52 protein-coding genes and 1 tRNA gene (1 of these 53 running past the window's edge) are annotated in these 57,671 nt (G+C 38.4%); 27 read left to right on the forward strand and 26 right to left on the reverse strand.

Annotated features, from left to right (window positions below):
• The 5 genes from rsxC to HMPREF2750_RS02160 form a co-directional block, all read right to left on the reverse strand.
• A partial coding sequence (gene rsxC, locus HMPREF2750_RS02140) for an electron transport complex subunit RsxC (protein ID WP_070582397.1) occupies positions 1–1,774 on the reverse strand: 1,774 nt, incomplete at its 3' end.
• Positions 1,767–2,360, reverse strand: a complete 594-nt coding sequence (rsxB, locus tag HMPREF2750_RS02145) for an electron transport complex subunit RsxB (RefSeq protein ID WP_049373468.1) — start codon at positions 2,358–2,360, stop codon at positions 1,767–1,769. The genes rsxB and rsxC, both read right to left, overlap by 8 nt.
• A 70-nt stretch (positions 2,361–2,430) precedes the next feature.
• Positions 2,431–3,009, reverse strand: coding sequence for an electron transport complex subunit RsxA (gene rsxA / locus HMPREF2750_RS02150; protein ID WP_070582398.1), 579 nt, complete (start codon positions 3,007–3,009; stop codon positions 2,431–2,433).
• Between the two features lie 100 nt (positions 3,010–3,109).
• A complete protein-coding gene (gene yccS / locus HMPREF2750_RS02155) occupies positions 3,110–5,263 on the reverse strand; it encodes a YccS family putative transporter (protein ID WP_070582399.1) in 2,154 nt (717 codons plus the stop codon).
• Between the two features lie 94 nt (positions 5,264–5,357).
• The gene (locus HMPREF2750_RS02160) at positions 5,358–6,014 is read right to left on the reverse strand and encodes a curli polymerization inhibitor CsgI-related protein (RefSeq protein WP_070582400.1); all 657 of its coding nucleotides are present in this window, start codon (positions 6,012–6,014) and stop codon (positions 5,358–5,360) included.
• 121 nt (positions 6,015–6,135) lie between these two features.
• Between HMPREF2750_RS02160 and HMPREF2750_RS02165 the strand changes: the two genes are divergently transcribed.
• The 5 genes from HMPREF2750_RS02165 to cspD all read left to right on the forward strand — a co-directional run bounded on the left by HMPREF2750_RS02165 (position 6,136) and on the right by cspD (position 8,046).
• On the forward strand, positions 6,136–6,405 hold the full coding sequence (locus HMPREF2750_RS02165) for an acylphosphatase (protein WP_083304577.1): 270 nt from the start codon (positions 6,136–6,138) through the stop codon (positions 6,403–6,405).
• Between the two features lie 70 nt (positions 6,406–6,475).
• A complete protein-coding gene (locus tag HMPREF2750_RS02170; RefSeq protein WP_070582402.1) occupies positions 6,476–6,796 on the forward strand; it encodes a YqcC family protein in 321 nt (106 codons plus the stop codon).
• Positions 6,797–7,513, forward strand: coding sequence for a tRNA pseudouridine(65) synthase TruC (truC, locus tag HMPREF2750_RS02175; RefSeq protein WP_070582403.1), 717 nt, complete (start codon positions 6,797–6,799; stop codon positions 7,511–7,513). It begins immediately after the preceding gene.
• Positions 7,514–7,525: 12 nt separating this feature from the next.
• On the forward strand, positions 7,526–7,690 hold the full coding sequence (locus HMPREF2750_RS02180; protein ID WP_065243253.1) for a YoaH family protein: 165 nt from the start codon (positions 7,526–7,528) through the stop codon (positions 7,688–7,690).
• A 146-nt stretch (positions 7,691–7,836) separates the two neighbouring features.
• Positions 7,837–8,046, forward strand: coding sequence for a cold shock domain-containing protein CspD (gene cspD / locus HMPREF2750_RS02185; RefSeq protein ID WP_005696050.1), 210 nt, complete (start codon positions 7,837–7,839; stop codon positions 8,044–8,046).
• An 81-nt stretch (positions 8,047–8,127) separates the two neighbouring features.
• Here the strand turns inward: cspD and matP are convergent, their stop codons facing one another.
• On the reverse strand, positions 8,128–8,577 hold the full coding sequence (gene matP / locus HMPREF2750_RS02190) for a macrodomain Ter protein MatP (RefSeq protein ID WP_070582404.1): 450 nt from the start codon (positions 8,575–8,577) through the stop codon (positions 8,128–8,130).
• Between the two features lie 102 nt (positions 8,578–8,679).
• Here matP and HMPREF2750_RS02195 point away from each other — a divergent pair, with 102 nt between their 5' ends.
• The gene (locus tag HMPREF2750_RS02195) at positions 8,680–10,482 is read left to right on the forward strand and encodes an AAA family ATPase (protein WP_070582405.1); all 1,803 of its coding nucleotides are present in this window, start codon (positions 8,680–8,682) and stop codon (positions 10,480–10,482) included.
• Between the two features lie 167 nt (positions 10,483–10,649).
• On the forward strand, positions 10,650–11,183 hold the full coding sequence (fabA, locus tag HMPREF2750_RS02200) for a bifunctional 3-hydroxydecanoyl-ACP dehydratase/trans-2-decenoyl-ACP isomerase (protein ID WP_005698958.1): 534 nt from the start codon (positions 10,650–10,652) through the stop codon (positions 11,181–11,183).
• A 60-nt stretch (positions 11,184–11,243) separates the two neighbouring features.
• Here the strand turns inward: fabA and ybaK are convergent, their stop codons facing one another.
• Positions 11,244–11,723: a Cys-tRNA(Pro) deacylase gene (ybaK, locus tag HMPREF2750_RS02205; RefSeq protein WP_005696054.1), complete on the reverse strand. Its 480-nt coding sequence runs from the start codon at positions 11,721–11,723 to the stop codon at positions 11,244–11,246.
• Positions 11,724–11,799: 76 nt separating this feature from the next.
• Between ybaK and HMPREF2750_RS02210 the strand changes: the two genes are divergently transcribed.
• The 8 genes from HMPREF2750_RS02210 to HMPREF2750_RS02245 all read left to right on the forward strand — a co-directional run bounded on the left by HMPREF2750_RS02210 (position 11,800) and on the right by HMPREF2750_RS02245 (position 22,207).
• Entirely contained in the window at positions 11,800–12,753 is a 954-nt protein-coding gene (locus HMPREF2750_RS02210; protein ID WP_070582406.1) for an oxidoreductase, read from the forward strand.
• A 20-nt stretch (positions 12,754–12,773) separates the two neighbouring features.
• Positions 12,774–14,081, forward strand: coding sequence for an NCS2 family permease (locus tag HMPREF2750_RS02215; RefSeq protein ID WP_070582407.1), 1,308 nt, complete (start codon positions 12,774–12,776; stop codon positions 14,079–14,081).
• A gap of 61 nt (positions 14,082–14,142) precedes the next feature.
• Entirely contained in the window at positions 14,143–14,499 is a 357-nt protein-coding gene (locus HMPREF2750_RS02220) for a DsrE/DsrF/TusD sulfur relay family protein (RefSeq protein ID WP_049358073.1), read from the forward strand.
• Between the two features lie 111 nt (positions 14,500–14,610).
• The gene (recB, locus tag HMPREF2750_RS02225; protein ID WP_070582408.1) at positions 14,611–18,258 is read left to right on the forward strand and encodes an exodeoxyribonuclease V subunit beta; all 3,648 of its coding nucleotides are present in this window, start codon (positions 14,611–14,613) and stop codon (positions 18,256–18,258) included.
• Complete coding sequence (gene recD, locus HMPREF2750_RS02230) at positions 18,258–20,192, forward strand: exodeoxyribonuclease V subunit alpha (RefSeq protein ID WP_070582409.1); 1,935 nt, start codon at positions 18,258–18,260, stop codon at positions 20,190–20,192. The genes recB and recD overlap by 1 nt, the downstream gene beginning before the upstream one ends.
• A gap of 3 nt (positions 20,193–20,195) precedes the next feature.
• On the forward strand, positions 20,196–20,843 hold the full coding sequence (gene grxB, locus HMPREF2750_RS02235) for a glutaredoxin 2 (RefSeq protein WP_070582410.1): 648 nt from the start codon (positions 20,196–20,198) through the stop codon (positions 20,841–20,843).
• A gap of 128 nt (positions 20,844–20,971) precedes the next feature.
• The gene (locus HMPREF2750_RS02240; RefSeq protein WP_049358065.1) at positions 20,972–21,742 is read left to right on the forward strand and encodes a threonine/serine exporter family protein; all 771 of its coding nucleotides are present in this window, start codon (positions 20,972–20,974) and stop codon (positions 21,740–21,742) included.
• A gap of 3 nt (positions 21,743–21,745) precedes the next feature.
• Entirely contained in the window at positions 21,746–22,207 is a 462-nt protein-coding gene (locus tag HMPREF2750_RS02245; protein WP_049365508.1) for a threonine/serine exporter family protein, read from the forward strand.
• Positions 22,208–22,255: 48 nt separating this feature from the next.
• Here HMPREF2750_RS02245 and HMPREF2750_RS02250 read toward each other — a convergent pair whose 3' ends face one another.
• Entirely contained in the window at positions 22,256–22,738 is a 483-nt protein-coding gene (locus HMPREF2750_RS02250; RefSeq protein WP_049373453.1) for a Dps family protein, read from the reverse strand.
• 357 nt (positions 22,739–23,095) lie between these two features.
• Here HMPREF2750_RS02250 and HMPREF2750_RS02255 point away from each other — a divergent pair, with 357 nt between their 5' ends.
• From HMPREF2750_RS02255 to cdd, 7 genes are all read left to right on the forward strand, one after another.
• Complete coding sequence (locus tag HMPREF2750_RS02255) at positions 23,096–24,694, forward strand: ABC transporter substrate-binding protein (protein ID WP_070582411.1); 1,599 nt, start codon at positions 23,096–23,098, stop codon at positions 24,692–24,694.
• Positions 24,695–24,991: 297 nt separating this feature from the next.
• Complete coding sequence (locus HMPREF2750_RS02260; RefSeq protein ID WP_070582412.1) at positions 24,992–25,945, forward strand: ABC transporter permease; 954 nt, start codon at positions 24,992–24,994, stop codon at positions 25,943–25,945.
• Entirely contained in the window at positions 25,945–27,921 is a 1,977-nt protein-coding gene (locus HMPREF2750_RS02265; protein WP_070582413.1) for a dipeptide/oligopeptide/nickel ABC transporter permease/ATP-binding protein, read from the forward strand. The genes HMPREF2750_RS02260 and HMPREF2750_RS02265 overlap by 1 nt, the downstream gene beginning before the upstream one ends.
• A gap of 1 nt (position 27,922) precedes the next feature.
• Positions 27,923–28,735 carry an ABC transporter ATP-binding protein gene (locus HMPREF2750_RS02270; RefSeq protein ID WP_005696082.1) on the forward strand — a complete coding sequence of 271 codons (813 nt, stop codon included), beginning with the start codon at positions 27,923–27,925 and terminating at the stop codon, positions 28,733–28,735.
• A gap of 138 nt (positions 28,736–28,873) precedes the next feature.
• Complete coding sequence (locus HMPREF2750_RS02275) at positions 28,874–29,245, forward strand: SMI1/KNR4 family protein (RefSeq protein ID WP_070582414.1); 372 nt, start codon at positions 28,874–28,876, stop codon at positions 29,243–29,245.
• 1 nt (position 29,246) lies between these two features.
• Positions 29,247–29,789 carry an RNA 2'-phosphotransferase gene (locus HMPREF2750_RS02280; protein WP_070582415.1) on the forward strand — a complete coding sequence of 181 codons (543 nt, stop codon included), beginning with the start codon at positions 29,247–29,249 and terminating at the stop codon, positions 29,787–29,789.
• 90 nt (positions 29,790–29,879) lie between these two features.
• Positions 29,880–30,755, forward strand: a complete 876-nt coding sequence (gene cdd, locus HMPREF2750_RS02285) for a cytidine deaminase (protein WP_070582416.1) — start codon at positions 29,880–29,882, stop codon at positions 30,753–30,755.
• 85 nt (positions 30,756–30,840) lie between these two features.
• On the opposite strand, the gene metE is transcribed toward cdd, so the two are convergent.
• The 13 genes from metE to mukF form a co-directional block, all read right to left on the reverse strand.
• Entirely contained in the window at positions 30,841–33,114 is a 2,274-nt protein-coding gene (gene metE, locus HMPREF2750_RS02290; protein WP_070582417.1) for a 5-methyltetrahydropteroyltriglutamate--homocysteine S-methyltransferase, read from the reverse strand.
• A gap of 187 nt (positions 33,115–33,301) precedes the next feature.
• Positions 33,302–33,562 (reverse strand): SemiSWEET family transporter, encoded by a 261-nt coding sequence (locus HMPREF2750_RS02295; protein WP_049365500.1) that lies wholly within the window; start codon positions 33,560–33,562, stop codon positions 33,302–33,304.
• A 247-nt stretch (positions 33,563–33,809) separates the two neighbouring features.
• Positions 33,810–34,019 carry a TOBE domain-containing protein gene (locus HMPREF2750_RS02300; RefSeq protein ID WP_070582418.1) on the reverse strand — a complete coding sequence of 70 codons (210 nt, stop codon included), beginning with the start codon at positions 34,017–34,019 and terminating at the stop codon, positions 33,810–33,812.
• 199 nt (positions 34,020–34,218) lie between these two features.
• A complete protein-coding gene (locus tag HMPREF2750_RS02305) occupies positions 34,219–34,548 on the reverse strand; it encodes a TusE/DsrC/DsvC family sulfur relay protein (protein ID WP_070582419.1) in 330 nt (109 codons plus the stop codon).
• Position 34,549: 1 nt separating this feature from the next.
• Positions 34,550–35,479: a tRNA 2-thiocytidine(32) synthetase TtcA gene (ttcA, locus tag HMPREF2750_RS02310; protein ID WP_070582420.1), complete on the reverse strand. Its 930-nt coding sequence runs from the start codon at positions 35,477–35,479 to the stop codon at positions 34,550–34,552.
• Between the two features lie 59 nt (positions 35,480–35,538).
• Positions 35,539–35,624 (reverse strand) — tRNA-Leu (locus tag HMPREF2750_RS02315).
• A 194-nt stretch (positions 35,625–35,818) separates the two neighbouring features.
• Positions 35,819–36,319 (reverse strand): non-heme ferritin, encoded by a 501-nt coding sequence (gene ftnA, locus HMPREF2750_RS02320; protein WP_005696114.1) that lies wholly within the window; start codon positions 36,317–36,319, stop codon positions 35,819–35,821.
• A gap of 20 nt (positions 36,320–36,339) precedes the next feature.
• Positions 36,340–36,825: a non-heme ferritin gene (ftnA, locus tag HMPREF2750_RS02325; protein WP_049366579.1), complete on the reverse strand. Its 486-nt coding sequence runs from the start codon at positions 36,823–36,825 to the stop codon at positions 36,340–36,342.
• A gap of 769 nt (positions 36,826–37,594) precedes the next feature.
• On the reverse strand, positions 37,595–39,013 hold the full coding sequence (gene sbcB, locus HMPREF2750_RS02330) for an exodeoxyribonuclease I (RefSeq protein ID WP_070582421.1): 1,419 nt from the start codon (positions 39,011–39,013) through the stop codon (positions 37,595–37,597).
• Positions 39,014–39,015: 2 nt separating this feature from the next.
• Positions 39,016–39,888 (reverse strand): DMT family transporter, encoded by an 873-nt coding sequence (locus HMPREF2750_RS02335; protein WP_070582422.1) that lies wholly within the window; start codon positions 39,886–39,888, stop codon positions 39,016–39,018.
• 69 nt (positions 39,889–39,957) lie between these two features.
• A complete protein-coding gene (mukB, locus tag HMPREF2750_RS02340; protein WP_070582423.1) occupies positions 39,958–44,475 on the reverse strand; it encodes a chromosome partition protein MukB in 4,518 nt (1,505 codons plus the stop codon).
• On the reverse strand, positions 44,475–45,227 hold the full coding sequence (gene mukE / locus HMPREF2750_RS02345) for a chromosome partition protein MukE (RefSeq protein ID WP_070582424.1): 753 nt from the start codon (positions 45,225–45,227) through the stop codon (positions 44,475–44,477). The genes mukB and mukE overlap by 1 nt, the downstream gene beginning before the upstream one ends.
• A 47-nt stretch (positions 45,228–45,274) precedes the next feature.
• Positions 45,275–46,609 carry a chromosome partition protein MukF gene (gene mukF / locus HMPREF2750_RS02350; protein ID WP_049366584.1) on the reverse strand — a complete coding sequence of 445 codons (1,335 nt, stop codon included), beginning with the start codon at positions 46,607–46,609 and terminating at the stop codon, positions 45,275–45,277.
• 445 nt (positions 46,610–47,054) lie between these two features.
• Here mukF and HMPREF2750_RS02355 point away from each other — a divergent pair, with 445 nt between their 5' ends.
• From HMPREF2750_RS02355 to HMPREF2750_RS02370, 4 genes are all read left to right on the forward strand, one after another.
• On the forward strand, positions 47,055–48,797 hold the full coding sequence (locus HMPREF2750_RS02355; protein ID WP_070582425.1) for a YadA-like family protein: 1,743 nt from the start codon (positions 47,055–47,057) through the stop codon (positions 48,795–48,797).
• Between the two features lie 277 nt (positions 48,798–49,074).
• Positions 49,075–49,848, forward strand: a complete 774-nt coding sequence (locus HMPREF2750_RS02360; protein WP_014065394.1) for an FNR family transcription factor — start codon at positions 49,075–49,077, stop codon at positions 49,846–49,848.
• A 137-nt stretch (positions 49,849–49,985) separates the two neighbouring features.
• Positions 49,986–50,909, forward strand: a complete 924-nt coding sequence (gene uspE, locus HMPREF2750_RS02365) for a universal stress protein UspE (RefSeq protein ID WP_070582426.1) — start codon at positions 49,986–49,988, stop codon at positions 50,907–50,909.
• Positions 50,910–51,106: 197 nt separating this feature from the next.
• Positions 51,107–51,940: a DUF4198 domain-containing protein gene (locus tag HMPREF2750_RS02370; RefSeq protein WP_054419576.1), complete on the forward strand. Its 834-nt coding sequence runs from the start codon at positions 51,107–51,109 to the stop codon at positions 51,938–51,940.
• Between the two features lie 36 nt (positions 51,941–51,976).
• Here HMPREF2750_RS02370 and HMPREF2750_RS02375 read toward each other — a convergent pair whose 3' ends face one another.
• Positions 51,977–52,537: an LOG family protein gene (locus tag HMPREF2750_RS02375; protein WP_070582427.1), complete on the reverse strand. Its 561-nt coding sequence runs from the start codon at positions 52,535–52,537 to the stop codon at positions 51,977–51,979.
• A gap of 1 nt (position 52,538) precedes the next feature.
• Positions 52,539–55,145: a type I DNA topoisomerase gene (gene topA / locus HMPREF2750_RS02380; protein ID WP_070582428.1), complete on the reverse strand. Its 2,607-nt coding sequence runs from the start codon at positions 55,143–55,145 to the stop codon at positions 52,539–52,541.
• A 97-nt stretch (positions 55,146–55,242) separates the two neighbouring features.
• Between topA and HMPREF2750_RS02385 the strand changes: the two genes are divergently transcribed.
• A complete protein-coding gene (locus HMPREF2750_RS02385; RefSeq protein WP_070582429.1) occupies positions 55,243–56,142 on the forward strand; it encodes a LysR family transcriptional regulator in 900 nt (299 codons plus the stop codon).
• A gap of 27 nt (positions 56,143–56,169) precedes the next feature.
• Here the strand turns inward: HMPREF2750_RS02385 and rnm are convergent, their stop codons facing one another.
• The 3 genes in view from rnm to pyrD are tightly spaced (at most 12 nt apart) and all read right to left on the reverse strand, a layout consistent with a single transcriptional unit that may run on beyond the window.
• Positions 56,170–56,994, reverse strand: a complete 825-nt coding sequence (rnm, locus tag HMPREF2750_RS02390; RefSeq protein WP_070582430.1) for an RNase RNM — start codon at positions 56,992–56,994, stop codon at positions 56,170–56,172.
• An 8-nt stretch (positions 56,995–57,002) separates the two neighbouring features.
• Positions 57,003–57,623 carry a Type 1 glutamine amidotransferase-like domain-containing protein gene (locus tag HMPREF2750_RS02395; protein WP_070582431.1) on the reverse strand — a complete coding sequence of 207 codons (621 nt, stop codon included), beginning with the start codon at positions 57,621–57,623 and terminating at the stop codon, positions 57,003–57,005.
• A gap of 12 nt (positions 57,624–57,635) precedes the next feature.
• Positions 57,636–57,671, reverse strand: partial view of a quinone-dependent dihydroorotate dehydrogenase gene (gene pyrD / locus HMPREF2750_RS02400; RefSeq protein WP_070582432.1) — the end only. The gene runs 984 nt beyond the window's last position; the window shows 36 of its 1,020 coding nt (coding positions 985–1,020); the start codon falls outside the window, past its right edge; it ends in the stop codon at positions 57,636–57,638.

Here is a 57,671-nt window from a genome sequence, read left to right on the forward strand (position 1 = left end):
CACCTTGAGCAGCAGCTTTCTTGGCTTTGGCTCTTGCGAGAGCTGCAGCAACAGCTGCTTTCTTCGCCTCTTTTTCATCGGTTTGTGACGTTGTTGCATCCGTCACAGTGCCTGTATCTGCTTGTGCTTGTTGTTTAGCTAGGCGACGGGCTTTACGCTGCTCCATGAGCTCATGGTTATCCGGTAAGATTTCGCCTTTCTCAGATACGATAGTTTTTGTTTCTTTATTTGCGGCTGAACCCGCTTGTTTTGCTTTCAGGCGTTCTAATGCCGCTTTAACTGGGTCTTCACCTTTTTGTTTTGCAAGTTCTTCACGGCGAGCTTCTGCAGCACGTTGTGAACGAGCTTTACGCTCTTGTTCTTCGCGCTCCATACGAGCTTGTTTGGCTTCAAAACGGATTTTAGCTTCTTCTGCTTTTTTCGCTTTTTCTTTAATTTCCCAAATTTTAGCTTTTTCTTGTCGGAAATATTGAATAAGCGGAATATGGCTTGGGCAAACATAAGCACACACGCCACATTCAATACAATCTTTTAAGCTGTATTCTTCAGATTTTTGATGATCTTCACTGCGAGCATACCAATAAAGTTGCTGTGGCATTAAATTAACAGGGCAAGCGTCAGAACAAGCAGAGCAGCGGATGCAAGATTGCTCTGGTTCCGGCTCACCATATTCAAAATGATCGGGTGCTAATAAACAGTTAATTAATTTGGTGACTGGTGCGTTGAGATCAGAAAGTTGCAATCCCATCATTGGTCCGCCTGCAAAAACAGGGAAGCGTTCGTCATATTGATAGCCAACTTGCGCTAATAAGTGATCAACCGGTGTGCCTAAGCGAACCCAGTAGTTGCCTTTCTCTGAAATTTTATCACCCGTAAGCGTAACGACACGCTCAATTAAAGGCTCATCATTAATGACCGCTCTTTTTATCGCAAAAGCCGTGCCGACATTATGCATTAATACGCCAATATCGTAAGAACGTCCGCCACTTGGCACTTCCATGCCGGTAAGCAAATAAATCAGCTGTTTGGCTGCACCGGATGGATATTTAGTTGGAATAACGCGCAATTCAATGTCATTTGCACCATGTAGTGATTGTTGAATAGCTTGAATCGCTTCAGGTTTATTGTCTTCAACTGCAATTACCACTTTTTCAGGGCGTAAGATATAACGTAAGATGCGAATCCCTTCGATCATTTCATCGGTGTAATCGCGCATTAAGCGGTCATCACAGGTAATATAGGGTTCACATTCTGCGCCGTTAATAATTAAGAGTTTAACTTTCTTTTCAGCCGATTGGATTTTGGCGGCAGTCGGGAATACTGCACCACCTAAACCAGCAACCCCCGCTTGGTAAATACGATCAATAAGTTGTTCGACAGGTTGTGTGAAAAATTCTTCAAGTGGAAATTGCTCACGCCATTTATCCAAACCATCCGCTTGAATATGAATCATGTCCTCTGTTAAACCAGAAGGATGCGGTGCGACGTGTTCTCCGATAAATTTTACCGTACCAGAAGTCGGAGCATGAACAGGCAAGGTTCTTAAGCCATCACCTTGTGTTAGAGGTTGGCCTTTAAGGACATAATCACCTTCTTTAACTAATACATTACCCGCAGAACCAGCATGCTGTTTAATGGGGACATAAAAGTCATGAGCAAGTTCTGATTGCTGAATAGGGGATTGGTTTGATTGAGATTTCATTTCAGGTGGATGAATACCACCTTTAAAATCCCAAATTTTGCCGGAGTTAAATCTTGTTAATACATCAGCCATGTGATTCCGACTCCCCAACCACTAATTTTTTCTCAATTTCTGTGGTATTTACGACTGGAATGACTAATTTAGGATCAAACTTCCAGTCCCAATTATCAATATCTTTTTTCACTTTAATCATGGAAATACAATCTGTCGGACAAGGTGCGACGCAAAGTTCACAGCCAGTACAGAGATCGGGAATAATTGTATGCATGGCTTTGTTTGTACCGATAATGGCATCAACAGGGCAGGCTTGAATACATTTAGTACAGCCAATACACATATTTTCATTAATGAAGGCAACCATTTCTTCTGGTTCCGCCACATCATCCATTGCGGGTACATCAACACCCATGATTTCGGCAATTTTTACCACCGTTGGACGACCACCAGGCACACATTTTGTGATAACGTCACCATTGGCAATTGCTTCGGCATAAGGCTTGCAACCAGGATAGCCGCATTGCCCACATTGGCTTTGCGGTAAGATGGCATCAATTTTTTCGACGATAGGATCGGCTTCAACTTTTAATTTAATCGAAGCAACACCTAAAATCGCACCAAAAATTAAAGCGAGAACGGTTACTGAAATTAAGATAAACATTATTTTTTAGTGTTATTCCAAAATAAGCCGAGAAAAATCACTGTTACAGTAATAAACATCAAGAGATAAATCATTTTACTAACCCGGCGAAGCCCATAAAGGCAAGAGACATTAAACCGGCCGTAATTAACGCAATAGACGAGCCACGAAACGTAATGGGTACATCTGCAGCAACAAGACGTTCACGTAAGGCTGCAAATAAAACTAAAACTAGTGCAAAACCTAAAGAGGCGCCAAAACCATAAATGACGGATTCAGTTAAATTGTGTGCCAAATTGACGTTTAATAATGCCACACCGAGTACCGCGCAGTTTGTGGTAATCAGTGGTAAGAAAATCCCTAATAATCGATAAAGTGATGGGCTTGTTTTATTGATTACCATTTCAGTAAATTGAACTACGAAGGCAATCACTAAAATAAAAACTAAAGTGCGCAAGAATGTGGCGTTTAGCGGCATTAAAATATAATTATCGACTAAATAAGAACACAGTGACGCTACGGTTAATACGAATGTCGTAGCAAGCCCCATACCAATTGCCGTTTCAATCTTTTTGGACACGCCCATAAATGGACAAAGTCCTAAGAATTTGACCAAAACGAAGTTATTGATTAATGCAGTACTGATAACGAGTAGAATATAATGTGTCATTGCGTCTAAATTTATTTTACATAAGTGGCGTATTATCTCTATTTATCGCCTTGAGAACAATAAAAAATTTGGGTTAGTGCGGTCAGTTTTTCCTTTGTTTTTATTTGATCATTGGTTCTACCTGGCTATGTTGGAAATAGCGATATAGCTGAGGTAGCAACTGAGAAATCAAGTTAAGTTGCTGGTATGGCAACGCAAAGACCGAATTGTTTTTGGCTTGGGTTTCATCCCACTGAATTTTTTTAAGGCTTTGTTCAATACTATTTTGGAGCTTTTCAAAAATTTCAGGACGAAGTTTTTCGATATTTTCCAGTGCATATAAAACCTTTTTCGCAACAGGATAAAAGTCTGACAAAAACTCGGTAGTTTGTTGTAATTGCGCCATTTTATTGCGATATGCCCCTAAAGCAGAAATATAGCTCAATAGGGAATAATTCATTTTTAACAAGTCAAAACCTTCCTGCAAATAGGCCTGATATTTCTTCGGCTCATTATTCATATTGGAAAGCGTTGTGCTTAATGCTGCCGCATATTGATGAGCGTTACGGCGTGCAATACGGTATTTTAAATTATCGCTTTTACCAAATTGTAGTTGGCTAATAATGTGTAAGAAATATTGTGCATCACTTTGAATCGCTTGACGGCTCACTTTATCAAGTTGGAGATATTTCCAATCCGGCCATAGATAAGAAACCGCAAACCATGCAATGGCTGAACCTAATACGGTATCAATGAGGCGCGGGAAGAGCGCTGCCTGAGTATCAAATCCCATCACATCGAAGCTGATCAACACTTGCAGCGTAATAAAGAACGTGGAGAAGCTGTAATTATTACTGCGAAAGAAGAAAAACAGCGTACTGGTCACCACCATTAAGCCAAGTTTCATCTCTAATGTTGGATTGAGATATGGTAATAAGGAGCCAATAATCACCCCTAAAATCGTACCAATAATACGCTGGCGTAACCGCACTTTGGTTGCGGAATAGTTTGGTTGACACACAAAGACCGCGGTAAGCAAAATCCAGTAACCCAAATTAAATTGGAAAAATTCAACAATTGCGCAACACAAAAACACCACGATAGACAAACGTACAGCATGGCGGAAAAGTGGTGATTCAAAAGTGAAATTACTTCCAATAACAGAAAGAATATTTTTTAATCCCGTAATTTGTTCGGTATGAATTTGTGCAGTTTGTTCATTTTCAGTAGTTTCTTGCTCAAGCTGACGTAACTGCCAGTTAATGCTTTGCAGGTTATCAATAAGTGTTTGAAGGGCAAGCAACACATTGTTTTGATTGGTATGTTCTTTACTATAAAGCTCAAGGGATTGAATTGTCCCCATTAATGCTTTTTCTACGCGAATATTATAGTGATAAGGCGTATTTTGACGCAGACAAGCCGTAATATCATGGCATGCTTGTGCTTGTAATTCGAGCAAACGCTGAATGCGGAAAATTAAATCTGTATTTTTGAGTTGCTCTGCAATTTGTCGATAATCAAAATGTGTGGAATTCGCACGTTCATGAATGTCTTGCGCTGCAAAATAATAGCGAATCATACGTTGTGTGCGAGCATGTCGATGTTGTCCACGAATGCGATAGAAAAGTGCTGTTCTGGCTTGATTGAAAGCCTCCACCACATTGGTGTTTTTCATCGCAAAATTAAGGTGTTTTTTCTCAACTTCATCAATCTCATCAGGATCAAAAAATTCTGATTTTGCATCTAGATAATTGCCTAAGGCACAAAATGCTTTTGCCACGCTTTCTTGTACTGGGCGGTTTGGAAAAAAGAGATAAACAATGATAGTAACAATACTGTAGAGCAAAGTGCCTAATAAAATCATCACCGGATTGATAAACCAGCTCGCAGAATTATCTGGTATATAAGTGAGGGTGGTATAAATGGCGACCACCAGCGTACCAAACGCAATGGTACGATAACGTTCCCCCACGGCACCAACCATCGTAAATAAAAAGGTGATGATGGTCATCAACAATACATATTGAATCGGTTTACCAATATTGAGTTGAACGATGAAGGTTGAAATAGAAAAGGCAATTAATGTGTAAAAGATATTTTTTAATCGTCCGGTGAGGCGATTATCTAAATCCACTAAACCGCCTGCAATAATGCCCAAAATTAACGGCATGGATTGCGTGGAAATATCAAAAAACCAGACGCCAAACGCTGCAATATTCACTGCAATAAAAATAGGTATTGAAGCGATTACTTTTGCATTAAGCCATTGGTTCATGTTGATATCCTTGCTTATTGTGTGACTAAAAATTGGATGATAAAAAAGTGAGCGGGAAAGCTCACTTCCTTATCAAAGTGCGGTAAAAAAACGCTTATTTTTGTTTTTTCGCCCAGTTTAAGAAACGAGTTTGAGTTTCTTTATCAGCTTGTTGGAACCAGTATTGTAATTGTTGTTCAGCAACGTTTTCACCTTGTACAACGACTTTGCCTTTCGCTGCTTTTCCTGACGCTGCAGGCATCATACCTACTGTCGGTGCTGCTAAAGCTGAAACCGCTGCTGGTGCATTAGATGCATTATACTCAGCAAGATCGTTAACAATATTTGCTGATGGGAATAAACCTTCTTGTTTTAAGGTATCCACTTTAGCATCAATCACATTACCTGATTTTGTTTTAACGGTAATTTGTGGTTGTGCATTAAATTTTTCGCCATCTTCTTGAGAACGAATTTTTTCTGCAGATACCACAACATCATCAGCCGTACCTTTGAAGGTTACAATAATAGGATTAGATTCAAAAAGTCCTTGGCTAGAACCAGTACCCACGATCTCACCTAAACGTACCACAACTTGTTGTGTTTGGTCAGCTTCTGCATTGAATGATTTTTTTTCTTTTAGAAGGGATTTACTGGCTTTTTGGCCGTTGATTGCAAGAAACTCAAGGTTTGATGAAGTGGTTACCGTGCCGGCAAAACTGCTCGCACTGACAGCAAGGGCGACAACACCTAATGCAAACTTACATAATTTCATAATTACTCCTTTTATTTTTTGAATGAAATTAGATGGTTGTAATGCTATGCTAAATTTTAAAAAATGGGAATAGGAAAGTGCGGTTAATTTTTAAAAAGTTTTTGTAATAAAGGAGCAAATCATGGCAAAACGATTTGTTGTATATGGGCGAGTTCAAGGGGTAGGATTTCGCTATTTTACTTGGAAAGAAGCGGAGAGAATTGGTATTAAAGGCACCGTAAGAAATTGTGTAGATGGCAGTGTGGAAATTATTGCCGAAGGCAATGACGATCAATTACAGGATTTTTATAATTGGTTAAAAGTCGGCCCAAGAACTGCAAGCGTTGAACGTGTTTTAGAGGATTATATTGAAAATAAACGCTATCCTGACTTTTCTATTATTCACCGTTAAAACTGACCGCACTTTACAGGGAGAATTGATGCTCGTAGAATACGCCGCTTATTTATAAATAGGAAAAATTATGCGTAATCAAACAAAACTTCATCTTCAACAATTACAACTCGCCATGCAAAAACTTGATTTATGGCAAGCGGTTCCGCCTTCACAAGACGCTTTTTTAAGTGAAGAGCCTTTTGCTATTGATACCATGTCACCAGAAGAATGGTTGCAATGGATTTTCATTCCAAGAATGTTTGCGTTACTTGAAAGTGGCGCAGCGTTACCCTCAAAAATTGCGGTATCGCCTTATTTAGAGGAAGCATTTAAAGAAGCGGAAGAAGATTTCTTAGTTGAATTATTAACACCATTACGTGAATTAGAAGCCTTATTACAAAATCAATAAATGTTAGAGATCTTATATCAAGACGAATATCTTGTCGCCGTTAATAAGCCTGCAGGTATGTTGGTACATCGCAGCTGGCTTGATACTCATGAAACGCAATTTGTGATGCAAACCTTGCGTGATCAAATCGGGCAGCATGTTTTTCCTATTCATCGATTAGATCGCCCTACATCAGGTGTTTTGCTGTTTGCTTTAAATAGTGAAATCGCAAATTTAATGTGTCAGCAATTTGAACAGAAAACGGTGAAAAAATCTTATTTGGCGATTGTGCGAGGGTATTTGCAAGGTAAAGGACAGATTGATTATCCCCTTAAAATCCAATTAGATAAGATTGCGGATAAGTTTGCACAAGAAGATAAAGCACCTCAAGAGGCGGTAACGGATTATGAGGGCTTAAATATTGTGGAAATGCCTTATGCAGTAGGGCGCTATCAAACCACGAGATATTCCTTAGTGAAGCTAATTCCCCAAACAGGCAGAAAACATCAGTTACGACGTCACATGAAACATATCTTTCATCCTATTTTAGGGGATACACAATATGGGGATTTACATCAAAATCGTGCATTGACGGAACATTCAGGCTGTCAGCGTTTATTTTTACATGCAGATACACTTATTTTTGAACATCCTATTCATTCAACAAAAATAGAAATTAAAGCTAATTTAGATGAGCAATGGATGAAAGTGATGGAATTATTTAATTGGTCTATTTAACGAGAAGAAATCATGTTAGATATTAATTTAACCCACGAACAGCAACAAAAAGCAGTAGAGCAAATTCAGGAATTAATGGCACAAGGAATTAGCAGCGGTGAAGCCATTCAAATTGTGGCAAAAGCATTGCGTGAAATTCATCAAAAAGGTGAGAAAGAGGCTTCTGACAGTAAATAAATAAAAATTTTGTGATCAATGTATCATTTTTAAAGTTTCCTTGTTGCATAAAAAAATAAAATGTTTGAATATATTTCCAATTGAGGTGATAAGGCATGAGTCTTATTGTTTTTAAGTATTAAGGGCGAAGCCTATAGAGGTCTACTATGGAAATTGGTGTAGTAAAATGGTTTAATAACGCAAAAGGATTTGGATTTATTTCTGCAGAAGGCGTGGATACAGACATCTTTGCACATTATTCAGCAATTGAAATGGATGGTTACCGTTCATTAAAAGCGGGACAACGCGTGCAATTTGAAGTGATTCACGGCGACAAAGGATCTCACGCCACAAAAATAATTCCGATTGCGGAATAAGCGAAACGCTAAAACGTTTCAAAATCTTCTCTATTTAGCATAATCAAAAGCCAAGGTTTCTGCCTTGGCTTTTTTTTCATCTTATTTATTGAGCAAGTTTTTCAACCCAGCTTTCATTGCCGTCATTTGGCTTTCATATAATGCTTTGCTTTCGCGTTCATCAATCATATAAGTGATGGTTTCAGAAAGTGTCATTTTCATTTTTCTTGAATATTTAGACAAACGAAGCCAAACGCCGTATTCTAAATCAATAGATTTCTTCTTCGTTGTTTGTTTTTCTGCATTAAAAAAGCGTTTACGTCTTGCACGAATAGCCTGATCAAGCTTAATAGGTAAATCAAGAGAAAGGTGATTTTTTATCCATTCCTCGATTTTTTCAGGATAATTCTGACATTCTATTAATTCTTGAACTTTGCTTTCTTCTAAGCTTTTTTCTTCGTAACGGGTAATTTTTTCCCCTTCGCGATGTTTGCGAATGAGATAAATCCATTTCCAGTTTGCTTCTTGGTTTTCTAATTTTTGGTATTTCATCGTTTTATTATACTTTTTAGTGACGTGGTAACCTCATAAATATACGCTGTTTAAATAAATTTTTCCAGTAGATTTTTATAACGGATTTTCACTCAGTGTGAAGTGTGCGATAATACCGCCAATTTAATTAAAGCGAGATATGTCGTGACTTCAACATCTTCGGAACAAGCCTTAAATTGGCAAGCCTTACAACCAGAATTATCGATTACTGAACTTTCAGCTGAAAAGGCTGATTTTTGGTCATTACAAAAACATGCCACAAAAGCGATTTCTTTATTTTTAAAACAGCCACGTCGCTCTCTATTGGTTTTAAAAGCCGATGATCAAGCAGAATATGCAGATTTATTAGCAGAACTTATTCGCCAAGAACAGCCAAAAGAGCGGTCAGTTTTTGGGGTAAATTACGTAGTTGAGCAGGGAGATTCTTTTTCTTTCCCTCGTATTTATACCGAGCAAGCTCAATCTCTCGCTGATAATTTTGCCGCACAAGGTGATGTACTGAAGGCATTACATGCCGATCAATTTAGCCTTTTTGGTAGTGTACGTGTTCATCCAAGTTCGCAAGATATTTTGCTTACGCCAGGTTTAGTGCATCAAGCCAATGGGGGCGTTTTGATTTTAAGCGCAGCAACGATGCTAAGCCAATTTGATTTATGGCAACGCCTAAAACATATTTTACAAACGCAAACTTTTGATTGGTATTCAGCCCATCCATTTAAAACCTTGCCTTGCGATATTCCAAGTTATCCACTTAATTTAAAAGTAGTGATTTTAGGCAACCGTACTGAAATTGCGACCTTAGGTGAGTTAGAAGAAGATCTTTACAGCTTGGCGGATTACGCGGAAATTGAAAGCTATTATTCTGTTGCACAACCTAAAGCACAAGAAAATTGGGCTAATTATGTGTTGGCATTAGCCTCAAAATATGAACTCGATTTAGATTTAACCGCATTAAATAAACTCTATCAGCTATTAGTGCGTGAGAGTGAAGATCGCTTTTTAATTAACATTTCCCCGTTAAAAACAACAGAAATGTTGCTTAATGCCGCGACGTTGTCACAAAAACAAACCTTAAGTGCGGTTGATTTTGAGCAAGCTTTTAAACAAAAGAACGAACAGCATGGTTTCTTACGTGAACGTACTTATGCGGATATTCTCAACGAACAAATTTATGTAGAAACCAACGGCAAAATTGTTGGGCAGATTAATGGCTTGTCTGTGATTGAATATCCAGGTACACCAGTTTGTTTCGGTGAACCTTCTCGCATCAGTTGTTTAGTGCAGTTTGGTGATGGTGAAGTCGTAGATGTGGAACGTAAAAATGAATTGGCAGGCAACCTTCATGGTAAAGGCATGATGATTTCTGAAGCGTGCTTAGCAAGTATCTTAGAGTTGCCATCACAGTTACCATTTTCTGCATCTTTAGTGTTTGAACAATCTTATGGTGAAATTGATGGTGACAGTGCGTCTCTAGCTATTTTCTCCGTATTAGTCAGCGCGTTATCTGATTTGCCGTTGCCACAAAATATTGCGATTACCGGTACCATTGACCAATTTGGTTTGGTGCATGCGGTAGGTGGAGTGAATGATAAAATTGAAGGCTTTTTCACCATTTGCCAACGTCGCGGTTTGACGGGTAAACAAGGGGTGATTATTCCTGCGACGACGATTCAACAACTAAGCTTATCTGATGAAGTGGTTGAAGCGGTGAAAAATGAGCAATTCTTTATTTATCAAGTCGAGGATATTTATCAAACAGCCAAAATCTTATTTGACCGCGATTTATTGGAAGAGAAAGAAGAATATGCGAAGGGCAAAGAGCCTATTGCGCGTCTAATTCAAAATCGGATTGCTTTCCGTTCGGAAACGCCGAAAAAAAGCTGGTTAGATTTCTTTAAATCTTAATTTCTTTAAAGCGAACCTTGTGTTCGCTTTTCTTTTATCTTAATTACACTGACTGATCCGACAAGTTGAGCTAACAAGTGTTCGCTGTTTACATTTCTTATAAATCCTCATAGAATCTTTACTTATTGGTCTTAACCAAGCAAAACTACATATACAAGGAAATAAAAATGGAAAACACCTGTACACCAAACATTAAAAGCAGCTACACCTATGAAGATTTATTAGCTTCTGGTCGTGGTGAATTATTTGGTAAAGAAGGCCCGCAACTTCCAGCACCAACGATGTTGATGATGGATCGCATTGTAAAAATGACCGAAGACGGCGGTGCGTTTGGTAAAGGGTATATTGAAGCAGAATTAGATATTCATCCAGATTTACCGTTTTTCGGCTGCCACTTTATTGGTGACCCAGTTATGCCAGGCTGCTTAGGCTTAGATGCGATGTGGCAATTAGTGGGTTTCTTCCTTGGCTGGGTAGGCGGTAAAGGTAAAGGCCGTGCATTAGGCGTAGGTGAAGTGAAATTTACCGGACAAATCTTACCAACCGCGAAAAAAGTGGTTTATCGCATCAATATGAAACGCGTAATTAACCGCAAGTTAGTGATGGGAATGGCTGATGGTGAGGTGGAAGTAGATGGTCGTGTTATCTACACTGCAACCGATTTAAAAGTTGGCTTATTCCAAGATACATCAAGTTTCTAATTCAAATAAACACAACATCATATAAAAATAATAGCCCGATTCATTCGGGCTTTTCTTTTTCTATTCTTCGTCAATAATATCGACAAATTCGGCATTCAGTAATTTAGCTAAATCTTGAGGCGCTAATTCGACACTTAATCCGCGTTTACCACCTGAAACAAAAATCGTATCAAACTCAAGTGCGGTCGAATTTATCACTGTTTTTACACGTTTCTTTTGACCTAATGGACTAATGCCTCCGACTAAATATCCCGTGCTTTTTTGTGCCGCATCTTTATCGGCCATTTCCACTTTTTTTACACCAATGGATTTTGCCGCTTTCTTTAAACTCAACATATTTGCCGTGGAAAGCACAAAACACGCTAATTTTTTCTGATCACCATTTTCAGCGACTAAAAGTGTTTTAAAGGATTGGTGCGGATCAAGCCCAAGTTTTTCAGCGGCTTCATCGCCAAAATGCGTATTATTAGGGTCATGATCATAGGTATGGAGAGTAAAAGGAATTTTATTTTTCTTTAGTAAATCAATTGCCGGTGTCATCTGATTTCCTTATGTATTTATTAGTCTTTTTTCTGTAGAATGAATCGGTTCAGAACATTTTACAGCGGAGAGAAAAATGGACGCAAGCCTAAATATTGCTATTGCAGCAGAATTTGATCTATGTGAAAAAATTGCCGAGGCACTTGAACAAAGTGAGTTAGATGTAGGCAAGGTTTCAATTGTAGAAATTTATCCTTTTGAAGAAGAGCAAGCGGTGCGTTTTCGCAATAAAGCGGTTGCTCAATTAGCCACTGATGAGATTGAGTGGGATAGCGTTAATTATCTTTTCTTCGCTGGCCAAATTGACCAAGCCCCCTTATTGGCTCAAGCCGCAGAAAGTGGCTGTGTGGTGATTGATTTAAAAGGGATTTGCTCTGCATTGTCTGATGTCCCTGTTGTTGTCCCAACAATCAATGAAGAAAATCTGACTGAGTTAAGACAACGTAACATTGTGAGTTTACCCGATCCGCAAGTGAGTCAATTAGCTTTATCTTTGGCTCCAATTATTCAACAAACAAATTTAACTCAAGTTTTTGCAACCTCACTTTTACCCGCTTCTTATACGGATGGTGAAACCGTGAACAAACTTGCAGGACAAACGGCTCGCTTACTGAATGGTATGCCATTGGAAGAAGGTGAAACCCGTTTTGCCTTTGATGTGTTTCCACAACAAGCGGCTAATTTAAATCTGCAATTACAAAAAATCTTCCCGCAGTTAGACAATGTCATTTTCCATCAAATTCAAGTGCCCGTATTCTATGGAATGGCACAAAAAGTGACCGCACTTTCAGATTATGAATTTGACTTCCAACCACAACAAAGCGAATTAATTGAATTACATGATAGCCTTGTTACCCCTGTGATTAACGGTGAAAACGAAAACGGTGAAGAAAGCGTCAAATTGCATCTTAGCCAACAAAGTGCGGTTGAAAATGGCATTGAATTTTGGACGGTAGCTGATGAGCAACGTTTCAATATTGCCTTGTTAGGTGTGAAGCTACTTGAATCGATTTATCACCAAGGTTATTAATTTAAGTTAAGGGGAAAACAATGCAACAATCTTTACTTGAACGCCTTTTTTCCATTAAAGAAAAGGGCAGTACCACCAAAACCGAAATTATCGCGGGTATCACCACCTTCTTTACCATGGTGTACATCGTGTTTGTGAACCCATCCGTATTAGGTGATGCAGGAATGGATAAGCAAGTTGTTTTCGTGACCACTTGTTTAATCGCCGCGCTCGGTACCATTGCGATGGGATTATTCAGTAATTTACCTATCGCCCTTGCACCCGCCATGGGGTTAAATGCGTTTTTCGCCTATGTAGTCGTTGGCAAGCTTGGTTATTCTTGGGAAGTGGGCATGGGCACCATTTTCTGGGGCTCGATTGGTTTATTTGTTCTCACCTTATTCCAAATCCGTTATTGGTTAATGGCTTCTATTCCGCTTTCATTGCGCGTGGGAATTGGTGCAGGTATCGGCTTTTTTATTGCGTTAATTGGCTTTAAAAATATGGGATTGGTTGTCGCGAATCCTGCAACCTTAGTGGCATTAGGCAATTTACATGATCCTAAAATTCTGCTTGGTGTATTAGGTTTCTTTATTATCGTAGTTTTAGCTGCACGTAATATTTTCTCTGGGGTTTTAATTTCTATTGCGGTAGTAACTGGATTAGCGCTTTTAATTGATGACCAAGTTACCTTCCACGGCATTGTTTCTATGCCACCAAGTTTAGGTACGGTTGTCGGTAAAGTGGATATTGCGGGTGCTTTAGATACGACTTTGCTTGGCATCATTTTCTCTTTCCTTTTAGTCAACCTATTTGACTCATCAGGCACCTTATTAGGTGTAACCGATAAAGCAGGTTTCAGTGATGAGAAAGGTCGTTTCCCAAAAATGAAACAAGCGCTTTATGTGGATAGCGTGAGTGCGGTAGTAGGTTCTTATATCGGAACCTCAGCTATCAGTACCTATATTGAAAGTGGCGCAGGGGTTTCTGTCGGTGGTAGAACAGGTTTAACGGCGGTGACAGTCGGTGTTTTATTCTTACTTACCATTTTCTTTTCACCACTGGCTAGTGTGGTACCAGCTTATGCAACCGCAGGGGCATTAGTCTATGTGGGAATTTTAATGGCATCCAGCCTTATCCGTGTACACTGGGATGATTTAACCGAAGCCACCCCTGCTTTTATCACTGCAGCGATGATGCCATTTACTTATTCAATTACTGAAGGTATTGCATTTGGTTTTATTAGTTATTGCGTCATGAAATCCTGTACAGGTAGAATACGTGAAGTCAATGCCCCTGTGTGGGTGGTGTCTTTATTATTTGTAGCCAAGTTCGTTTGGGTTGGCTAATTTCATAAAGGCGTAAATTATTGCGCCTTCATTTTTATCGCATGCAACAAAGGAGTACAACATGCAAAATATTCTTTTTATCGTCAATGATTCCACATATAGTGGAGAAAAAACCTTCAACGCTGTTCGTTTCGCCATCAATATGAAAGAAGAGCACAGCAAGGATGTGAATATTAAATTATTCTGCTTTTCTGATGCGATTTTATGCGGTATCGCAGGACAAAATCCAAATGAAGGCTTCAATATCCAACAACTTATCGATATTTTAGCGTCACAAGGCGCTGAAATTAAATTATGCACCAGCTGTGTAAAAGCACGTGGTTTATTAGATGCTAAATTAATTGACGGTGTGACCCTTGGTACCTTAGATGATGTATCCGAGTGGACATTATGGGCGGATAAAGTTTTAACGTTCTAAAATAATAAGATAAAGATTAAAGTGCGGTGAAATTTCACCGCATTTTTTATGGAAATCCCTCAGCTAAATCCCTACAATAGGGACACTCTAATGTTTACAGAAAAATAAAAAATGAGCCAAAAATCAACCGCACTTAATGCCATTTCATTACCTTTAAATCAAGTCAATTTAATTGAAGCCTCTGCAGGTACTGGGAAAACCTATACCATCGGTTCTATCTATCTTCGTTTACTTTTACAGGCGGGTGAGAATTGTTTTTCTCGTCCGTTGAATGTGGAAGATATTTTGGTCGTAACCTTTACTGAAATGGCGACGGAAGATTTAAAACGCAAAATCCGGGAACGTTTAACGGCGGCAATTTCGGTTTTTTCTGAATATTATGAAAAGCAAGATAAAGCGATTTTTACTGGGGAACATCAATTTTTAGCAGAGTTGTTGCCTTATTTAGAGGATATTCCCACTGCACTTCGTCGCTTAAAGCTGGCCGAACAAAATTTAGATTTAGCCTCCATTTATACCATTCACGGTTTTTGTCGCCGAATGCTGATGCAACATGCTTTCAATTCAGGCGTGCATTTCAATTTAAAACTTCTCAAAGATCAGTCTGATTTACTCAAACAATTTGCAAATGAATTTTGGCGGGAGCATTTTTATGATTTGCCTTTCCATTTGGCTGCATTTATCTCAAAAGAATTAAAGTCGCCAGAAGATGTATTGAATGATTTAGGTTCAAATATTGGGAATGATTTTTCTATACAACTTGATAAACCAGAACTATTAGAACTGTCATTAAAAGAATTTTTGCAAAAAGATATCACTAAAAATGCGGAAATTATTGAAAAGATTAAAAACACTTGGTTAGAAAGTGCGGTTAAAATCCGAAACCTTTTTGATGAAGAAGTCGTGAAAAAAGAGAAATCTTGTTTAAATGGTAGAACATATTCAAGTAAAACGATTTTATCTTTTGTCGATGAAGTCACCTCATGGGCAAAAAATAGAGCAGATATCACCTTAAATGAAACATTAGTAAAAAAATTTACACAATCGGCTTTAGATAACGCCGTCAAAGCAGATTTTAAGAAAAAAGGGGTGAGAATAACGCATCCAGCCTTTGAAGAGATTGAAGCTTTAATTGAAGAAATTCAACCAAGTAATTTATTTAAAAAAATCATTCTCTATTACTATCGTCAAGGTATTCAAAAGAAACTGCTTGAATACAAAGCGAATCATCCTGAAAAATCCTTTGATGATTTATTACGCTTATCGAAAGAAGCACTATATGGTGAGGGTGGAGAACAGTTAGCAGAATTAATTCGTTTTCAATATCCTTTTGCCATGATTGACGAGTTCCAAGATACGGATGTGTTGCAGTATCAAATTTTCTCGAAAATTTATCACAATAAAAATGCGTCTGGTAATGTTGGCTTTATGATGATCGGGGACCCAAAACAGGCGATTTATCGCTTCCGTGGTGCCGATATTTTCACTTATTTAAAAGCAGCAGACGAAGCGAGCGAGCGTTTTAATTTAGGCACAAACTACCGTTCATCCCAACCTTTAGTGGAAGGGGTAAATCGATTATTTGATTTTACAAATGATCCCTTTATTTATAAAAATATTGAATTTTTAAATGTCGGCGCAGCCAAGAAGAATCTTGTTTTTCAGTTGAATAATCAACCTGAGCCCGCCTTCCGTTTTTATATTAACGATAAAGACAAATCCACCCAGCAAGATTATGCGAAAGCTTGTGCAACATCGATTCAGCAATGGTTAAAAAGTGCGGCTGAAAATCCGGTTGTTTTTCCGAATGAAAGCAAAGCGGAAAATAAAACATTGCGAGCAGAAAATATTGCCGTTTTGGTGCGTGGTTATACCGAAGCCGATCTGGTGAAAAAAGAATTGCAAGCACTCGGTATTGCTTCGGTTTACCTTTCGGATAGGGGAAATGTATTTGAGAGTAATACAGCAAAAGAACTTGCCTTGATTTTGCAAGCTTGTTTGAGCGTGACGGAACGCCCAATTTTGAATGCCATTGCGACCGCACTTTTCGGCTTAAATGCAGCTGAAATTCACCAAATTCACCAGGATGAAATTCAGTGGCAACGTTGGGCAGAAAAATTTGCAGAGTATCAACAAATTTGGCAACGCCAAGGCGTATTGCCGATGTTGCACCATTTACTTTTAGCTGAAAATATCACAGAAAAACTCTTATCTCGGCCTGATGGCGAACGAAAACTGACGGATTTATTACATTTAGCTGAAATTTTACAGCAAGCAGCCGCATTAAATGAAAGTGAAGCGGCATTATTGCGCTGGTTTGAAAAGCAAATTCAAGATAATGGCCATCAAGAAGCACAAATTCGTTTAGAAAGCGAACGTCAGTTAGTGAAGATTGTGACTATCCATAAATCCAAAGGGTTGGAATATGATTTGGTTTGGTTGCCATTTTTAGGAAATGCAGCAAAAGACCCAACTAAAAAGAAACTGTTTAATTTATATTACGACAGTGATGAAGAGAAAACCTTGTGGGATATGCAAGATCAACACTTGGATGAATTAACAGAAGAAGTTTTTGCGGAAGAATTGCGTTTGCTTTATGTAGCATTGACTCGAGCAAAATACCAAATGGCCTTTGTGTTACCGAAAGCCTTTGATAAAAAATGGAATGCTTTATTGTATGTTTTAACGCAAGGTGAAATTGGTCGAAAACTCGATTTGCCAAATAATTGGGACACCCAACCGTTATTGGAGAAGTTTAAGCAGCTTTTACCAAATGATGTAGCGATTGAATTAACCGATGTGTTACAAGCCAGTGCCAGTGAACCACTTACCTTAAATATTTCTCAAGAAAATTTAAGTGCAGAAATTTTCCAAGGTGAAATTGAACAAGATTGGCGAGTGACGAGCTTTAGTGGCATAGAACAAACACATCAACGCAAAGCTTATTTGAATGAAAGTGCGGTGAAAAAATCGCTCATTTTTGATGATGCGAAAGATTATGATGCGTCGATTTCAATAGAAAATATCACTGAAAATCTGACCGCACTTGCTCATGATAATGATGAAATGGTTTTAGATTTCCCTCGGGGAACACAAATCGGTACTTTGTTACATCGTTATTTTGAAAAGGTGCCTTTTGCTCAACTGTCTGAGAAAGAAAATATTGAAAAATTATGTCAAGATTTAAATCTTGCCGAAGAGCAATTTGCAGCAGTTCAACAGTGGTTTGCACAAATACTCAGCACACCAATTTTGCCAAACGATGATTTTACTCTTGCTCAAATTAACGAAAAACAATGCTTAAAAGAGTTGGCGTTTTATCTCAATATTTCAAGCCATTTTGATGTCGCTGGTTTTAACCGAGCGTTAGCAACCTTACATCATTTGCCATCAGAACCGTTACAGTTTGATGATATTCAAGGTATGGTGCGAGGCACAATGGACTTAGTTTTCAGTTATCAAGATAAATATTATTTGCTTGATTACAAATCGAATTTCTTGGGTGAGGCATTAAAGGATTACGATCAAGCTGCATTGAAAAAAGCCATGTTAGAGCATCACTATGATTGGCAATACTTGTTGTATGTGGTGGCATTACACCGTTATTTAAAAACACGTTTACCTAACTACGATTACAACCGAGATTTTGGTGGTGTGGTCTATGCATTTTTACGTGGAATGAATGGTTCGCCGCAGTCGGGCATCTTTTTTGATAAACCAGATTGGCAATTAATCCAACAATTAGAGGAATTATTTTAATGTTAAGCCTATTAAAATCCTTACAAGAACAAGGTGTGATTACTCAAGGCGATTATTATTTTGCTCAATTAATTGCGAATAAACAAAAAGATAAAGGCTATTCCGAACCCGTACAAAATTTAGCGATTTTATTAGCCGCACTTTGCAACTGGAGCTATACGCAAGGCAATACTTGTTGTGTGTTAGATCGTTTCTTAGAACGTAATTTATTCGGCTTGGCTTATCGTCATACTGAAACGGATTTTTTGTCGCTGATCAATGAAAAGATTGGTTCACTTCCTGTATCAAAATGGCAATCAGCCTTAGCGGGGCATATTGCTTTTACACAAGATCCTGAAAATCAGATTGCGCCTCTCGCATTTCAATTTGGGGCGATTTATTTCTACCGAGCTTGGCAAGATGAATTTCGTGTTGCGCAATATATTAAAAACGCACTGAAAAATGACCGCACTGTATCGGTAGAACCGCAACAAATTCGAACCTTATTAGATCGTTATTTCCCTCAACAACAAGCGCAAGTTGATTGGCAAAAAGTAGCTGTCACAACGGCGGTAAAAAGCCCATTTTCTGTGATTACAGGAGGCCCTGGAACAGGAAAAACCACAACAGTCACTCGATTATTATGTGTATTACAGGAATTATTTGGTGGCAAACTTCACATTAAATTGGTTGCGCCAACGGGGAAAGCGGCGGCTCGTTTAACGGAATCCATCGAAAACGCTTTGGCACAAATGCCGATTTCAGATGAGTTACGTGTATCCATTCCTAAAACAGCAGAAACGTTGCATCGCTTACTAGGCGTTCGACCTTTTACTGATAGCGTGAAATATCATGCACATAATCCACTGCAAATTGATGTATTAGTGGTGGATGAAACCTCAATGATTGATTTGCCCATGATGGCGAAACTTGTGCAAGCGTTGAAGCCCGAAACACGTTTGATTTTATTGGGAGACCAGGCTCAATTAGCTTCAGTAGAAGCGGGGGCAGTATTAGGTGAAATTGCACAATTTTTAACGCAAGATTATAGTCCTGCTCAAGCTGATTATATTCATACAACAACAGGCTATACTGTTCTAACTTCGGATGAACATAGTCCACTGCGTGATGCCATTTGCCATTTAACCTTTAGTCGCCGTTTCCGAGATGATTCGGGCATTAAACAACTTGCTGAGCAAATTCAACAAGGAAAAGGTGAGGGCAGTGTGGCGACTTTTGCGGAATATCCACAAGAGTTGCATTTCCATCATTTTGATGAAGGACAAGACGTTAAAGAATCGGTTCGCCAAGTGGTGAAAAGTGCAGTTGAAAATTACCGTGTTTATTTAACCCAACTTCAAACTTATTTTGCTCAGAAGAAAGATCTCAATGCAAAATTTACAGATGAAAAGGGTAACGAAAAAACTTATGCAGAAGCGATTTTAGATTGCTTTAATTCGGTGAGATTTTTGACCGCACTTCGAGCTTCGGCATTAGGTGTGGAAGAATTAAATCGTGAAATTGCTTTAGCATTACGAGCTGAGAAATTACTTTGGTTCCGTCAAGAAGACGATTGGTATATTGGTAAGCCAATTATGATTACCGAAAACGATCATAATGTGAAACTGTATAACGGTGATATTGGCTTATGTTTAGCCAAAGGCAAGGTGTGGTTTGGCTATCGAGAAGTTTCTACCAGTCGTATTCCCGATCACGAGCCTGCATTTATGATGACGATTCATAAATCCCAAGGTTCGGAGTTTGAACATACCGTCATGGTGTTACCAACAGAACCTAATCCAGTGCTTTCACGAGAGCTGGTATTTACCGGTGTCACCCGTGCGAAAAATCATCTTACCGTATTTGCCAATGAAAAAATCTGGCAAAGTGCGGTCAGAAATACCGTGAAACGACAAAGTGGATTAGGAAAATTATTACAGGAAAAAGAGGAGTAAAAAATGAAATTATATGTTTACGATCATTGCCCGTTTTGTGTGCGAGCCCGCATGATTTTCGGTTTAAAAAATTTACCGGTAGAACTTGTAGTGCTGGCAAATGATGATGAAGCAACGCCAATCGGTTTAGTAGGGAAAAAAGTTGTACCAATTCTTGTCAAAGAAGATGGTACTGCGATGCCAGAAAGTTTGGATATCGTGCATTATGTAGATGAGCATTTTGGTGAAAAAATCCTATCTGAACAAGTTCGTCCTGAAATTGAAGCATGGTTAAAAGAAGTCGGCAGTTATTATGGTCATCTTACGACTGCACGCTTTACGCAAATTGGCTTAGCAGAATTTGAAACCCAAAGTGCGGTCGATTATTTCACTAAAAAGAAAACGGAATTTATTGGGGATTTTGCTGAAAATATCGCGAAGACAGAAACCTATCTTACTCGCTTAAAAGGCGATTTAGAGAAATTAGCGGTATTAGTTCAATCTGAAAATGCCTTAAACGGCCAACTTTCTCTTGAAGATATTATCGTTTTCCCGGTATTACGAAATCTTACTTGTGTGAAAGGCATCGAATTCCCACCAGCGGTTTTAGCTTATATCACGAATATGGCTAAGTTAAGTAATGTGCCGCTGTATTTTGATAAAGCCATTTAATCTCTGTTAAGTCATAGGCTTTGGAGATACTGAACTTTTGACTTGGATCATAGATATGGTCATTTTTTCAGTATTTTTTATTCATCGATCTATAATCTCTAAGGTTTACTTTATAAGAGCGCAGAGATATGGATCAGGAATACCAACGAGCGGTTACCCGTATTTGTGTGGAAACCGCTTTGTTATTATTACAGCATGGCGCAGAAAGTGCTGTCGTCGTACAAATGGCTCAGCGATTAGGTGTAGCTTTAGGCATTGAAAGCGTGGAGTGTGCTTTGACGGCAAATGCCGTCTTATTGACCACACTTTCTAAGCAACATTGTATTACTACTGTGCGGAAGAATGTCGATAAAGGCATTAATATGCAAATCGTTACGGATGTTCAGCACATTGTGGTTGCCGTAGAGCATCACTTGTATGATTTGTCTATGGCACAAAAGAAATTGGATAAGTTAAAACCACTAAAATATAACCGTTATTTGGTGGTGTTTATGATTGGTTTATCTTGTGCCTCTTTTGCTCACCTTTCTGGCGGAGATATGACAATTTGTGCGATCACCTTTATTGCCTCTGCCATTGCTATGTTTGTTCGACAAGAAATTTCTAAACGTCATTACAATCCACTCATCGTTTTTGCCATTACCGCTTTTGTCGCTTCACTGATTTCCGGTATGAGTTTGAAATATAGTTTAGGCAATGATCCTCATATCGCATTAGCTTCTAGCGTTTTATTACTCGTTCCAGGATTCCCATTGATTAATTCACTTGCGGATATTTTAAAAGGGTATGTCAATATGGGAATAGGACGATGGACCATCGCTACGGTTCTCACTTTTGGTGCTTGTTTAGGCATCGTCTTTGCATTAAATCTTTTAAATATTGTTTCTTGGGTGGGGTAATAGATGTTTTTACTGAATTTACTCGATGATATGCTTTTCGCAGCCATCCCCGCAGTAGGATTTGCTTTAGTATTTAATGTTCCGCCTAAAGCCTTAAAGTATTGTGCTATTTTAGGTGCACTTGGACATGTCACGAGAACCTTATTATTACACTTTGGTGTCCCGATTGTTTTTGCTACTTTTTTCGCCACTTGTGTGATTGGTTTTATTGGGGTGCATTTATCTCATCGTTATTTAGCTCATCCGAAAGTCTTTACTGTTGCGGCAATTATTCCAATGATTCCGGGTGTTCATGCTTATAAAGCGATGATTGCTATCGTACAAATTCATCATTATGGTTTTTCCGATACATTATTTGAGCAAATGATCAGTTCTTTTATCAATACCAGCTTTATTTTGGGCGCTCTTGTTTTGGGCTTAGCCTTACCAGGACTATTGTTCTATCGACAAAAACCAGTCGTGTAAAATAAAAAAGCCGACATCAGTCGGCTTTCGTATTGAATCAATAGTTAATTAAGCATGGCAAGTTTGACAAGCAGCCTGGAACATCCAAACAAGTTTTTCTTGTTCTTTGATGTAGTCGCTCATTTGAGAAGCGGTACCTTCATCATCAGACTCACCCGCTAATTCAAGGATTTCACGTTGTTGTTCAAGTAATACTTTTAATCCTTCTAATGTGCCTTTTAAGCAAGATTGCGCATCACTTACCCCTAACTCTTCTTTAATACGTGAGTGTTGGAAGTATTGTGAATAACCGTTATGCGGTGTGTAACCTAAAGTTAAGATGCGTTCTGCCACTTCATCTACTTTTACTACTAAATCAGTGTAGATTTCTTCAAATTTTGCGTGTAATTCAAAGAAGTTTACCCCTTTAATGTTCCAGTGGTAACCGCGCACGTTGGTGTAGAATACTTGATAGGTTGCTAATAATTCATTTAATTTTACTGCTAATTTTTCAGATGCTTTTTTATCTAAACCGATTGATGTTTTTGACATAGTATTTTCCTCTTTATTGTTGATTAAAATATTGTTCCCTTGCTTGGGAATTGCGGTCATTATAAGCATCATTTTTTCTGATAGCTATTTCATATTATCTAGTGATTCAATAGTTAAAATCTATCTATAATAAATTATACATAGTTAAAAGCTTTTATTTTGAGTTATGAAAAAAACTCTGTGAAGTAGATCACACATTCAATATTTCCCCTTTGACAGAATGAAGCGAAGATGATTATGATTGATACAAATCATTTTATTCTAAGATTTGATTGCTTTACTTCATTTTCGAATGAAATGTTTGGCTAGGTTTAAAAACCAAAAATATGATTTTATTACTCATCAGGAGTTTTTAGTATGACAAAGCATTTTTCCTTTGAAACGAATGAATCTCGTCGTCATTTTATGAAACTTATGGCTGGCGTAGGGGCAGGTCTTGCATTTAGTGGTACGTTAGGCACATTTGCACCAAAAGCCTTTGCTGCAGACATTAAAGGTAAAACTATTGAAGCGGGGATTGCTTATCCGCTTTCTACCGGTTTTGACCCAATGACATCAAGTGGTGCTTCACCTTATGCAGCAAACTTGCACATTTTTGAAGGTTTGGTGGATTTGCATCCTGCAACTCGTGAACCTTATCTTGCTTTAGCAGGAAAAGAGCCAGAACAAGTTGATGAAACAACCTGGCGAATTACTTTACGTGAAGGCGCAACGTTCCACGATGGCGCACCAGTCACCACTGAAGACGTTGTGTATTCTTTCAATCGTATTATGGATCCAGCCAATAAATCTTTATTCGTGATGTTTATTGATTTCATTGAAAGTGTGAAAGCAGTGGATGATAAAGTGGTGGAATTTAAATTGAAATATCCATTTGCTTTATTTGCTAACCGTTTAACTTGCGTGAAAATTGTACCGAAACACGTGATCGACAAAGTAGGACAATCTGCATTTGATGCACACCCAGTTGGTTCTGGTCCATTCAAATTTGTTTCAGCGGTGAAAGATGACAAAATCGTCTTTGAAGCGTATGAACCTTACAATGGTAAATATCCAGCGCAAGTTGAAAAAATGTCTTGGTTATTACTTTCTGATGCCGCAGCTCGTGTGACTGCACAAGAGTCTAAACGTACTCAAGCAATGGAAAGTGTGCCTTATTTAGACATTAGTCGCTTGAAAAACAAAAAACAACAAGTGCAATCCGTTCAATCTTTCGGCTTGCTATTCTTAATGTTTAACTGTGAGAAAGCTCCGTTTAACAATCCAAAAGTACGTCAAGCGTTACACTATGGTTTAAACACTGACAAACTTGTTGATATTGTATTTGATGGTAATGCAGAAGCTGCAACATCATACTTACAAACAACTCACCCAGATTATATTAAGGCATCAACTCAATATCCTTATGATCCGGAAAAAGCAGCAGCATTACTAAAAGAAGCTGGTGTGACTGAGCTTAAATTTGAATTGCTCGCAACCGACCATGACTGGGTGAAAGAATCTGCACCGTTAATTTTAGAGTCTTGGAACAAGATTCCAGGTGTGAAAGTGACTTTACAACACTTACAATCAGGTGCGTTATACAGCAACAACGTGGATCCAGGTGTGTATGAAGTGGCAATCGCTCCAGGTGACCCATCAGTGTTCGGTGATGACTTAGACTTGCTTTTAAGCTGGTGGTATCGTGGTGATGTATGGCCGAAACGTCGTTTCCGCTGGAGCAACACCCCTGAATTTGCGAAAGTGACTGAATTACTCAATGCAGCTGTGAGAGCAAAAGATCACGCTGAAGCGAAAAAATCATGGGAAGAAGCGATTAATATCATTGCGGCTGAAGTACCACTTTATCCGATTGTTCATCGTAAACTTCCTTCTGCATGGGATGATAGTAGCCTTGAAGGCTATCAACCATTGGCAACAACCGGTTTATCTTTCCTCGGTGTGGGCCGTAAATAAAAGCACTTTTTAATTTAATGTTTTGGCTGTTGAGCAATCAACAGCCTTTTTTCTTTCTTTTTAACACCAAAGTGCGGTCATTTTTCTCTCTATTTTTCAATCATTTTTTCTCTCAATTTCATTTCAAAAAAATCTTTGTGAAGCCGATCACAGATTTGAATTTTGCTCTATGTACTTGGATTGACAGGGCTTAGGCTGAACACTATGATTACTGTAACTCATTTTGTTTTTGAATTTGATTGTTTTGCTTCATTTTTGAGGCTAACGAATTTCTCAGGCTAGAATAGGAGAAGTCAGATGGAAATGATACTTCGGTTATTGTTACGCCGATTGATGGCCTTGCCAGTCATGATTCTTGGTGTAACAGCACTCGTTTTTGTGGTGCTTCAATTCACACCAGGTGATCCTGCTACGGTGGCATTGGGCGAAAGTGCTAGTGAAGCGGCAAAACAACTTTACCGCGAATCACACGGCTTAAATGATCCACTCTTTGTTCAATATTTTCGCTTATTAGGTAATTTACTTGTATTAGATTTTGGTGTGACTATGCCACCAGAACTACCAATCAGTAGCATGCTAGCGAAATCTTTCCCAATCACTTTACAGCTTACCTTAATTGGCGTGGTGTTTGCGGCAGTAGTCTCTTTCTCATTAGGTGTACTAGCCGCGCTTTATCGTGATAGCTGGGTAGACCAAGTGATTCGTTTAATCTCTGTTGCAGCGGTTGCGACACCATCATTCTGGTTAGGTATCTTACTTATTCAATGGTTCTCTTTGGAATTAGATTGGTTGCCTTCTGGTGGTTTTGTGCCATTCAGCGAAAGCCCAATGGGGTATATCAATTCCATGATTTTGCCATCTCTTGCGCTTGCCGTGCCAGTATGTGCGTCATTAATTCGTGTGGTGCGTACAACCATGGTAGAAGAAATGGATAAAGATTATGTGAGAACCGCGATTGGTAACGGTGTGCCTTATGCAACCGTTATTCGTCACAATGTATTACGCAATGCCTTAATTACACCTGTGACTGTATTAGGTTTACGTGTAGGTTACTTACTTGGTGGTGCGGTAGTTATTGAACAAATCTTTGACTTACCGGGCATGGGTAAATTGATTTTTAACGGTATCGTCAACCATGACTTACACTTAGTGCAAGGTGTGGTTCTGACAATCGCTTTTACCTTCGTTTTAGTGAATATTATCGTTGATATTCTCTATGTGTTGATTAACCCTAAAATTCGGAGTCTATAATGTTTCGTCAAGGTTTAGCAGATCGATTAGCTGCAAGCGGTGCGAGATTCCGAGCACTTTCCACCGCATCAAAAATTTCATTATTATTCTTAGTTTTCGTTGCTTTAGTGGCGGTATTTGCCCCTTGGGTAGCAACACATGATCCATTAGAAGTGATCGCACGTATGCGTGCTCCAAGTGCAGAATATTGGTTTGGGACTGATCGACTTGGTCGTGATATTTTCTCTCGTATTGTTTACGGTGCCCAAACGTCCTTATTTATCGGTTTAGGTGCGGTAGCTTGCGCCATTATTTTCGGTAGTGTTTTAGGTGCAACTGCAGCCACATCCGAGAAATGGGGCAATGAAATTATCATGCGCTTAATGGATATTTTAATGGCCTTCCCAGGTATCGCATTAGCGGCAGTGTTATTAGCCACCTTTGGTAACTCAGTGCCGGTTATTATTATCACCATTGCTGTGGTTTATACCCCGCAACTTGCTCGTGTGGTGCGTGCAAATGTGGTATCACAATGGGATGAAGACTATGTGCGTGCTGAACGCGTTATTGGAGGTAGCCGTACTTATATTCTTCTCAAACACGTTGTACGTAATACCGCTGCACCGGTTTTAGTCTTCGCGACCGTAATGGTGGCAGATGCCATTGTATTCGAAGCCTCACTTTCTTTCTTAGGCGCAGGTGTACAACCCCCACATCCTTCATGGGGTAACATTCTTTCTGAAGGTCGTAACATCGTGTTAAACGGTGCATGGTGGGCGACAACCTTTGCGGGTGTGATGATTCTTTTAACTGTATTAGCCTTAAATATCTTAGCAGAAGGTCTTACCGATGCCTTGGTTAACCCGCGCTTAAAAGGTGGTAAAAAACCAGAAAGCAAATCAGATGAACGTCTCTCTACCGACGTACAAGAAGCACTTGCTGAAGGTCTTGCATTAAAACGTTACTTACTCAAATTACATGAAAAAGAAATCACCCGTACGAATCGTATGCAATTAAATCCAAATGCAAAACCGATTTTACAAGTGAAAAACTTATCTATTCGTTTCCCGAATCGTTATGGTGAAATCCCATTAGTGGATAACATCAGCTTTACCGTAAATGAAGGGGAAACCATGGGGTTAGTAGGTGAATCTGGTTGTGGTAAATCCATTACAGCATTCTCTATCATGGGCTTGTTACCAAAAACAGCGAAAATTACTGGGGAAGTGCTTTTCACAGACCGTAGTGGAAAACAACACAGTTTACTTAACGCTAACAATCTAAGTGAATTGCGTGGTTCTGAAATTGCGATGATTTACCAAGACTCTTTAAGTGCATTAAACCCATCAATGCGTATTAAAGATCAAATGGCACAGCTCATTAAACGTGGTAGCCATCATACCGCAGAAAAATTGTTGGAATGGGTACACCTTGATCCAGAAAAAGTGTTGAACCGTTATCCGCATGAACTTTCTGGTGGTCAACGTCAACGTGTGGTGATTGCAATGGCATTAACTCGTGAACCGAAATTATTAATTGCCGATGAACCAACAACCGCCTTAGACGTAACCGTTCAAGCTGAAGTAGTGAAATTATTGAATGAATTACGTGAAAAACTTGGTTTTGCGATGGTGTTTGTCAGCCATGATTTAGCATTAGTTGCACAATTAGCTCACCACATTACGGTAATGTATGCAGGTCAAGTGGTTGAAATGGCACCAACATCCTTATTGCTTGCTAATCCAACTCACGAATATACCCGTGGCTTATTGGGTTCTGTACTTTCAACCGAAGTCCGTGCGAAACGTTTATATCAAATTCCGGGCAGCGTACCATCACCTTACGATTTTGCTGTAGGTGACCGTTTTGCAAGTCGTTCATTACGACCAGATGCAAATCCGGATCAAAAATTGATATTAACCTCAGTGGAAGGCGAACCGTCTCACTTGTGGGCTTCTCATCTAGCTGAGCCTGTAACGGAAGCGAAAGGAGCATAATATGAGCAGTAGTATTAAAGTCATTAAAGAACAAAACATCATCGATTTAGAAAATATCGTGGTGCAATTTCCTTCTCGCGACGGTTCATTGTTTGGACGTAAAAAATTCACTGCGGTGAACAATGTGAGTCTTGGCATTAAAGCGGGGGAAACCATTGGTTTAGTTGGGGAGTCTGGCTGCGGAAAATCTACCCTAGCCAACGTAATCATTGGACTTCTTAAACCGACATCTGGTTTAGTGAAATTCAACGGTTTACAAATGCAATATGGCAGCTCAGAAGCGAGAAAACAATTCGGTCGCCAAGTGTCGGTCATTTTCCAAGACCCAGCAACCGCGCTGAATCCTCGTATGAAAGTGTTGGATATTTTGCGTGACCCAATGGATATTCACAATGTGTTACAACCACACGAACGGGAAAAACGTGTGTATGACTTGCTTTCTCGCGTCGGTTTACCTCGTTCTGCAGCACAAGTTGAGCCAACTCGTTTATCGGGTGGGCAAAAGCAACGTGTGGCGATTGCACGTGCTTTAGCGCTGAATCCAAAACTGATTGTTGCGGATGAGCCAACTTCTGCATTAGACGTATCCGTTCGTGCTCAGGTATTAAACTTATTGGCGGATTTGAAAAAAGAACTCAATCTTGCCATGGTGTTTATCTCTCACGATATCCAAACTGTACGCCAAGTATCTGACCGTATTGTCGTGATGTACGGCGGTCAAATTTTGGAAACGGGTAGCACTGAAGATATTTTCAACCACCCAACCGTGGACTACACCCGAAAATTACTCGGTGTTGCACCATCGTTGTTATAAAACGAATGAATAAAACATCCTAGTTTATGACCGCACTTTAAAGTGCGGTTATTTTTTTATGATTTTTCTTGCATAGACTTGAAAACTTAGATAAAAGATTACTTATTTTTACAGATGAATCATAATTGTGGAGTAATTATGCAAACTAAATTTAATTTATATCCCAAAGAACAATTACCTGAAAACTTTAAGTTTCCTCAGTCTTATATTGATTTATCAAGTAATATGGAAAAGATAAATGAGTTGGAATATTTTCCTTGGTGGTTTGAGGATTCTGAGTTTGAGGATAATGTTTATCTTTATAGCAAGGCTATTGAAGAGCTTACAGGTGTGGCTGATTTAATTGCATTTGCTAGAGATGGCGATTGGGCAGCTTGTTTTAAATTGACGGATTATTCTGGAAACCCGAGAGTTTATGTTCATGATCTTGGTAATAAAGATAATAAATATGAATGTAAGGATTTTGATGAGTGGTTAGCGGAAGAAATCAAAAGTGCAAAAGAGTATTAAAATGGACTATTTAAATTTAAGTAAAGAAGTTTCCTATGCGCTTCGTCATGCCCCATGGGAATATGAACTAGAACTGGATTCTGAAGGTTGGGTTTCTGTCAAACAATTAATTTCATCATTGAGAAATAGTGATGAAAAATGGAATATGTTAACCGAAGACGATTTAGTTAAAATGATCGACTTATCGGAAAAGAAAAGACATGAGATTAAAAATGGAAAAATAAGAGCTTTCTACGGGCATTCAATTCCAATGAGAATTTCTAAAGAAATTGGTTATCCACCAAAGTATTTATACCATGGGACAAGTATAAATTATTTAGATAATATTAAATTAAATGGATTGAAGCCGATGTCTCGTCAATATGTACATTTATCTGAAGATGTTGAGACAGCAAAATTGGTTGGGGATAGAAAAAAAGGAGAGACAATTCTTCTGATAATTGATACAGAATTAGCTCAATCTAAAGGCATTAAGTTTTATATAGGTAATGAAAAAGTCTGGTTATCTGATTACATTTCGCCTGAGTTTATAAAAGATAATTAATGATTAAGCATATTTGCATTATGTGATCATTTTACGGTGGAGTTTCTCCAAATATCGTAAAATGGGCATATAAAAATAAGGAGATTTAACATGCAACAAAAAATTAAACAAGCATTAGCCGATTCGCCGCTTTCAAATATGATTCTTTCTGCGTTAGAAGAACAAGAATGGAAAGGTTTTTTACCGGCAGAAAAAGTGCGGTCAATTTGTAATGAATTTATGCTTACGCCTGTTCAATTAGGTTTGGCACTTTTGCCCGTAGCAGCTTGTTATAGCCATACACCCATTTCAGAATTTCATGTTGGAGCGATTGCGATTGGTGAAAGTGGTGATTTTTACTTTGGGGCGAATCAAGAATTTCAGGGCAGTAGCATGGCTCAAACCATCCATGCTGAACAAAGTGCGATTAGCCATGCATGGTTACGTAATGAACCTCGCATCACGGATATCGTGGTGAATTACACGCCTTGCGGTCACTGCCGTCAATTTATGAATGAGCTTTATCAAGCGCAAGATTTGAAGATCCATTTGCCACACAGCCAAAATAATCCACTTCCTCAATATTTACCCGATAGCTTTGGCCCGAAAGATTTAGGCGTTGATTTGCTTCTATTAAACAAAGAAGAACAAGGTTTTACTTTGACGACGGAAGATGAAGTGGCAAATAAAGCAATTTTAGGCGCAAACCGAGCACATTCACCTTATTCTAAAAGCCCTCACGGTGTAGGCATTTTATTTAAAAATGGGGAAATGATTTGTGGTCGATATGCAGAAAATGCGGCATTTAACCCAAGCTTACCAGCGATGCAAACAGCGATTAATTTTGCTTACTTAAATCAATTGGATGTATCCAAAATTGAGCGAGTGGTATTTGCAGAGAAACCGTTGCGTTTAAGTCACCGCAAAATGGCAGAGCAGTTATTGAAGAGCCTCTGTAAGGTGAAAATGGAATATATTAGCCTGTAAGTGCGGTCAAAAATTAATTATTTTTGCACTAAAAGAAAAGGCGAATAGAGATAATCTCTCATGTTCGCCTTTCTTTTTACTGATTTTACGCTAATTCAGCACGTAATTTTTTCGTGACATCAACCATCACTTTTAGTGCAGCAATCGTTTCTGGCCAACCGCGCGTTTTCAAACCACAGTCTGGGTTTACCCATAAACGTTCTTTCGGCACCACTTGTAATGCTTTGCGAAGAAGATGTTCAATTTCTTCTGCTGCAGGCACGCGTGGACTATGAATGTCATATACGCCAGGACCAATATCATTCGGGTATTTGAAATCACCAAATGCGGTGAGTAATTCCATGTCAGAACGCGAGGTTTCGATAGTAATGACATCGGCATCTAAGGCTGCAATAGCCGGTAGAATGTCGTTAAATTCGGAATAACACATGTGCGTATGAATTTGGGTATCATCTTGGCAACCCATTGAACTTAAACGGAAGGCTTCGCCTGCCCATTTCAAATACGCATCCCAATCTGCACGTTTTAACGGTAAACCTTCACGAATAGCCGGCTCATCAATTTGAATCACTTTGATACCTGCTTTTTCTAAATCTAATACTTCATCAGAAAGCGCTACCGCAATTTGTTTGCAGACTATTTCACGAGAAATATCGTTACGCACGAAAGACCATTGTAAGATCGTCACCGGACCTGTCAGCATGCCTTTCATTACTTTATTTGTTAGGCTTTGAGCATATTGTGACCAACGTACCGTCATGGGTTCTGGGCGAGTGACATCACCATAAATCACTGGTGGTTTTACACAACGTGAACCATAACTTTGTACCCAACCGAATTTGGTGAAAGCAAAACCATCAAGTAGTTCGCCGAAATATTCCACCATGTCGTTACGTTCTGCTTCGCCATGTACCAATACATCTAAGTCTAATTTTTCTTGCTCACGTACAACAAATTCAATTTCTTTTTTCATAGCAGCTTCATAATCAGATAAGCTGAGTTCACCTTTTTTGAAGGCTGCACGAGCATGACGAATGGCTGTCGTTTGTGGGAAAGAACCAATATTCGTGGTTGGCAGAAGTGGTAAATTTAACCATGCATTTTGTAATTTAATGCGTTCCGCAAATGGCGATTTACGTTGGTCGGCATTTTTCGGTAGATTTGCTAAGCGTTCTGCCACGCAAGTGCGGTGAATTTCACGCGAGTTTTTACGTGCATCCGCAGCGGCTTGAGATGCAGCTAATTCGGCTTGAACGGCTTCACGACCTTGTTCTAGTGCGGTCTTAATAATACGTAATTCTTGAATTTTTTGTAACGTGAAAGCCAACCATTGATAGAGTTCAGGTTTATTTGCTTGGAGTTGCGTTTCAACTTCTAAATCATAAGGTGTATGAAGGAGAGAGCAGCTTGGCGCAATCCACAAACGATCACCTAATTTCGCTTTTAATGGTTCAACCACATCTAACACTTGATTCAAGTTTGCCCGCCAAATATTACGGCCATCAATGATGCCTACAGATAAGATTTTGTCATAATCCACAAAGGCAGCAAGTTGTTCTGGTGCGCGTACTAAGTCGATATGTAAACCTGCTACAGGTAAGGCTTTTAACAAATCAGCGTGTTCTGCCACAGAACCGAAATAAGTCGCAAGCAATAATTTCGCTTTCACTTGTTCTGCAAAAGTGGCATAAACCGCTTTATAAGCAGCAATCCATTCTGCCGGTAAATCTAAGGTGAGAGCGGGTTCATCAATTTGAATGTATTCTACGCCTTCCGCAGCTAACGTATTTAAGATTTCAACATAAACCGGCACGAGTTTTGCTAATAAATCAAATCGATTAAATGCAGTGCCTTTTTCTTTGCCTAACCAAAGGAAGGTGAGTGGTCCAACGATTGTTGGTTTAACTTGATACCCAAGCGCTTTAGCTTCACGAATTTGTGTTACATAATGTGCTGGGTTTGCTTTAAATTGTGTCTCTTTATGGAATTCTGGTACGAGATAATGGTAGTTGGTATCGAACCATTTTGTCATTTCAATCGCAAATTGGGTTTTATTACCACGCGCTAATTGGAAATATTGATCGAGTGTTAAATTTTTGCTATCGAAACCAAAGCGAGCAGGAATCGCACCTGTTGCCACTTGTAAATCTAAAATATGATCATAAAGCGTGAAATCAGCCACTGCAACAAAATCGGCATTTGCCTTGGCTTGGTGTTGCCAGTTAAGTTTACGTAATCTTTTTGCAATATCTAATAAATCCGCTTCCGCAATTTCGCCACGCCAGTAACGCTCTTGAGCAAATTTAAGTTCACGCTTTGCGCCTACACGCGGAAATCCAGCCAAATGAAATGTTGTCATAATTAATCCTTCTATTGTTTTATGGGTTTAGACGTCTAAACGTCTGTTCGTTTATAGAATGCAACAGAAAATAAGATTACACAACTTCATAATTTTCAGCTTTTAAATGAATTAAATTAATAAATAAAAAGACCGCACTTTAAAATTTCTAAAAAGTGCGGTCTTTTTTGTATGAGGTTTTATAGTGTTATAAGGCGGTAACGAAAGTAATCAAGCCAAGTACGACACCAGGCGCATTTGCTAATGAAATAGGCAGATCGCGTTTTTCTTTCAACAAGCCATAAGCTACCCATAAACTACAGTTGATTGTCGTAGCAAAAGGCTGTAACCAGCCACCTTTTTGACCAGATAAATTTAGACCAATTTGTTGCAAGTAAGAAACATACATACAAACTGAAGTAAATGTTGCGACATAGCCTAAAATGGTAATAAAACGTTGGTTTGTCATTTGCTCTCCTAAGTTTAACAAAATAATTCTAAATTAGATTATTAACTAAAAATTGATAATAAATGTATATTTTATAATGTATTTAATCAAAAGTCAACAAATGAAGAAATTGCATAAAGGTTATTTCTTTAGTTAAGGATAAAATGAATTTTGAGGAGAGTATGAAGAGAATTGGGAGAAAAAAGACAAAAAAAATAACCGCACTTTAAAGCGCGGTTATAGAGAATTCTGAACAGTTTAGTTGAGATTATTCAACACCAACCATTACAGAAGTTGCTTTGATAATCGCATATGCTTCTTTACCAACTGCTAAACCTAATTCTTTTACTGCATCGATAGAGATGGTAGAAGAAATTACGTTACCGTTACCGATATCAATGTGTACGATTGCGTTCACAGAACCAGCTTCGATTGATTTCACAGTACCTTTAAGTTGGTTTCTTGCACTAATTTTCATTTAGCATTTCCTTATGTTTAAGTTAAAAAGAGTAGACATTATATAGATAAATATATAAATTGAAAATACTACTTAATAGGTGATAACACTTTTAAGATTTGCTCAGCATTTTCTTTGCTTAACGCGTAAGCGTAATTAATCCATTTGACTAGAATTTAAGTAAAAAAATAACCGCACTTTATCGTGCGGTTACGTTATTTTATAAGCATTTAGCTGGTTTGGGCAGACCCGCCAGTTTGGTTGCTTGTTTAGCTGGTCCGTCAGGGAAGAGTCGTTGCAAATAGCGGCTATTACCTTTATCGGCACCTAATTTTTCTGACATTGCTTTTACCAGCATTCTAATCGCAGGGGAGGTGTTATATTCTTGATAGAAATCACGCACAAAATAAATCACTTCCCAGTGAGCGTCAGTCAGTTCTACATCTTCTAGGTGAGCGATGTGTTTTGCTACATCTTCATTCCAATCAGCAATATTAAGTAAATAGCCAAAGGCGTCGGTTTCGATTTGTTTTCCTTGTACGGTAATCATATTAATTCACTTCTTTAAAGCTGATCATTTCAGTATCGGAGTAGTCAGACGCATCTTCATCATCAAATTTCATTGGTTCGATGCGTTCTTCATCAAATGCGGTATCCCCTTCAATGCCATCAAGTGATTGGCCATGTTTAATGCCTTTGAAATCAAAGAGTTTTGGGTCACATAAGTGTGACAACGTAATGTTTTGCATTGCGCTAAACATGGTTTCTAAGCGACCTGGATATTGACGGTCCCAAGTATTCAACATTTCTTTCACCACTTGACGTTGTAAATTAGGTTGAGAACCACATAAATTACAAGGGATAATTGGGAATTCTTTGGCTACGGCATATTTTTCAATATCTTTTTCTTTACAATAAGCCAATGGACGAATCACGATTTGCTTGCCGTCATCTGAAATTAATTTCGGTGGCATCGATTTTAGTTTCCCACCGTAGAACATATTCAGAAATAGGGTAGCCAGCATATCATCACGATGGTGTCCAAGTGCAATTTTTGTTGCGCCAAGTTCAGTTGCCGTACGGTATAAAATACCACGGCGTAGGCGAGAGCAGAGAGAGCACGTTGTTTTGCCTTCTGGAATTTTCTCTTTCACGATGCCATAAGTATTTTCTTCAACGATTTTATAATCCACACCAATACTTTGCAGATATTCAGGTAAAACATGCTCAGGAAAACCAGGCTGTTTTTGGTCTAAATTGACAGCAACGATATCGAATTTAATCGGAGCGCTTTGTTGTAAATTCAACAAAATATCAAGCAGTGTATAGCTGTCTTTGCCACCAGAAAGACAAACCATCACTTTATCGCCATCTTCAATCATACCGAAATCAGCAATTGCATTGCCTACATTACGGCGAAGACGTTTTTGCAATTTATTGAAATTATAAGTCTGTTTTTTATCTTGGTTTTGTTCTGTCATATTGATTTACTTTAGCTAATAAAAAAGCCCTGAATCAACTTCAGAGCTTATAAATTCTGTGGTGCCTGAGGTCGGACTCGAACCGACACAGTTATTCACCGGCGGATTTTGAATCCGCTGCGTCTACCAATTTCGCCACTCAGGCATTTGAGCTGTTCTGAATTATACGTTTATCTTACTTCGTTGCAAGTAAAATTTCATTAAAAACGTGTGGTTGTTTTAAATTTCATCAACTTGTATTCAAAGATAAAAGGGAAGTTTAAAATAATTTGATACGTTGTCACAATTTATGAGTAAAATAAAAGCTTAGTATTTCTACTAAGCTTTATGATTATCTAATTAAGCAGTTTGACCAGCAAGGTTACCTAAATCTTTATCGATTAAGAATAAGCCTTTGCCATCTTCGCCAAGAAGATTTAATTTGTCTAAAATACCGCTGAATAATTTCTCTTCTTCGTGTTGTTCTGCAACATACCATTGTAAGAAATTGAATGCAGAGTAGTCTTTTTCTTCAAAAGTTTTACCCACTAATTCATTGATTTTACTTGTGATCAGTTTTTCGTGTTCATAAGTTAATTCAATGATTTCTTTTAATGATTTGTACTCATGCGCAGGCGCTTCAATTGCTGTGATTACCGCTAATGCACCTGTTTCATTTAAATAAGTAAATAATTTACGCATGTGTTGCATTTCTTCTGCAGCATGAGCTGATAAGAATTTAGCTGCACCTTCAAAACCGTTTTGTTCGCACCATGCGCTCATTTGTAAGTAAAGGTTTGAAGAGTAGAACTCAAGGTTCATTTGATCATTTAATAATTTGATTACGTTTGATGATAACATTTTGTATTCTCCTTTTAAAATTATAATGTTGCTAAATCACGATCGATAAAGTAAAGCGAACGACCGTCTTCACCCACCAAGTTAAATTTATCAATAATGCTATTGAATAATTTTTCTTCTTCGTGTTGTTCTGCAACGTACCATTGTAAGAAGTTAAAAGTAGAATAGTCTTTGTTTGCAAATGTTACTTCAACTAATTCATTAATTTTAGAAGTAATGAATTTTTCGTGTTCAAGTGTGGTTTCAAACACTTCTTTAAGTGATTTGTAGTCATTTTTAGGTGCATCAATTTTACCTAAAAGTGGCATACCACTTGTTTCACTCACATATTTGAATAATTTTTGCATGTGTTCTAATTCTTCATCAGCATGACGAAGTAAAAATGCTGCAGCACCTTCATAACCGTGTTTGCTACACCAAGAACTCATTTGTAAATAAACATTAGAAGAGTAGAACTCTAAATTGATTTGTTCATTTAACTTATCTGCGATTGCTTTATTAAGCATAAACCAACTCCTTTCCTTATTAAGTAGAGATTAAAAATAAAAACAAGACTGCTTAACTTGTCATCGGTGTGCATTCTAATCTCGCAAATGAGAATGGTCAAGTGTTTTTTTAAATATTTTTTTATAAGCCACTAATAATAAAGGAGAAATAAATGTTAATTATTCTCATTTATGTAACATATGTAAAATAAATTCTCATTATCAGATCAAGAATGATGAAATCTGCAGAATTGATGTACGCAATTGTATTCAGAATTCACGTAGCGTTATCTCAAAATTTCATTCCAATTTAATTATTCCATCACAAAGACATACATTTATTTCTTTTATATCCATAATCCCAAAATCACCTTATTTTGAGTAATGCATGAAATAGGATAGTCACCTATATTGATTTGTGACATATTTATATATTTAATTTAACATAATATACATTATGCGAAATCAATTACAAGGTTAGTAAAGGCTACGTATTAATAAGATCACAGAGTTATGCACAGGTCACGGATACCATTCAAACGATGCGAAATCTAGTCTCGCAACACTTTGCAATAAGATTAAATAATGATTTATGCACTCTAAAGTTGTTATGTAAGGAAAAAATAAAGAAGTTTATATGTATCAAATAATGACAACGCTACGTGAATTCTGCGTTATTTTATGAGGTGAATACCATCAGATTTAAAAAAGAAAAACGTAAATCTCAGGGATTAAGATTTACGTTTTTGATGAATGGTATTTGTGTGACTATGTCACGATATGTATAAGATTAAGATAACAGTTTTGCTCCGTATTCATAAACCTGTTGCAGTAAATTTAGTTTGGTTGGATTATCCGAATATTCCTCTGCTAACCGTTGTAAACTTTCTTCAAATTTAACCGCACTTTGTTCTAATTTACGTTGGCGATATTTTTGCCATTTGATTTGCTCTGCACGATTTAGCGTTTTATAGAAATGTCTTGCACGATAATGGAATAATAATTCAGGAATTCGTTTATCTTCAAATGCTAAACCATGCTCAGCTAATTTTTCAGGCGGTAAATCGCGTAAAATAGCCATATTGTTTTTATCGGCATTGCTAAAGAAACCGTTATAAAGTTCTGTTTCTACATTATCACTTGGCTCAAATTCGCGCTCTTCTGAGAAAATTTCAATAACTTTCTCACGTATATCTAAGGATTGACGCAATTTTACTAAATTATCTAAGCAATGTTGTCTGTCTATCCCCAAACGAGCCGCATTTTCCGGCAGTAAAGTTTTTGCAGGCGCCAAAATTGGGCATTTATTAATATGAACCAGTTTTAATGGAACTGATGAAACTCCCCTTTCTTCAAGCTCACTTTTCTTGGTATATAAATCTTGTCGCAAATGAACCGCACTTTTACGGAATAAATTATCAATATCACCTGATAAATCACAAACGATTACAGCATTTTGATTAGTTGGATGCCATGCTAATGGTGCCACCCAAGCACAATTGCCGCGATAATTCCCTAGCATACCTGAAACGTGCACTAATGGTGTCATTTCCGCGGTATCAATTAGCTTCTCAATTTCCTTTTTACCTCTATGCTCAAAGAAGAATTGAAATAATTTAGGCTGCTTTTCTTTGATTAATTTAGCCATGGCAATAGTTGCATACACATCCGCCATCGCATCATGGGCATTTTCATGCTCAATACCATTTGCTTTGGTTAGTTTTTCTAAGCGAAAGCTTGTCATACCATCATCATAAGCCCAATTTATTCCTTCTGGGCGCAGTGCATAGCAAGCTCTGACCAAATCCAGTAAATCCCACCGAGAATTGCCATTTTTCCAGCTATACTCGTAGGGATCAATGAAATTACGGTAAAAGGTATAACGCGTCATTTCATCGTCATAACGAATGTTGTTATAACCCATCACACAAGTATTAGGTTGTGAAAACTCAGCTAAAATTTTTGCGGCAAATTCAGGTTCAGGAATCCCCTTTTCATTACATTCTTGTGGCGTGATTCCTGTGACCATTACGGCTTCCGGAACGGGTAAATAATCATTAGTTTGCTTGCAATACAACATAATAGGCTCACCAATGATATTGAAATCTGCATCGGTACGAATACCAGCAAATTGAGCTGGACGATCACTTGCCGGATTGATACCAAAACTTTCGTAATCGTAGATAAAAAAACTAAAATCGTTTGCCATAATTAAGCCAAAATTTTATCTAAATAATATAAACAGAAAATTGCTGAAAGACTGATAAGAACGCCAAACCAGTTTATTTTGCTGATTTTTTCTTTAAAGAAAAATGCGCCGGTGACGGTGCCTAAACAAATAACACCAATATTCATTCCCGCAAAAACTAAAGTTGGGTTTTGTCCGAAGCTTTGGTGCGCTTTAATGTAAAACAGGATGTTGAAGAAATTTAATACACCTAAAATGATTCCACCAATAAAGCTTGGCACTGTCCACTGAGTACGTTTTAGGAATAAATACAGGAACATGACACAAGCGGCTAATGAGAAAGCAATGAATAATGTGGTTGGGAATGCTCCCCCGCTTTTGGCCACTTGTTTGAATAAGATATCAATGGTGCCATAACCAAACCAAACACCGATTAAGCCTAAAATACCTTTGAAACTGACCGCACTTTGTTCATTTGATTTGTTCAAGATACAGAATAGACCAATGAATGCCAAAATAATGCCAACGATTTTTGGCTGACTTAATGTTTCATGGAAGATAATAAAAGAGGCAACAATCGGTAGAAATAACGATAAGCGTTGTGCTGCATCTGAACGCACGATACCCGCAAATTCAACTGCTTTAGACATAATGATAAATACGGTTGGTAATAAAATTCCTAACGCCAGGAAAATAGGTGTGCTATCACTTTGTGCTAGATATTCGGTAAATTCTAATCCTTTGAAATCAGGTTTGAGTAAGAAATAGCTTAATGAAATGGCGACGATATAGTTGAACGCTATTGCTTGTTCAATAATGATATTTTTCTTGCGCGCAACTTTGAGTAACACTGATACGGCAACACTACATAGAATGGCAAAAATAAGGTTGTGCATAATTCGTCCTAAATTCTCATAAAAATAACAATGAAAAAAGCGGCCAATTGCTTTGACCGCTTTAAAAAACTACTCTGTTGCGCCAAAGCCACGCAAACCAACCACATGAACTTGCTCTTGGTTTCCGGCAATTTTACGCACCAATTTATAGGTTGTGCCTTTTTCAGGGCTGATATTCTCTGGTGCTGCGATAAGTAATTGCATATCCAAACGTTCGCAAAGTTCAAACAAGGTGGAAATGGATTTACCATCTAAACGCGCCGCTTCATCCAAGAATAGTAAACGACATGGCACGATGTCTTTACCGCGAATACGGCGGCTTTCTTCTTCCCAGCTTTGTACAACCATTAATAGGATTGACATACCCGTACCGATCGCTTCACCTGTCGATAATGCGCCACTTTCAGCACGTAACCAGCCATCAGCACCACGAAAGACTTCAACTTCTAACTCGAGGTAATTACGGTAATCTAATAATTCTTCACCGATAGTTTGTGCTGTGCGTTGGCCCATATCAATATGCGGGTTAATGCGTTGATAAAGTTTCGCAATGGCTTCTGAGAAGGTAATACGATTATCACTGAATAAATCTTGATATTCTTCTTGTTTACCAGACAGCGCATCAAGCAACATCGCATGTGTATCTCGAATATTGACCACTAAACGTACTGATTTTACCTGGCCGAAGGCAATATTTTGTAAACCTTGGTTCAACATGCGAATACGATTTTGTTCACGTTGAATGGTTTTACGCATAATATTCGCCACACTTTCAGAACTGATCGCCAATTTTTTCTCACGACCAGTTAATTCTTCTGTTAAGCGATTAAGCTCAATTTCCATTTGCTCAATTGCATCAATCGGATCATCCGTTTTAATAATATCCTGACGAATACGCTCACGAAGATGTTGATAGACAGCAATAAAGAAGCAGACTTTATTTTCCGGTTTACGGCTATCTTCAGAAATACGCAATGCATCGCGGAGATATTCATTATCTGCTACCGCAGTACGTAACGCACCTAAGGCTTTATCCGACATTGAACGTAAATCATCAGCAGATAAATAAGCTAACTCACGACGATTGAGTCGTTTTTCTACATCGGAATTACGAGATAAACGCAGAACCACACACCAGCTGACTTTCGCAGCTACAACCAATTCACGTTGAGTTTTGTAATCACGTTCCGCTTTGCGAATGCGTTTATTTAAGTTCTCCGCTTCGCTTTCAATGAGTGTTAATTGTTTTTCAACATAAGAACGACGTTGACGGCTAGTTGAAAGTTGTTGATACAACTCATCACGGCGATTTCTTGCACGTTCCTCTGCCCCTTCATCAGCACGCACACCTAATTCACCAATCTCAGCAATTAATTCTTTCAACAACTGATTTTTACTGTCATAAGAACTTTGCAATTGGATAAATACTTGATTGTATTGTGCAAATTGGCTTTGTTTTTGACGTAATTGTTCACGTTGAGCATCACGTTGTGACTGCAATTGTTCCAAACGTTGACGAAGTTGCTCATTAAGCTCTGATGTTTCCGCTTGCCCTGCATCTTCATAGCTGAAGTGATTTTTACGTTGCACCACATCCGCTAAAGCAAATACACGTTGCTGTACTTGTTTTTGGCGTTCAACTGCTTGGGTTAAATCGGCTTTTAAGCGTTCATAGTTTTCTGGATCGCTTTGTAAAGTATTGGCAATCGGTTCTAATTGTGACAACGCAACGCCATGTTGACGAATAAAGCTTTCATCTTGTTCTGCAATATCTAGTTGTTCACGGCATTCTTCAATGCGATCAAGTAATTCTTCATCAGCGAGCAAGTTAAGCTGTGGCATTAACTTATTCAACAATTGCATTTTTTCTTTGGCATTATCCAATTTAATGCGAATTTGTTGTTCGGTGCTTGAGAATTGATTGAGCTCACGATCAATTTCATTACGTTCTTGATTGATTTCCGCCATCACCTCTTCTGGGTTTGGTTGGAACGCAAGCGCTAGATGTAAGCCAACAAATTGACTAAAGTGTTCGTGTAAACGTTGACATTTTTGTACATCAAAGGCGATTTGTGCGTATTCTTCCGCAATTTCATCACGTTTAGCTTGTAATTCTTCTAAATGTTTTTCACGTGCAGCACGGCCGAACAATGGAATTTGTGGGAATTTGGAATAACGCAATTCACGATCAGACACTTGCACCACAACGCCCATTTCAAGCTCTTGGGCTGAAAGTACGCTGTCATCAAAGGCATTTGGGTCACCTTCGATTAAATATAAATCGTCTGGACAGTCTTCTAAATTAGCTAATTGTTCGCGTACCGTGTTGAGATCTCGTACAACAATAGCATGACGTGCAGGACCATAAAGTGCCGAGAAATAAGGTGCATCTTCAATTGGTACATCATCATATAATTCAGAAAGCAATACACCGCCAAAGCGTTCTGCAAGCACATTCAAGCGAGCATCTTCAGAACCATCTGGTTGGCTTAAACGAGAAATTTGCTCATCTAATTGTTGACGTTGTTTCTCTAAATTGTCACGTTGAATAGTCAGCTCACGTTCTTTCACCAATTGTGATTGCATAAAATGCATCACATCTTGGCTATGTTCAAATGTTTCACAACTTTGCTCTTGTAAGCGTTCTAAAGCGGCTTGAGCAGTCAACCAAGCCGGTGCTTTACGAGCATTTTCTTCGTAAAGTGCGGTCAAACTTTCACGTTTTTGACGCAAGGTTGAACGGTTTTCTACTTGCTCAGCAAGTTCTTCATTCAAACTTTCAATGAGTTCTTCTTGCTCAGCGTGGTATGCTTCAAGTTCATCAGCGGTTTCTAAAGATAAATCAGCACGTTGATTAAAATCAGCCAATAATTTAACCGCACTTTGTTGTTGAGCATAGCGCTGCTCTAACTCATGTAATTTTGCGCGTAATTGAGGAGTTTGTTGTGCTTGAATTTTTTGTGTTGGATATTCACGCAATAATTCTTTAGCACTTTCCCAAGCACTTGAACGTGGCATATCACCAGCAATTTTACATACCAACTGATAGGCTTTATCGAATTGTGATTTTGCCGCTTCAGAAATAGACATCTTATGTTCTAACTCAAGCACTTGCTCGGTCAGACTTTCTGCATGAGCAGCAAACTCAGCTTGGTAATCTTCCGCATTTTTCACGCTTAAATCGGCTAAACCACATAAGGTTTTCGCTTTTTCAAGCGCGGCAATCGCTTGTTGATATTGCAATGCACGGGTTTGTTGTGCATCTAATGCTTGTTGATAATCTGCAAGTTGCGCACGTACTTGGTCAATTTCAAGTTCAGTTTGCTCAAATTGTGCTTGGCTTTCTTCAAGCTGTTCGGTTGCGGTTTCCACAACCATTTTTTGTTCTTCTAATTTTTCTGTAAGCTCAGCCACATCTTCTTGATAGCGCGATACTTTTTCTTGATGACGTAACGCATTTAATACCAAGTTCAAGTGGTCTGCCGCACTTTGGTGATCTACTTCTAAAGTACGTTCATTTTCTGCCAATTCTGCAGCTTCACGGCTTAAGTCAATTAAGCGATGTTGTGATAATTCTTGCTCAGCTTTTGCTTTATACCAATCACGACGGAAACCTAAAGCCGCTTCGATATTGCCACGACGTTCATTGGCATTACGCATATAATCTGATGCCACATAATTAGTGGTTTCGGTGATTAAATGTTTGAATAAATCACGGTCAGATTGGGTAACTTTAATTGCTTCAAGGGTCATGCGGTTTTCACGTAACGCACTTTCCATATCTTGGAAGGCTTTGCGCACACCAAGGTTTTCTGGCAATAAGTAATCACGTAAAGAACGGGTAATGGCGCTGGAAATACCACCGTATAAAGAAGCTTCGATTAGTTTATAGAATTTGCTACGGTCTGAGGCACTACGTAAGCGTTTTGGAATAATCCCCAAATCAAACATCATGCCGTGATAATCGGTGATGGAATGATATTGTTTAAATTGCGCACCAAGATTTTCAATTTTGTCTTTTAATTCGTTTAAATTGAGTACGCGCGCCTGACGTTCACCGACTGTTTCGGTAAAAAGTGCGGTCGGATTTAAGGATAATTCTACCCCTTGAATCGAGAAGGTTTTTAAATCCACTTTCTTGTCACGACCCGCAATTTGTTGCAGACGCACACCTACGAGAATTCGTTGGTGACGAGAATTGATGGTATCCAATACTGAGTAACAAACGCCCGGACGCAGTTTACCGTGTAAGCCTTTATCACGCGATCCGCCTGTCGAGCCTGCCTCAGTGGTATTACGGAAATGCAATAAGGTTAAGTCTGGAATTAATGCTGTGACAAAACCCGCCATGGTTGTGGATTTACCGGCACCGTTACCACCGGAAAGTGTGGTTACCAATTCATCCAAATCAAAGGTACGGGCGAAGAAACCATTCCAGTTAATTAAGGTGAGTGAACGGAATTTACCACGTTCTACCCCATTATGTTGGTTTAATACAGGAGCAATAAATTCTTCTTCAACCTGTTCGGTTGATTGCTCTGGTTCGTCTTGATAGATTTCATTTTTAAGTTCTAATACATCAGACATTATTCTTGTTCTCCTGCATCATCAAATTCTTCATCAATTTCGACCGCACTTTCTTCATCATCAAGGTCATCAGCATAACTTGCTGCTTTTGCTTGTTTTTCCAATTCGAGGGATTGCGGTGTGGCTGCTTCCCCATCACGAATTAAGCGAGCTTGTGCTTCTAACGGGTCATCACCAGAACGGACTTCAGCCCCAAAACGGAAAACTGATTCTGAAATAGTAAATTTACCGCTATGCTGTTCACCTACGGTATGAATCATGCCTAAACGGCGTAAACGACTAATCGCCGCACGTACTTTTTCAGATAATTTTTGTTTATCTAAATCCGAACCACTAGAACGCTGATTGACGGCTTTCAATAATTTGCCTTCGTCTGCTAAGTTGAGTAATTCGTCATAGACTTCTTGCGTACTGAAGATACCTTGCTGTGCCAAACGCTCTGGACTTAAATACAAATAGCAAAGCACTTTTCCTACCAACATTTCTAATTCAGAAAGCACTGAACGAGCAATTAAGGTCGTTGCTTTCGGACGTAAATAGAAAAAGCCTTCCGGTGCACGAATTAATTCCACGTTGTAACGGCGGTAAAAGCCATCTAACTCATTTTGGAAATCCATCAAAAAAGCATGATTATCTAATTGATCTGTGCTGATATGGCGACCTGAACGCAATAAGCTGTCCACTGCCGGGAAAATAGGATTTGCAATGGCATTTGCCAATTTCGGGGAAATTACATCTTGAATATCTGTCATGGTTAATTTCTCATTTTATAAATTCGTTTTTTTAATAAGCCACGAAATTAATATTTATCAATCACATGCGCTTGTACTTCTGCGCCATAATCGTTAATTTCTTGCCATTGCGGATAAATACCGGCTAAATCATCATTTGCCATACCTAAACGCACTGCTTGATCCACAATAATACGTGCCACATCAAAATGACGAGAAAGTGGATAAGCTTCTAATTGTTCTTTTAAGACTAAACTTAAATCGATTGGACGATTATTCTCACGGTATTGAATTAATAAGCCTTGCATATGTTCGACGATTTGATCATGTAAATCAGCCAAAGATTCATATTGCAACTCTTCAGGTAATTCACCCAATGCATCATCTTCACGTAATACCATTTCTTCATCACGCAGATCGACCAAACGTTCCGCTTGAGCTGTCCATAAGAACCAAGGATGATCGAAATAGCTGTGGATAGAATTACGCAAGCGTTGTGAGAATACTCGGTTTTTATCCATATCAATGGCGGTACGGATAAATTTATGCACGTGACGGTCATAACCAATCCATAAATCGATAGCTTGTTGTCCCCAGCTAATAATACGGTCAAGTTTGGATTGTAAATCGGTAATTAATTGTTCAATAAAATACAGCTCATCGTGACCAATTACACAATCTTGAATACGTAATAATTGAGCCTGTAACTTATCACCTGCGGCATTTAAAGTATCTTGTAACTCACGTAAATTGCCTGAGGTTTCATCTAATAAACGTTCACAGCTAGAAATTGCCGCCTGCCAATCTTTGGTAAGTAAATTGGCAATTTCTTCTTTAATGCTTTGTTGATTTTCATCCATCACGCGTTGTGATAAATCAATACTATCGAAAATCTCTGCCACCGAATATTTTAACGGAGCGAAAACATTTCTGCGCCAAAAGTGTTCATTTTCCCCTTTTGCTGCACCTTCTTCTGCAGCATCGGATGCTCGCTGAATTTCATCGGCCACAATAGAAAGTTGTACGGAAAGACGCAACGCGGAAAATTCACGCTGACGAATATAATAATCTGATACGCCAACGCCTAATGGAGTAAGACGATAAATAGAAAGCCCTTCAGTAAATTCACTGCTGAAACGGTTAAGAAAACGCTGTTTCACCAGTTCATTGATAGCATTATTCGCACGGGTGGCAATCGCATCCGTTGATTGGTCAAAGGCATTGGCTGTATGGCGGAAAATATCCACTAAATCAGCTTCTAGCATCTCACCGTCCAAACGTTCGTTGTTATAAATGGCAATGGCCAATAAAAACACCAAACGCTCTGTCGGCAGATTTAACGAAAATTCCCGCTCTTTCGCCCATGAGACGAGTTCAGGAATGGTTTGTGAGGTTTCGATCATTCGGTTACAAAAGCTTAAAATTGAACAAAAAATTTCTGAGATTATACAGGATTTTTTCTCAATCTTGAAAATCTTCTTGCAAATTGACCGCTCTTTTTAAGTTTAAAATATCCTTAAATTAAACAAGGAAATATATTTTCGTACTTCAACCTTAGAAATGAGCGATATTTAAACAATATTTACAACTCTTTACAATCCTTTACAAAATAAACATGCTATTTACTTTTCTATACAAAAAAACCTATCTATAATCTTGTGTAGGTACGCAATCGTTTACTGAATAGATAAAAATAAGATTTGCAATATCTGGAAAATAAGAGATTAAAAATCATATAGTTAATCCATTCTTCAATGCTACCTATAATTATTAATGTATATTTACACTACTCTAATGAAATTCTTTAATTACACAATGTAATTAAAGAAGAAACTCAAGCGAGGACATATGAAAAATTTTAAATTTAATGCTATCACGGTATTAATTATTGGGGTGAATGTTGCTGTAGCGAATGCTGCTGATGGAAACATTCTGAATATCACGACACAAGACGCTGTAAATGCAAACAAAACAATAGAGGCGACTAACGTTAGAGGTCCTGGACATACAGCTATTGGTCAGCAAAACCAAATCTATTCTATTCCTGCAGCTGAAGCTGAAGAAAGCCAAGGCTCAAGTTCTGCCATCGGTAATCAAAATGTGGTGAAAGGTGAACAAGCAAATGCGATTGGTGATGGAAATGATGCATATGGTCATTTTACTCAAAGCGTTGGTGATGATAATAAAGTTTATGCCGATCATTCTCTTGGATATGGTGCACATAATAAAGTCGGTGCTCAGCGTGTAACAGGTACACCAGAAAAAGATGTTGTTGTAGATAAAAACACAAGTAAAGCAAGCGTATTTGGTTTAAATAATGAAGTCGTTGGCAAAAACATTTTTGTTGCTGGTAATAATAATAAAATTACAGACACATCAACTTCAAATGCAACTGTAATTGGTTTTGGTGCGACTGCAAGTTCAGCTAATGCTACTTCAATTGGTACTGCAGCTAGTGCATTAGCAAACGAAACAGTTGCGATTGGTCAAGCGGCAAAAGCAAGTGGTCAAAACAGTAATGCTTATGGTTCACAAGCGAATGCGAGTGGTACAAGTTCATTGGCTGTAGGTACTGGTTCTGTTGCCTCTGGCGATTCAGCTGTAGCGATTGGTAACGATTCAACTGTTACAGGCGGCTCTGCTGTTGCTATTGGCGCGTCTGCAACATCTACAGGTAAATGGTCTACTGCACTAGGCGATTCAGCTAATGCTAAAGGCGAAAAAAGCGTAGCCTTATCGAAAGACTCTTATGCAAAAGATGATAACTCTGTTGCCTTAGGCTCTGGCACTATTACACGCTCAGCAACACAAGAAAATACTGCAACAGTTAACGGTATTACATATAGTGGTTTTGCAGGTAACACGCCTGTAGCTGTTGTTTCTGTTGGTTCAGACAAAACTGAAACTTACACCCCACCGGATCACTCAACCCCAGGCCGTACAGTAACCATTACGCCACATACACGCCAAATTATTAACGTAGGTGCAGGTGAAATTTCTTCTACATCTACCGATGCAATTAACGGTTCCCAGCTTTATATGGTTGCAGACCAAGTAGGCAAAAACAAAACACGTATTGATAATATTCGTGTGCGTACGTCTGACGTAAAAGTTAAAGCGGGTGACAATATTAATGTACAAGAAGCTTATGATGATGCTAACCAAGTGAAAACTTATACTGTTAGTACAGCAAAAGACATCAAAGCGGATTCTTACACTGTCAATAATTCAAGCGTTCAGATCAATCAGAACGGCATTAATGCAGGTAATAAAAACATCACTAATGTTGAGGATCCAAAAGCACCAACTGATGCGGCAAACAAACGTTATGTTGATAATAAAGTAAATAAAGTTGATCGTAAAACTCGCGCTGGTATTGCTGGCGTTGCAGCAATCGCTTCTGCTCCATCTGCTCGTAAAGATGGTAAGAGCATGGTATCAACTGGGGTTGCTCACCACCGTGGTGAAAGCGCGATTGCAATCAAAGCGTCTCGCAACTCTGACAATGGTCATTGGTCATCGAACGTAAATGGTGCAGCAGATACTCGTGGTCAATGGACTGTAGGTGCTGGCGTAGGTTACGAATGGTAATCTGATTTTAATCTAAAAACAAAGAGCCACAAATTGTGGCTCTTTTTATCTTCTCAAAACTATCAAAAATTTGACCGCACTTATTACAATAGATATCGCCAAACGAATGCGCTAACTAAAATAATCAGCATGATAATAATTTGTATTAAACGTTTTTTGGTTAATTTTTCTGCAGCCATATTGATTTGCTCTTTGATAACTTCTGAAATTGACTATTTAGTGGTAGAATAATTGCGTTAGATCAATTTTACACTATATTTATCGATTTGAGGAATAAATGAAGAATTTCGTTTCAGAAACCAAATCAGGACGCAGAGTTCAATCAGGTGGTTGTGCAATCCATTGTCAAGATTGCAGTATTAGCCAACTTTGTATCCCTTTCACATTGAACGAACATGAGCTCGATCAGCTTGATAATATCATCGAGCGTAAAAAACCCATCCAAAAATCTCAAGTCCTTTTTAAAGCCGGTGATACACTGAATTCCATTTATGCGATTCGTTCTGGAACCATTAAAACTTATACCATTAGCGAAGCCGGTGAAGAACAAATTACCTCTTTCCATTTACCAGGCGATTTAGTAGGCTTTGATGCCATCACGAATATGCAACATCCAAGTTTTGCACAGGCTTTGGAAACTGCCATGGTATGTGAAATTCCATTTGATATCTTAGATGACTTATCTGGAAAAATGCCTAAGCTTCGTCAGCAAATTATGCGTTTGATGAGTAGTGAAATCAAAAGCGATCAAGAAATGATTTTATTACTTTCTAAAATGAATGCTGAAGAACGTTTAGCGGCATTTATTCACAATCTCTCAAAACGTTACTCTGCTCGTGGTTTCTCGGCGAAAGAATTCCGCTTAACCATGACCCGTAGCGATATTGGTAACTATCTTGGTTTAACCGTTGAAACCATCAGTCGTTTACTTGGTCGTTTCCAAAAACTCGGTGTACTCTCTGTTCAAGGTAAATACATTACTATTAATGATATTAATGCATTGATTGATTTAACCGGTGTACATAAAACCAAAATCCAATTAGCAGAATAAATTAAAAGCGTGAGTTTTCACGCTTTTTTAACATTTGAAACAAAAAAACTTGCACGAGATCACTTTTTTGATAATCGGTTCTTGTCATCGTTTAAAATCTTTTCTATCCTATTGATATCTCATATCTTGGAGGTTTTATGAAATTTAATAATATTCTTGTTGTACTCAATCCTGATAACGAAAAACAATATGCTCTAGCTCGTGCCGTTCGTCTTGTTAAAGAACAGCAAAATGAAACAAAGGTAAAAATCACCACCCTTTTGAGTGTTTATGACTTATCGTATGAGATGTCAGCCCTTCTTTCTTCTGAAGAACGCAGTGAAATGCATAAAACAGCCGTTGAACAACAACGTCAAGCCGTACAATTTTATTTAGATAAATATGCTGATCCGGAAATTGAATTTGACTCTCACATTGTATGGAGCAGCAATGAAGCGGATGCAATTCGTGAAGAAGTTGAAAAAAATCAATACGACCTCGTTGTGAAATACACTAAAGATGAAGAAAGTTTCACTTCATTGATTTTCACACCAGTAGATTGGCAATTGTTACGTAAATGTCCAATCCCAGTATTAATGGTGCGTGATGGCGACTGGAAACACCAACGCCGTATTTTAGTCGCTGTTAATGTATCCGGTGAGCAAGAATATCAAGATGAATTCAATCAAGAATTAGTTTCAACAGGCATAAATTTAGCGGAAAACTTAAACCGTGGTAATGTACATTTAGTGGCAGCCTACCCTGTTGCGCCAATTAATATGGCGATTGATTTACCTGAATTTAATACTTCAGGTTATGAAAATGGCATTCGTGGTCAACACCTTATCAATATGAAAGCCTTACGTCAAAAATTTGGTATTGATGAAGATCATACCCATGTACGCGAAGGTTTCCCTGAAGAGGTGATTCCTGAAGTGGCGAAAGAAATTGAAGCTGAATTAGTGATTTTAGGTACAGTGGGAAGAACGGGTTTATCTGCAGCGTTATTAGGTAATACGGCTGAACATGTAATTAGTAAATTAAGCTGCAATTTATTAGCCATTAAACCATCTAAAAAATAAGCCTATTTAGCTTTTTATTTAAAACAAGTGCGGTCAGAAAAACAATCATTTTATTAACCGCACTTTTTTGTTAAAAAAATGTGAAGTTCCTCACAAAATCAACTTTTTCTATTCGTCTCATTATTTCTTTTTCGTTATACTCGTCCGCCCTATCGAAGACTTTCTATAAATTGATTTATTATTAAAAAGGAAAGACAATGAAAAAAACATTAATTGCAGCACTACTTGGCTTCTCTGCGCTCGCGCAAGCCCATGAAGTTTGGGTTGCGACACCAGCACAACTTGCTTCTAATAGCGTTTTAAAAGCTGATTTAGCTTATGGTGACTACCCCTACGTTGAAAAAATTCCTGAAAAACGTCTCGCAATTTTTCCACCGATGGAACTCATCAATCAAGATGGTGAAATGCAAACATTAGTACAAAAAGGTGAAAACTACCAATATCAATCAGAAAAACCGTTAAAAGACGGTTCATATTGGGTAACAGCTACTTATAAACCAACTTTCTGGTCACAAAATAATGAAGGTTGGAAAATGGATAACTTACAAGGCACACCAAATGCATTCTATTGCGAACAAACTCAAATGTTTGGTAAAGCCTTTACCGTAGTGGGCAAAAAACCATTAAATGCAGATATGGCAATGACACGCCTCGGCTTACCACTTGAAATTGTGCCACTCAAAGATCCAAAAACAATTAAAGCGGGCGAAGCTTTCCCTGTTCAGATTTTCTATAAAGACCAACCGCTTGCAGGCGAAACGATTATCGCAACCTCTGATACATTTGTTGTAAAAGATATGGAAGCAGCGACATCTCACCGTGAGCCGCAAGCCTTTTCTGGTAAAACAGACAAAGAAGGTAAAGTTAACTTTATTCCATTAATTGAAGGTGTTTGGAAACTTAAAGTGATTCATAAAGAACCATTTGAAGATCAAAAAGTTTGTCAACATTCAGCGAATTACGCGACGTTAATTCTCCCTGTTGGTAAAGCTAGAGCTAAACTCCCACCAAAACCAGAACATCATCATTAATCATAAAAAAGTGCGGTCAAATTTAACCGCACTTTTTTAATATGTTCTTAACGCTGGAGGTTGGTAATGTTCAATGAAGGTTTCGATTTCTTGAAGATTATTGGAGAATAAAATCTTCTCAAAATCACCTTGAGTAAAGAAGCCTTCTTTCACCATATGGCTAAAAAAGGACTTTAATGAATCAAAATACCCCTTTTCATTAAATAGAATACAAGGATTGTTATTTTTTCCAATTCGCGCCCAAGAAATCACTTCAGCAATCTCTTCTAAAGTGCCAGGTCCACCAGGCAAAGCAATATAAGCATCGCCAAGCTCAATCATTTTATTTTTTCGCTCAGACATGCTTTCAACAACCACGGTCTTGGTCAAATTAGGATGTGAAACTTCTATGTCTTGTAAAAATTGAGGAATAATGCCAATTACCTTGCCTTGATGAGCAAGTACAGTATCTGCAACCACGCCCATTAATCCCAATTTCCCGCCACCATAAACTAAAGTACGTTGGCCATCAGCAATCCATTTTCCTAATTTTTCTGCAGCAGCCTGATAGGCTGAATCATTGCCTAAACTCGCACCGCAATAAACCGTGATATTCATCCTACTTTTTCCGTTCTACCCATTTACCATCAATATAATCCACAATCCATTTTGTGGCTTTGCCATTCTTTTCAGATGTCACATATTGATGTTTTTCTTTACGGCTAAAGCGGATAATGGCTTCATTACCCTCAGGGTCTTTTTGTGGCGCATCCGCTAAATAACGTAATTTTTCCGGTAAACGATCACGATAAAGCGCTAATTCAGCCACTTTTGCTGGTCGTGTTTCACGTGATTTCGGGAAGTTATGTGCTGACATAAACACGCCACTTGCACCATCACGTAATACAAAATACGCATCAGATTTTTCACATTTCAGTTCAGGGAAATGAACGGGCTCTTCTTTTGGTGGTGCAACTTCGCCGTTTTTCAAAATCTTACGGGTGTTATCACAGCTGGTACATCCCATATATTTACCAAAACGACCGAGTTTTAAGTGCATATCAGCACCGCATTTATCACATTCTACAATCGGACCGTCATAGCCTTTAATTTTGAATTGGCCTTGTTCAACCAAATAACCATCACAATTTGGATTATTACCACAAATATGTAATTTACGATGTGGGTCAATGATATAGCTATCCATCGCGGTACCGCATTTCGGACAACGTTTACGATCCATTAAGGCTTTGGTCTCAGAAGCCTCATCTAGCACATTTAATAATTCAGCTTCTGGAATAAGATTAATCGTTGTTTTACAACGCTCTTTTGGTGGTAATGCATAACCAGAACAACCAAGGAAGACACCTGTACTTGCTGTGCGAATCGCCATTTTTCGGCCACAAGTTGGGCAATCAATATCGGTGAGCACAAGGCTATTAGGTTTCATTCCACCTTCTAACTCATCTAATTCAGCCGTAGAAAGTTGGGTAGAGAAATCTTTGAAGAATTGATTTAACTCAGCCTTCCAATTTTTCTCACCGGATGCAATTTGGTCTAGTACGTTTTCCATGTTGGCAGTGAAATCGTAGCTCATCAAATCAGTAAAAGATTGATTTAAGCGATCAGTAACGATTTCGCCCATTTTCTCGGCATAGAAACGGCGATTTTCAATGCGCACATAACCACGCTCTTGAATAGTCGAAATAATTGCCGCATAAGTCGAAGGACGACCAATACCACGTTTCTCCAATTCTTTAACCAATGCTGCTTCAGTAAAACGAGCGGGCGGTTTAGTGAAGTGTTGGCTTGGCGAAACTGTTTTTAGTGCTAATGTTTCGTTTAAACTCACAGCCGGTAAAATTTGGTCTTCTGGATTTTTACCTAATTGTGGCAAGACTTTTGTCCAACCATCAAAGCGTAAAATACGGCCTTTGGCTTTCAATTCATAATCACCAGCCATTACAGTGACGGTTGTGCTGTCATATTGTGCAGCCGGCATTTGGCAGGCTACAAATTGACGCCAGATTAAATCATACAAGCGCACGGCATCTTTATCCATACCACTTAAATGATCCGCGAGCATTTTCACATCAGAAGGACGAATCGCTTCGTGTGCTTCTTGTGCATTTTCTTTGCTCGAATAGAAATTTGGTTTAGCTGGCAAATAATCTTTGCCGAAATGGCTTTCGATATAAGAGCGTGCCATATTTAATGCATCTTGACTCAAGTTGGTAGAGTCAGTACGCATATAAGTGATGTAACCAGCTTCGTATAAACGTTGTGCCAACATCATGGTTTTCTTCACCCCAAAACCCAAACGCGTACTTGCAGTTTGTTGTAAGGTTGAAGTAATAAATGGGGCCCTTGGTTTAGAACCTGTTGGTTTTGTTTCTAAATCTGTGACAACGTAATGTGATTTATTTAAAAAATCAACCGCACTTTGAGCTTCTTTTTCATTTTTCGGCTCAAATTTCTTGCCTTTATATTGCACCACATCCAAACGTAAGTCTTCTTTCTTGCTCGTTTGGGTTAGTGCTTCAATTTCCCAAAACTCTTCCGGTTGGAAGGCTTTAATTTCACGTTCACGCTCTACCACCAATTTCACGGCAACAGATTGTACTCGTCCTGCAGATAAACCACGTGCCACTTTCTTCCATAATAATGGTGACACCATAAAGCCTACCACGCGGTCTAAGAAACGACGGGTTTGCTGAGCATTAACCTGATCCATATTAATGTGGGCAGGATGCTGGAATGCTTTTTCAATTGCTTTCTTCGTAATCTCATTAAATACAACTCGGCTAAAACGACTATCATCGCCACCAATGACTTCACGTAAATGCCACGCGATAGCCTCTCCTTCTCTATCCAAGTCGGTTGCGAGATAAATATGATCGGATTTTTTAGCAAGGGATTTTAATTCGGCTACCACTTTTTCTTTGCCTGGTAGAATTTGGTAATTGGCTTTCCAATCATGATAAGGGTCAATTCCCATACGTTTCACTAAGGCCGCACGGTCTTTTTCTGCTTTAATTTTGTTTTTTTCTTCCGCACTTAATCCTTTAGTGGAAACGGGTTTAGCCTTCTCGCCTGTGCTACTCCCTGCAGTAGGCAAATCACAAATATGCCCTACGCTGGATTTCACCACATACTGGCTACCTAAATATTTATTGATGGTTTTCGCTTTGGCTGGCGACTCCACAATCACTAAAGATTTGCTCATTTGCTTACCTAAAATATAACTAGAATTCTGTAAAATTGGCGATATACTGCAAACTTACGCTGATAAAATCAAGCTTTTTTTCAAAAAGGATTTATAAATGGATAAACTCAATGCAATTTCGGTTTTCTGCAAAGTGATCGAAACGCAAAGTTTTACACAAGCTGCAAACCAACAGAATATTTCTGTGGCAATGGCGAGTAAATTAGTTTCACAATTAGAAGAACATTTAAAAACACGATTATTACAACGTACAACACGAAAAATTGTGCCGACTGAAGCCGGTATGCTTTATTACCAACGTTGCCAAGCCATTCTATTAGATTTAAGCGAGGCTGACTCTAGCATCAGTAATATGACAACGAGCTTACAAGGTAATTTATTAATCTCTGTGCCGCGTGATTTTGGCTTACTTTATATTTCACCTAACTTGCCTAAATTTATTGAGCTTCATCCCAATTTACACGTAGAAATTGAATTTGAAGACAAGCGTGTTGATCTCGTTGCGGAAGGCTATGACTTAGCATTACGTATCGGCTATATGCAAGATAGCTCACTTGTCGCGCGTAAAATTAGCAGCTCCCCTATGCATTTTGTTGCTTCGCCAAGTTATTTAGAGTCGCGAGGCACACCGCTTACACCTGATGATTTAGAATATCACCAAGGTTTACTTTATAAATCATCGTTAAATCAGGTGCATTGGCAATCAACAAAAGCCAATCAAATTCAACGTTATAAAATTCAATCTAAAGTGGTTTCTAATAATGGTATGGCATTGTTAGAAATGACAAAAGCAGGCTTGGGCATCAGCAATTCACCTGGTTTCTTTGTAAAAGAAGCGCTTGCTTCAGGTGAATTAGTTGAAATTTTGTCTGAATATAAACAAAAACCTTTAGATATTTATGTGGTTTACCCAAATCGTCGTCATTTACCGGCTAAAGTTCGCGCATTTATTGAATTTCTAGCGAGTCTCGGTTTGTGTGAGAACAGTCAAATATAAAAACAAGGGCGGATTGACCGCCTTTTATTATTCAAATAATGTCCAAATCGGTTTTACCTCTTCAGGTAAAAACAAATTCTTTCCTAATTCAATCCATCCGCAAGGAAAATGAAAGTCTGACCCTAAAGAGGCGGCTAAGTCATATTCATTGGCTAAACGCGCAAGATATTGACGCTGATCTTTAGTCTGTCCACTATCTGCAACTTCCATGCCATCTCCGCCCCATTGTTTAAAATCAACAATTAATCGACGAATCCATTTTCCTGTCATGTTATAACGCATAGGATGAGCAATGACGGCAACTCCACCTGCTGCATGAATCGTATCAATCGCTGTTGGAATATCTACCCATTCAGCTTTGACAAAACACGATTTTCCACCGCCTAGATAACGCTTAAAGGCTTGCCCATCATTTGAAACCTTTCCGATTTGTACCAAATAACGTGCATAATGCGCACGAGTTACTTCTCCGTTTGCTAACTCTTTTGCGCCTTCATAGGCATTGGGGATGCCTGCTTTTTCTAATTTATGACCAATTTCGACCGCTCTTTTTTCTCTCAATGATTTTTGTTCAGCTAAAAGTGCAGTCATTTTAGGATGCGTTTTATCAAAATTTAATCCAACAATATGGATACCACGACCTTCCCAATTCGTTGAAATTTCCACGCCATTAATTAGCTCAATACCTAATTTATCGGCTTCAATTTTGGCTTCATCAATGCCCATCACGGTGTCGTGATCACATAAAGCAAGCACATTGACACCTTGCTCATGAGCTCGTTGTACGAGTTCTGTAGGCGTTAAAACACCATCTGAAGCCGTACTATGGCAATGTAAATCATATTTGATCATCGGCTTTCCTATAAATTAGTTTGAATAGTGTAATTATCTTCATCAACAATTACAGCTTGACTATTTGTTAAAGGGAGTAAATTCAATTTGGATTGATAGATCTGAACAGTTTTCTCTGAACTCTCTTCAAAAGGAAACTTACCATAATGTGGAACAATTGCAAAATCGACTAAATTTAAAGCTGAATAATTGGTCAAATCGATAGCTATATTTTTGTCATCCATAATTTGATTATACTCGATGTCGCTGGCGGTAATAATAGCACCGGCAGATTCACCAAGATAAAGCATACCTTCATCAATTCGTTTTTTTATATGTGGTAATAAGTGCTTTCTTTTCAACTCTTGTAATAGATAAAACGTATTACCACCAGAAATGTAAAGAATCGGTGTATGATTTAATTTCTCTTTAATAACCTCTTCTGTTTCTTGGGCTATATCCAAAACATCGACTTCAAAACCTAATTTATGAAAAATATTTTTTGCCTCATCAATGTATTCAACATAGCTTTCGACATTACCTGCAGTAGGAATAAACAGCACTTTATGCAATAAAAAATGCTGTTTTAAAAATCGTCTGAAAAGATTTTCTACGGCTGCAAAATAAGAGGCTAGAAATAATGTTTTCATATTATTTCTCTCTTACTTAATCTCCTGAACCAAGCCTTTAACTAAGCT

The organism is Haemophilus sp. HMSC066D02, from assembly GCF_001810545.1.
Lineage (GTDB): Bacteria > Pseudomonadota > Gammaproteobacteria > Enterobacterales > Pasteurellaceae > Haemophilus_D.

What these genes read in the sequence shown, in the direction of transcription:
- rsxB (WP_049373468.1), bottom strand. Translation starts at nt 2,360, where the DNA reads ATGTTTATCTTAATTTCAGTAACCGTTCTCGCTTTAATTTTTGGTGCG.
- rsxA (WP_070582398.1), bottom strand. Translation starts at nt 3,009, where the DNA reads ATGACACATTATATTCTACTCGTTATCAGTACTGCATTAATCAATAAC.
- yccS (WP_070582399.1), bottom strand. Translation starts at nt 5,263, where the DNA reads ATGAACCAATGGCTTAATGCAAAAGTAATCGCTTCAATACCTATTTTT.
- HMPREF2750_RS02160 (WP_070582400.1), bottom strand. Translation starts at nt 6,014, where the DNA reads ATGAAATTATGTAAGTTTGCATTAGGTGTTGTCGCCCTTGCTGTCAGT.
- HMPREF2750_RS02165 (WP_083304577.1), top strand. Translation starts at nt 6,136, where the DNA reads ATGGCAAAACGATTTGTTGTATATGGGCGAGTTCAAGGGGTAGGATTT.
- HMPREF2750_RS02170 (WP_070582402.1), top strand. Translation starts at nt 6,476, where the DNA reads ATGCGTAATCAAACAAAACTTCATCTTCAACAATTACAACTCGCCATG.
- truC (WP_070582403.1), top strand. Translation starts at nt 6,797, where the DNA reads ATGTTAGAGATCTTATATCAAGACGAATATCTTGTCGCCGTTAATAAG.
- HMPREF2750_RS02180 (WP_065243253.1), top strand. Translation starts at nt 7,526, where the DNA reads ATGTTAGATATTAATTTAACCCACGAACAGCAACAAAAAGCAGTAGAG.
- cspD (WP_005696050.1), top strand. Translation starts at nt 7,837, where the DNA reads ATGGAAATTGGTGTAGTAAAATGGTTTAATAACGCAAAAGGATTTGGA.
- matP (WP_070582404.1), bottom strand. Translation starts at nt 8,577, where the DNA reads ATGAAATACCAAAAATTAGAAAACCAAGAAGCAAACTGGAAATGGATT.
- fabA (WP_005698958.1), top strand. Translation starts at nt 10,650, where the DNA reads ATGGAAAACACCTGTACACCAAACATTAAAAGCAGCTACACCTATGAA.
- ybaK (WP_005696054.1), bottom strand. Translation starts at nt 11,723, where the DNA reads ATGACACCGGCAATTGATTTACTAAAGAAAAATAAAATTCCTTTTACT.
- HMPREF2750_RS02210 (WP_070582406.1), top strand. Translation starts at nt 11,800, where the DNA reads ATGGACGCAAGCCTAAATATTGCTATTGCAGCAGAATTTGATCTATGT.
- HMPREF2750_RS02215 (WP_070582407.1), top strand. Translation starts at nt 12,774, where the DNA reads ATGCAACAATCTTTACTTGAACGCCTTTTTTCCATTAAAGAAAAGGGC.
- HMPREF2750_RS02220 (WP_049358073.1), top strand. Translation starts at nt 14,143, where the DNA reads ATGCAAAATATTCTTTTTATCGTCAATGATTCCACATATAGTGGAGAA.
- recB (WP_070582408.1), top strand. Translation starts at nt 14,611, where the DNA reads ATGAGCCAAAAATCAACCGCACTTAATGCCATTTCATTACCTTTAAAT.
- recD (WP_070582409.1), top strand. Translation starts at nt 18,258, where the DNA reads ATGTTAAGCCTATTAAAATCCTTACAAGAACAAGGTGTGATTACTCAA.
- grxB (WP_070582410.1), top strand. Translation starts at nt 20,196, where the DNA reads ATGAAATTATATGTTTACGATCATTGCCCGTTTTGTGTGCGAGCCCGC.
- HMPREF2750_RS02240 (WP_049358065.1), top strand. Translation starts at nt 20,972, where the DNA reads ATGGATCAGGAATACCAACGAGCGGTTACCCGTATTTGTGTGGAAACC.
- HMPREF2750_RS02245 (WP_049365508.1), top strand. Translation starts at nt 21,746, where the DNA reads ATGTTTTTACTGAATTTACTCGATGATATGCTTTTCGCAGCCATCCCC.
- HMPREF2750_RS02250 (WP_049373453.1), bottom strand. Translation starts at nt 22,738, where the DNA reads ATGTCAAAAACATCAATCGGTTTAGATAAAAAAGCATCTGAAAAATTA.
- HMPREF2750_RS02255 (WP_070582411.1), top strand. Translation starts at nt 23,096, where the DNA reads ATGACAAAGCATTTTTCCTTTGAAACGAATGAATCTCGTCGTCATTTT.
- HMPREF2750_RS02260 (WP_070582412.1), top strand. Translation starts at nt 24,992, where the DNA reads ATGGAAATGATACTTCGGTTATTGTTACGCCGATTGATGGCCTTGCCA.
- HMPREF2750_RS02265 (WP_070582413.1), top strand. Translation starts at nt 25,945, where the DNA reads ATGTTTCGTCAAGGTTTAGCAGATCGATTAGCTGCAAGCGGTGCGAGA.
- HMPREF2750_RS02270 (WP_005696082.1), top strand. Translation starts at nt 27,923, where the DNA reads ATGAGCAGTAGTATTAAAGTCATTAAAGAACAAAACATCATCGATTTA.
- HMPREF2750_RS02275 (WP_070582414.1), top strand. Translation starts at nt 28,874, where the DNA reads ATGCAAACTAAATTTAATTTATATCCCAAAGAACAATTACCTGAAAAC.
- HMPREF2750_RS02280 (WP_070582415.1), top strand. Translation starts at nt 29,247, where the DNA reads ATGGACTATTTAAATTTAAGTAAAGAAGTTTCCTATGCGCTTCGTCAT.
- cdd (WP_070582416.1), top strand. Translation starts at nt 29,880, where the DNA reads ATGCAACAAAAAATTAAACAAGCATTAGCCGATTCGCCGCTTTCAAAT.
- metE (WP_070582417.1), bottom strand. Translation starts at nt 33,114, where the DNA reads ATGACAACATTTCATTTGGCTGGATTTCCGCGTGTAGGCGCAAAGCGT.
- HMPREF2750_RS02295 (WP_049365500.1), bottom strand. Translation starts at nt 33,562, where the DNA reads ATGACAAACCAACGTTTTATTACCATTTTAGGCTATGTCGCAACATTT.
- HMPREF2750_RS02300 (WP_070582418.1), bottom strand. Translation starts at nt 34,019, where the DNA reads ATGAAAATTAGTGCAAGAAACCAACTTAAAGGTACTGTGAAATCAATC.
- HMPREF2750_RS02305 (WP_070582419.1), bottom strand. Translation starts at nt 34,548, where the DNA reads ATGATTACCGTACAAGGAAAACAAATCGAAACCGACGCCTTTGGCTAT.
- ttcA (WP_070582420.1), bottom strand. Translation starts at nt 35,479, where the DNA reads ATGACAGAACAAAACCAAGATAAAAAACAGACTTATAATTTCAATAAA.
- ftnA (WP_005696114.1), bottom strand. Translation starts at nt 36,319, where the DNA reads ATGTTATCATCAAACGTAATCAAATTATTAAATGATCAAATGAACCTT.
- ftnA (WP_049366579.1), bottom strand. Translation starts at nt 36,825, where the DNA reads ATGCTTAATAAAGCAATCGCAGATAAGTTAAATGAACAAATCAATTTA.
- sbcB (WP_070582421.1), bottom strand. Translation starts at nt 39,013, where the DNA reads ATGGCAAACGATTTTAGTTTTTTTATCTACGATTACGAAAGTTTTGGT.
- HMPREF2750_RS02335 (WP_070582422.1), bottom strand. Translation starts at nt 39,888, where the DNA reads ATGCACAACCTTATTTTTGCCATTCTATGTAGTGTTGCCGTATCAGTG.
- mukB (WP_070582423.1), bottom strand. Translation starts at nt 44,475, where the DNA reads ATGTCTGATGTATTAGAACTTAAAAATGAAATCTATCAAGACGAACCA.
- mukE (WP_070582424.1), bottom strand. Translation starts at nt 45,227, where the DNA reads ATGACAGATATTCAAGATGTAATTTCCCCGAAATTGGCAAATGCCATT.
- mukF (WP_049366584.1), bottom strand. Translation starts at nt 46,609, where the DNA reads ATGATCGAAACCTCACAAACCATTCCTGAACTCGTCTCATGGGCGAAA.
- HMPREF2750_RS02355 (WP_070582425.1), top strand. Translation starts at nt 47,055, where the DNA reads ATGAAAAATTTTAAATTTAATGCTATCACGGTATTAATTATTGGGGTG.
- HMPREF2750_RS02360 (WP_014065394.1), top strand. Translation starts at nt 49,075, where the DNA reads ATGAAGAATTTCGTTTCAGAAACCAAATCAGGACGCAGAGTTCAATCA.
- uspE (WP_070582426.1), top strand. Translation starts at nt 49,986, where the DNA reads ATGAAATTTAATAATATTCTTGTTGTACTCAATCCTGATAACGAAAAA.
- HMPREF2750_RS02370 (WP_054419576.1), top strand. Translation starts at nt 51,107, where the DNA reads ATGAAAAAAACATTAATTGCAGCACTACTTGGCTTCTCTGCGCTCGCG.
- HMPREF2750_RS02375 (WP_070582427.1), bottom strand. Translation starts at nt 52,537, where the DNA reads ATGAATATCACGGTTTATTGCGGTGCGAGTTTAGGCAATGATTCAGCC.
- topA (WP_070582428.1), bottom strand. Translation starts at nt 55,145, where the DNA reads ATGAGCAAATCTTTAGTGATTGTGGAGTCGCCAGCCAAAGCGAAAACC.
- HMPREF2750_RS02385 (WP_070582429.1), top strand. Translation starts at nt 55,243, where the DNA reads ATGGATAAACTCAATGCAATTTCGGTTTTCTGCAAAGTGATCGAAACG.
- rnm (WP_070582430.1), bottom strand. Translation starts at nt 56,994, where the DNA reads ATGATCAAATATGATTTACATTGCCATAGTACGGCTTCAGATGGTGTT.
- HMPREF2750_RS02395 (WP_070582431.1), bottom strand. Translation starts at nt 57,623, where the DNA reads ATGAAAACATTATTTCTAGCCTCTTATTTTGCAGCCGTAGAAAATCTT.